The sequence below is a fragment of the Candidatus Campbellbacteria bacterium genome (assembly GCA_034521025.1).
In the GTDB taxonomy this organism is placed as follows: domain Bacteria; phylum Patescibacteriota; class Minisyncoccia; order Phycocordibacterales; family JAXHMZ01; genus JAXHMZ01.
In genome coordinates, this window is the sequence record JAXHMZ010000003.1 from 56798 (window position 1) to 114468 (window position 57671).

Below are 57671 nucleotides of genomic sequence, written 5' to 3' on the forward strand. Positions count from 1 at the left end.
CCTGATTCTGCTATAATACCCCAGTATGAGTTATTCTTTTGACACATTTAGAAGATCACTTAACAACACAGAAGAGTGGTTAAAAAAAGAGTTGGCTAGCATTCGCACCGGGCAAGCTTCGCCGACCGTACTTGATTCCGTAACCGTAGAAGTCCACGGTGCTAGACTTCCATTGAATCAAGTAGCAAATATTTCCCTAGAAGGATCTAGGGCATTAAGAGTTAACGTTTGGGACAAAAATCAAATAAAGGCGGTTGAAAAAGCAATTCGCGACAGAGACCTAGGCCTTTCTATTGCTACCGACGATAGTGGGGTTAGAATATTCTTTCCTGAGGTAACAACTGAACAAAAGGAAAAATTCGTTAAATTAGCCAAAGATCGTCTTGAGCAGGCACGGATTGCAGTAAGAGGAGAAAGAGAAGACACGCTGAAAGAAATTCAGGACCTGGAAAAATCAAGCGAAATAAGCGAAGATGAAGCTTTCAGCCTCAAAGAGCAACTACAAAAGCAAGTAGACGAAAAAAATCAAGATCTCAGCGAAATTTTTGAAAGGAAAGAGAACGAAATACTCTCAACTTAATTTATGTCATTCATAATATTCTTATTAGTACTTGGCTTACTTATTTTTATCCATGAACTTGGGCATTTTATTGCTGCAAAAAAGAGCGGTGTCAGAGTTTATGAATTCGCGTTAGGTTTCCCTCCAAACATATCTAAAATAAAAAAAGGTGAAACAGAGTACGCCATAAACGCCCTTCCCATTGGCGGATATGTACGACTACAAGGAGAGAACGGAGTCGAGGAAGATGTAACAGAAGAAGAAAAGAATAAGAGTTTTGCTTTCAAGGGCTCCTTAACAAAAACTTTTATATTAGCGGCCGGTGTCATTATGAATATGATACTGGCGTGGGTTTTGCTTTCTATCGCTTTTATGGTCGGCTATCCTACGGCTGATCAAGATATAAACGAGCAATATGTAGTCGATGAAGGAGTGATCATCACACAAGTATTGCCGGATTCACCGGCTGAAAAGGCTGAAGTTCTTCCGGGTGATGAGCTCATATCTATTAGCGACGGGAGTAATACAGAAGAGATAACCAACGCTCAAAACATAAGCAGTTTCATAGAAGGCACTGACAGCGAAAACATCACACTCCTAATAAGTCGAAGCGGGGAAGAGAGAGAAATAGACATATCTCCAACAACTAATTTAGAAGGCGAAGAAAAGGATAAGAGAATGATCGGCATAGCGTCGTCTAATATTTCTGTTGTTAAATATCCTCCCCATCTGGCGTTATACAATGGAGCGATTTGGACCGGAAACGCGACGGTGATGACCGTTCAGGGACTGGGATCTTTAATTGCGGGTCTTTTTCAAGGAGAAGGGGACCTTTCTAATGTGGCTGGTCCAATCGGCATAGTTAGCTTAGTAGGAGACGCTTACGCGGTCGGTTTTGTGTATCTACTTTCTTTCACCGCGATCATTTCTATTAACCTTGCGATAATTAACCTCTTACCCGTACCGGCTCTCGACGGCGGTAGGATCCTCTTTGTTTGGATAGAGGCGTTGAAAGGATCTCCAATGAGTCCTCGTACTCAGATGATCGCAAACGGTATTGGATTCGCTTTATTGATCCTCTTGATAATAGTAGTATCGGTTAATGACATACGTAATCTATTTATGTAGGCACTATGAGGCAATCCCAACTTTTTACAAAAACTAGAAAAGAGGCTCCAAAAGATGAAGCGAGTAAAAATGCGAGACTCTTGATACAAGCCGGCTTTATTGAAAAGGTCATGGCCGGTGTATATTCTTATTTGCCTCTTGGCTTAAGGGTTTTGAATAAAGTTGAAAATATTATTCGCGAGGAAATGAACTCGATAGGTGGTCAGGAATTGTTTCTAACCTCGCTTCAGGATCCAGAGATCTGGCAAAGATCTGGGCGCTGGGACGACGAAGCCATCGACGTTTGGTTTAAGACAAAACTAGCCAATGACTCTGAGATAGGTTTAGCAACAACACATGAAGAACCAATAGCAAAACTAATGGTTGAACATATTCGTTCGTATAAAGATCTTCCTGTTTATGCTTACCAGTTTCAAACAAAATTCAGAAATGAGTTGCGCGCAAAATCAGGAATTATGCGCGGTCGTGAGTTCAAAATGAAGGATCTCTACTCCTTCAATAAAAACGAGGAAAATTTTCGCGAATTTTACGAAGAGTGTGCTCAAGCATACGCACGTATCTTTTCGCGCGTCGGAGTGGGTGATAAGACTTATCGAACATTCGCAAGCGGTGGCTCATTCAGTAAGTTCAGTGATGAGTTTCAAACGATATCGGACGCGGGTGAAGACATTATTTACATCGACAAAGATAAGAATATAGCCGTTAACGAAGAGGTCTACGAAGACTCGGTTTTAGAAGAGCTCGACCTTAAAAAAGAAAACTTAGTAAAAGAAAAAGCAATAGAAGTGGGAAATATTTTCCCTCTAGGCACTAAGTACGCCGAAGCAATGGATTTGTTCTATAACGATGAATCAGGCGAAAAAAGGCCGGTAACTATGGGCTCATACGGAATCGGACCCGGTAGATTAGTAGGGGCGGTAGTAGAGATATTTTCAGATGAAAAAGGAATGGTATGGCCAGATTCTATCGCACCCTTCAAAGCACATATAATTTTAGTAGACACTGAGAACAAAGAGCAGAGTAGAGCTGCTAATCAGATATATAAAGAATTAACAAACAAAAATATCGAGGTGCTTTTTGACGATAGAAATATTAGCGCAGGAGAAAAATTTGCTGATTCAGATCTCATCGGAATACCTCACAGGATCACTATTGGCAAAAAATTTTTGGAGAGCGATCTCATTGAATACACAGAGCGAGCAACGGGGGGCTCTCGAGAAATGACCGAGGAAGAACTGCTGTCTATCTTAGTCAATTAATTATATGGCAAATGAAAATACAGGAAAACGCTCTTGGGGCTTACGTTTCAGTTTTCGTAATGATATCGGGATCGATCTAGGAACCGCCAATACTTTAGTCTACGTACACCCTAAGGGAATAGTTATAGATGAACCTTCGGTTGTGGCTGTAAATAAGAAAACAGGCCGCGTAGTCGCTGTCGGTAAAAAAGCAAGAGAAATGGTGGGTCGTACGCCGGCTCATATTGAGGCGATCAATCCCTTGGTAGACGGCGTCATATCTGATTTTGAGATTGCCGAGGAGATGCTTGCTCACTTATTACGCAGGGCACGAGAACACACCTCAAGTTTCATACCTCCGCGCGTCCTTGTCGGGGTGCCTTCCGGTATTACAAACGTAGAAATTAGAGCCGTCCGAGACGCGGCAAAAAACGCAGGTGCCAGGTCGGTCAATATCATTGAAGAGCCAATGGCCGCGGCTATAGGTATAGGTCTACCAGTACTCGAAGCAAACGGCAATATGGTAGTAGATATCGGTGGTGGAACGACCGATATCGCGGTGATCTCACTGGGAGGCATCGTGCAATCTAAAAATTTGCGCGTTGCGGGCGACCACTTGAACCAAGACATAATTCGATTTCTGAAAGAAAAATATAAATTGCAGATCGGAGAAAAAACTGCCGAGAATATAAAAATAGAACTTGGGTCGGTAGTTGACGAAAAAAAGCCGCTCTCAGCCAAGGCACGCGGACGCGACTTAGTTACTGGGCTACCCAAAGAAATAGAGGTGACAGATTCAGATGTTAAAGAAGCCATTCTGGTTTCAATTGAAAAACTAATTGAGGCCGTAAAAAACGTTGTAGAAACGATGCCACCTGAAGTTATGTCAGACATAATGAAAAGAGGCATATATATTACAGGCGGAGGTGCTCTTTTACGAGGCCTGGACTCGGTACTTGAGAGTTTTATCAAAGTACCGTTTTATCTAACTGATGACCCACTAACTACTGTGGCTCGCGGCACGGGAATAGTTTTGAACGACTTTGATCGCTATAAAGAAATTTTAATACAAAACGACGATGAGCAACCGACTGAATAAAAGAACCAGGGTAGCTGCTATCTCTCTCATATCTTTATTGTTTGTTCTCATAATAATTTCTGTAGCGTTCGGTCGTAACGCTCTGAATAATGCTTTTTCGCCAGTTCTCGCTTTGGGCGCAAATGTCAACCAAGCCAGTGGTGACTTTCTTAAAAAATTTCAAGACAAAGACGAATTAATTGAGAAAGTAGCAGAACTTACATTCGAGAATGAAAAGTTGGCTAGAGAGAATCGCTCAAAAGCTCTCCTTGCGATTGAAAACGAAATGCTAAAAGAAATGCTGGGGCGAAAAAGTGAATCCGGTGATGATCTAACTATAACCCGAGTAATTTCACGGCCGCCAATAACTTCTTTTGATACACTAATAATAGATATGGGAAGAGAAGATGGGGTCGAAAAAGGAGACGCCGTGCTGTCTTCCAGTAGTAACGAAATCGGTTATATAGAAAAGGTTTTGGAGTCGTCCGCAAATGTCAGATTATATTCGTCACCCGGGGAAAGAACTCCGGTAGAAATAGACGGCAACGGCACACTTGTAGTAGCTGAGGGTACGGGAGGTGGCTCCATTGCAATTCAGGCACCTCGATTTCTTGATATAGAAGAGGGAGCTTTAGTTACTAAACCCGCGCTTGATTCTACCGTAATAGCTTCTATAGAGTCAGTTGAATCAGGCGAGACCGACGCGTTTCAATTAGTTCGCGGTAAATTACCGATCAATGTTTTTGAGGTATCTTGGGTGTTTGTGGAGATCGTTGAGTAGAACAAGAGTGTTAACTACAACTGGTTAGTAAATATGAAGAGAAAAAACAAGAACAATTTTCAAATAGACCCGCATGAAGTGTTGTTGGACTCAGAGAGTTTGGAAGATCAGTCAGAATCTGATTCCAGACTGGAGAAGCCTATACGGACGTCTTCATTACAGATACTTATTCTAATTACGGTCGCAATATTTGCCATATTTTCGTTTAAACTTTTTAATCTACAGATCGTAGAGGGAAAAGAATATAAAGAACGTAGTGAAAACAATCGCCTACAGCATTCTCTTATACCCGCTGAAAGAGGTATTATTTATGATCGCAACGGAGAAAAACTGGCTTGGAATGAAAAGTCCTCTAACGGTAGTGATCATGCTAAAAGGCAATACACCGAACTAGGAGGTATGGGGCATATTTTGGGGTACACAAAACCACCGGCAAAAGATAAAAGCGGGATATATTATAGAACCCACCATATCGGCCTAGCCGGAGCAGAGTCGGTTTTTGAAAGACAACTACGTGGCAATAACGGAACAAGAATTATAGAAACTAACGTGAAGTATGAAGTTGTATCTAAGAACTTAATAAAAGAGCCCGAACCCGGCGGTGAAGTGGAGCTTTCTATCGACGCGGAAATATCAAACAAACTTTACGAAGAGATCAAAAGCGCCACGGAAGAATATGGCTTTAGAGGTGGCTCCGCTGTGATAATGGATATCGACTCCGGTGAGATCTTAGCTCTTAGTAATTATCCGGAAACTGACTCAAATGTTCTCTCCGACGGTAAAAATGAAGAAGAGATCGAAAAATACTCTGAAAATCCAGCCAAACCCTACCTCAATCGAGCGCTAAACGGAAGCTTCACGCCCGGATCAATTGTAAAGCCCTTCATTGCGACCGCGGCCCTAAACGAAAATATAATCAATCCAAACAAAACAATATTTAGTGACGGTTCAATACAAATAGAAAGCCCATATGACCCGGAGGATGTATACGTTTTTCGTGACTGGCAAGCACACGGAGCTGTAGATATGCGTGAGGCTCTAGCTGTTTCTTCAAACGAATATTTCTACACCATAGGCGGAGGACATGAAGACCAAGAGGGCTTAGGAATTGATAGAATTTATGAGTATATGCATCTTTTTGGCTTCGGCGAAAAAACCGGCATTGAATTGGGATCAGAAGCCGTAGGAGTGGTACCAAGCAGAGAGTGGAAAAGAGAAACCTTTGAGAGTGAAAGTTGGTTTCTTGGTGACACTTATAATACTTCCATAGGACAATACGGCTTTTTGGTTACTCCCATACAAGCAGTCAGAGCCACCGCCGCCATAGCAAATGGAGGCACCTTATTGACCCCAAGGATCTCAGACTCACTTCTGCTTGAAAAAAAGGAGCTTGATATAGCTGAAAAAGACTTGCAGGTCGTCAGAGAAGGGATGCGGCTCGGTGTAACAGATAAAATAGTTAGATCGTTAAAGTTTCCGGAATTATCAATAGCGGCAAAAACAGGAACCGCCGAAGTTGGTTTTGAGAAGGGATATGAAAATTCTTGGGTTGTTGGTTATTTTCCTTATGACGAGCCTAAGTACGCGTTTGCCGTATTACTTGATCACGTAGACGAATCTAATAGTTTTGGCGCCGCTCCAAATATGCGTTCTTTTTTTCAGTGGTTGATTAAAGAAAAACCGGAATATACAACGACTGGCTCTGACTAGCTGGTTTGACGTAATCTTTATTTATCGGTAGGATTTTCTAGTAGTGAAATATCTAAAAATCATCTCATAACTATAAATATGCAACAGGAGTATCTCAGTCCAGAAAAGTTTCAAGAGCTTAAGGCAGAGTTGGACAATTTAAAAAACGTAGAACGTAAGAAAGTTACCGAGGCACTAGAGTATGCTAAATCTCTCGGAGACTTATCCGAGAACGCCGAATATCATGAAGCGCGAGACAACCAAGCAAAGATAGAAGCTCGCATTGTGGAACTAGAATCTATGCTGAAATCCGCTGTAGTTATTTCTTCAAAGGGAAGGAGTGACATAGCGCAAGCTGGGTCCAAGATCACCATTCAAAATAAAGAAGACAAAAAGAAACGCACCTTTACTATTGTTAGCAGCGAGGAATCAGACATCGACAACGGTAAGCTTTCCTATCATTCTCCAATCGGCGCCGCGGTTATGGGCAAAAAGAAAGGAGATGAATTCACTGTTAGAACCCCCAACGGTGAAACAACTTATAAACTTATGGATATTGAGTAATACCTATGGCTTCTTTAGAGGAAATAAAAAAGGATAGGTTAGAAAAGATCTCTGCTTTGAAGGACGCTGGGATGGACCCCTATCCGGCTGTCAGCAATCGAGATATTTCTATCGATGACTTTTTGAATGACTTTGAGGTATTTGAAAAAAGCGGGGAAGAAAAGACCATCGCCGGTCGCATTCGCTCTATCCGCACTCACGGTGCCATAGCATTCTGTGATCTTCTTGACGGCTCAACGACTATACAGATATACCTTAAAAAAGATGTTCTGGGTGAAGATCTTTTTTCGCTATTTGAAAAAACGGTAGATGAAAGTGATTTTGTAGAGTTTACTGGAAAGGCAGAAAAAACAGAGAGGGGGATAGAAAGTTTAACGCCCAGCAAATGGCGCATGCTTACTAAAAGCCTAAGGCCCGTCCCCAAAGACTATTACGGCTTTAAGGATGAAGAGGAGCGTCTCCGCAAGCGATACTTGGACATATTAACCAATCCTGAAGTTCGTGAGTTGCTTGAGAAAAAATCGAAGTTTTGGAGAGTAACCAGAAACTTTTTAGAAAGCAGAAATTTTCTCGAAGTTGAAACTCCGACTCTTGAAGTTACAACCGGAGGCGCCGAAGCCACGCCTTTCGAAACTTACCACAGGGATTTTGACCTCAACGCTTACTTGCGCATATCAGTGGGTGAGCTCTGGCAGAAAAAATTGATGGCGAGCGGTATTGAAAAAACATTCGAGATCGGCCGCGTGTATCGTAATGAAGGATCAAGTCCGGAGCACGTTCAAGAGTTCACGAACATGGAATGCTACTGGGCCTACGCTAGTTTTCGCGACGGAATGGATTTGGCAAAAGAATTGTACATAACTCTAGCGAAGGAAGTTTTTGGTAAAACTAAGTTTAGCACCCGTGGATATACATTTGATCTGTCGGACGAATGGAAAGAAATAGACTATCGTTCAGAAATAGAAAAAGAGACGGGAATTGATATTTTAGAAGCGGACAGTAAAACTATCGAAAATAAACTTAGTGAACTAAATGTACACTACGACGGCAAAACCTATGAACGATTAGTGGATTCATTGTGGAAGTATTGCCGCAAGAAGATCTCCGGACCTGCTTTTCTAGTTAATCACCCAAGTCTGGTTTCTCCTTTATCAAAAGCTCACAAAGATAATCAGGAACTTACCGAACGTTTCCAGATCATCCTAGCGGGAAGCGAGCTAGGTAACGGTTTCTCCGAGCTCAATGATCCTGAAGAGCAAAGGGAGCGCTTCGAGGCACAGCAAAAACTCATAGACAGAGGAGACGATGAAGCAATGATGCCGGATTGGGAATTCGTGGAAGCACTGGAGTACGGAATTCCTCCAACGTTTGGTTTTGGATTCGGAGAAAGATTATTTGCTTTCCTTGCCGACAGACCAATTCGGGAAGTGGCTACTTTTCCTCTGATGAAACCACAAAGTAACGCTTAACTAAGCCCTAACAAAAACAAATTTGATATCCCTCCCCGCAAAGGTGGGATATTTTTTTATCCACAGCTTTGAAACTTCATAAGTGTGGAGTATAATGTCACTAAGTGGGATAAAGTGTCATAAATAGAATTGTCATGCTGATCGGAGAATATACACACACACTGGACTCAAAGAAGCGCATTTCTTTGCCGTCAAAGTTTCGCAAAGAATTGGGAAAAACAGTGGTAGCCACGCAGGGGCTAGACAATTGTGTAGCGATCTATCCGCTCAGCGCTTGGCGCTCTACGACAGAAAAATTGGCGGAAATGTCTATGGGCCAATCGGGGTCTAGGGACTTCAGTCGATTTATGCTTACGGGCGCTAAAGAGGTAGACGTAGACAGCGCGGGACGTATTCTCATTCCAGATTTTTTAAAAGATTTTGCCGGATTGAAAAACAAAGTTGTACTCGCGGGAGTGCACAACAGAGTTGAGATCTGGAACGAAAAAGCCTGGAACGAATACAAGAAGCGCGTTCAAAAACAAGCAGATGTACTTGCCGAAAAGCTAGGGGAGCTGGGAATGATCTAAGTACGAGAGTGAGCTATTTATGACACACAAGACTGTTCTTTTACACGAAACCATTGACGGATTAGATTTTCATCCGGGAGATACATTCCTGGATGGAACCTTTAACGACGGAGGTCATTCGGTCGAAGTATGTAAGACGCACCAGGGATCCGTTCGGATCATTGGAATTGACTTAGACAGTGACGCTTTATCGAGAGCAAGAGAGGTATTTTTAGAAAAACCATGTAGGATCACCCTACATGAAGAAAATTTCAAAAACCTCGATACTGTACTAGATGAAGAAGACATAGAAGAAGTAGACGCCATACTTTTTGATCTAGGATTCTCAAGTGTTCAACTAGAAGAATCGGGCAGAGGCTTTTCATTCCTTCGCGATGAACCTCTGAAGATGACCTTGTCCAAAGAAGAAAGCGGTTTAACGGCCAAAGAGATAGTGAACGAATGGGACCAAGAACACATAGAGTCAATTATCAGACACTATGGTGAAGAAAGAAGGGCAAAGAAGATCGCAGAAAAGATCGTCGAGGCAAGAAGCGAAAAGCCTATCACTAGCACTAAAGAACTAGCTGAAATAATTTCTGAAGCAACGGGGAAGAGAAAAAGCAAAATCCATCCGGCTACAAAAACATTTCAGGCTTTGCGCATAACCGTCAATGATGAAATCGAATCCCTAAAAACAGGTTTAGAAAAAGGCTTTGAAAGGCTCTCGCCTGATGGAAGGTTTGCAGTTATAAGCTTTCACAGTCTCGAAGATAGAATCGTTAAACGATTTTTCAGAAATAAGCACAGAGAAGGCTTAGCTCTAAACCTTACCAAAAAACCAATAACTCCAACCCCAGAAGAAATACAAAATAATAGAAGATCCAGAAGTGCTAAATTAAGAATTATTAAAAAATTAAAGATATGAAAACAGCTCGCGTAATAACATCACAGATCCTGCACAGAGAAAGAATGACCACTTTGTTGATCGGATTGATCCTTCTGTTGTCCTTAAGCTATGTTTTCCTTGTAGTAGAAACTGTTTTAAATGCAGCAGAACAAAGAAGCATTGAAATGGCAGTTGTAGACACTCAAAAGGAAATAGCAGATCTGCAGTTGACGTTCATGCAAAACGAAAACGATATAAGTCTTGACTATGCTTATGAACACGGCTTTCACGACGTCGACGAGAGGGTATTTGTAACCCGTAATACAAACCTCACTCTACGATAATAGTCTATGAGAAAGAAGGAGCCAGGAACACTTGGACTCAAGTTCATCCTAGTGACTACATTTGTGGCGGCTATTGTTATCGTAACGAAATTGTTTTTTATACAAATTGTAGAAGGAAACGAGTACGAGAACCGTGCCGCAAACCAATATATTCGTCCCATACACCAACTGTTTAACAGGGGGGATATTTATATGCAACCACGAGAAGGAGAGCCGTTGCCAGTCGCGATGATAGAAACAACGTATGTCCTATACATAAATCCACAAGTATTGAGTAATCCCGTAGAGACCTTTAAAAAAATAAATGAAATAACAGAAATTGATGAAGAATCTTATTTTAAAAAAACAGCAAAACTAGAAGATCCTTATGAAATTTTGAAACGGGACCTACCTGAAGAAGTAAAAGAAGAAATAAGTGATTTAAATATAAAAGGCGTTTCTACACACCCAGAAAGAAAGCGCTATTACCCATCAGGATCACTAGCTTCACAGGTCATTGGTTTTATGAGTTATGACAAAAACGAACTGGTTGGTACTTATGGTATAGAAAGAGAATTTCAAGATATTCTAGAAGATAAAAACAACGAAGGACACATTAATATTTTTGCGGAAGTCCTTTTAAACAATCCAGTAACCGAAAATAACGAAAGAGAAGGGAACGCCGACGTTGTTCTGACTCTTGAACCTTCAATACAAATATTTGTAGAAAAGGAATTAAAGAACTTAAGAGAAAAGTACAACGCCAAACAAGCTGGGGCGATAGTAATGGATCCCAATACCGGCAAGATAGTATCTATGGCATCAAGTCCGACCTTTGACTTGAATCAATTCAGTAGCGCAAATTCGGAATACTACTCTAATCCTAATGTCTCAAACGTATATGAAATGGGATCTATAATGAAAGCTCTAACAATGGCGGTCGGGTTGGAATCCGGAGCTATATCGACAGATAGTACATTTTACGACAAAGGATACATTGAAGCCGACGGATACAAGATCACCAATGTATACAAAGGCGCACGTGGGGAAACAAGTATGCAAGGAATAATAGACCACTCAATGAATACGGGTGCTTCTTGGATAGTTGATCAAGTAGGCAAGAACAAATTTGCAGATTATTTTAGATCATTAGGATTAGGAGAGAGAACAGGCATTTCACTTCCGAGTGAAGCCAGTGGTTTAATTGACAACTTAGAAAGTCCGCGAAAAATCGAGTACTATACGGCTTCTTTTGGTCAAGGTATAGCAACTACGCCGATAGCTACCGTCAGAGCATTGTCGGCACTTGCAAACGGTGGGAAATTGGTAGATCCATACATAGTTGATGAGATCTACCAAGCTGACGGAAGTACAAAAACTCCGAAAAGAAATGCGCCAAAACAAATATTTTCCGAAGAAACGACCACCCAAGTTTCGAGAATGTTGGTTAATTTAGTAGATGAAACTCTTGACCTAATAATAGAAGGAGATCAAAGTATATCTACCCATACAGTAGCCGCGAAAACTGGTACGGCCCAAGTTTCTAGTGATCTAATTAGTGGATACTCGGAAAGCGATTCGTTTCATTCCTTTTTTGGATATTTCCCGGCATATGATCCAAAATTTATAGTATTTTTATGGGTAGACCGTCCGGAAGGTGTTACCTATGCTTCCGGGTCACTGACCAGTCCATTTTTTAACATTACTAATTACATGATCGATCATTACGCCATAAATCCAGATAGATAATGAAAAATATTATTAAAAAAATTCTTATTTCTATATTGCAGAATGAAGCGAAATTAGCTCTGAAGAGACACTCGCCATTTGTTATTGCCGTGGTCGGAAGCGTCGGCAAGACCTCTACAAAAGACGCTGTAGCGGCTGCGCTCTCTCCGGCGCTTAACGTAAGAAAAAGCAAAAAGAGCTATAACTCAGATATAGGGATCCCTTTAACAATCTTGGGATTAAATAACCCTTGGAGTAATCCTTTTCAATGGATCCTCGTGCTATTTAGAGGTTTAGTAGAAATATTTAACAAAGATTTTCCGGAAATACTTGTAATGGAAGTGGGCGCTGATCATCCAGGAGACATTTCTGAGTTATCAAGCTGGTTGAAAACAGATATCATTGTCGCGACTCAGTTTGCAAAAGTTCCGGTGCACATAGAGAACTTCCCATCAAGAGAAGCAGTTCTTCAGGAGAAACTTTCTATACTAAAGACATTAAAACCCGACGGTTATATCATTGCCAATTCAGACGATGAAGAGTTTACTGAAGCATTTAAAGATATGAATCGTAAGGCAGAAATATACACCTACGGACTTATGCCTCCAGCTTACGCGCTGGGATCAAGCGAGCAATTCACGTTTGATGAAAACGATAGGGTTAACGGATTCACTTTTAAAATCGAGTGCGAGAGCAATGTATTCCCAATCAAGGTTAAAAACGTGTTGGGCGACCAACATAAATATCCAATACTGGCAGGATTTACAGTAGCTAAGGTACTAGACATAAATACTGTTTTGGTACTAGACGGACTAAGTACGATCAAGTACGAGCCGGGAAGAATGAGAATAATTGAGGGCGTTAAAGATAGTACAATAATAGATGATTCATACAATTCTTCTCCAATCGCAACCAGACGCGCTCTTGAAGCTTTTACGAGAGTACCGAGTACAGGCAAGAAAATAGCGATACTTGGTGAAATGCTAGAACTGGGAAAGTATGGAGAAGAAGAGCATAAAAAAATGGGCGGGCTGGCAGCTTCTTCCTCAGACATTTTAGTGGCCGTAGGAAAATTTGCTAGAGACACCGCCGAAGGCGCGCTGGTTACCGGAATGGATGAAAGTTACATACTACAATTTGAAAATGCTAGAGAAGCAGGAAAATACGTGGAACATTTGATCGAGAAAGGGGACTTGGTGCTGATAAAGGGCTCACAGGGGACTAGAATGGAAAAAGCAGTTATCGAGCTTATGGCACACCCGGAGGACAAGGAAAAATTATTAGCGCGCCAGGAGGAAGAGTGGTCAAGGAGGTAGGCTATTAGACAGGTTAGATAAGTTGGGGTAAAATAACACTCGTCGCCATCCGGCCCTATCGTCTAACGGTTAGGACGTAAGCTTCTCAAGCTTAAAATCGGGGTTCGATTCCCCGTAGGGTCACAAATGCAAATCGCCTTTACGGCGATTTTTGCATTTGTGATCCGGAGAGAAAGCAAATTTCTTTGCTTTCGTGGGACCTGTTCGCCATTGCAAGAAACCGAGCCGCGTCCAGCAGTACTTTGTATTTTTAAAGCGAAGCGAATAAAATGCTTAGATCTGCGGATCATTCGGTCACTGAAATAGTAAAGCCCGGCCTGCAAGGTCCGGGTTTTGCTATTTTAGTCCAGGGGATTCGAAAAGGTTGCCTGATATTTTGCGAATTTATGAAGTAAAATATCGACAACCTGTACTGATCATGTAATGATCGATTCCCGTAGGTCACGAACGAAGTGAGAAGACACTAAGCGAAGCAATTTCTTGCTTCGTGACGGGGATTCGAAAAGGTCGAGTATATCCGCACAGCTTTCAGCACGATAAAGACTATACGAATCTGTAAGATTCGATTCCCCGTAGGGTCACTGAAATAGTAAAGCCCGGCCTGCAAGGTCCGGGTTTTGTTGTTTTAGTCCAGGAGATTTTAAAATGACTTCTTGGGCTATTTAAGATACACCAATCTTATTCCTCTGGCTCCTCGGCTGGACTTCTTTTAGGGAGGTTTTGAACGTAGCTATAAGCTGCCAGAGCTGCTTTTACAGCGTCTCCGGCTGCCGTATTATTCTGCTTATACGGATCGTCCGTAACATCTCCCGCGGCATATAATCCGGGCTGGGAAGTACTTCCGTGTCTTGGATCTATTTTTATTTGACCGTGATCATCTGTTTCAACCATATCTTCAACCAATTCAGAGTTTGGTATTGACCCGATCTCGACAAATACACCGCCTGCTTCTATGGTTTTTTCTTCGCCGTTTTCATCTTTATATACAACCCCCTCTACAGTCTGAGATCCGGTTATTTCTTGGGCCGACGCGTTTGTGATCACTTCAATTTTTTCTTCTGAGTTGATACGATCTACCGTTGCCGTATCTGCGGTAAGTTGATCTTTATTCTGAAGGATAGTTACTTTTTCGGCGTAGGGAAGAAGATCAACGGCGGCTTCCGCGCCAGCATTACCGCCCCCAACTACAACGACTTTCTTGTCACTGAATAGAGGAGCGTCGCAGGTTGCGCAGTAACTGACGCCTGTGCCCTCTAAGCGATCTTCTCCGGGTATGCCCAACTTTCTTCGCCTACCACCAAGTGCGTATATAACACTTTTGGCTCTGTAAGTATCTCCACTCTCAGTAGTGACCACGAAGTCACATACTCGCGCTTCGTCTTCGCAGGCAACTTTCTCTATTTTAGTTACTGTCTCGGGAGTTTTGATGTCCACATCTTCTTTATATTTTTTGACGTGTTTTTCTAACTTCATTGCAAGCTCAAAGCCACTTATTTCTTCTTCTCCTATCCAGTTCTCGATCTCACTTGCCACCACTGATTGTCCGCCAAATTCTTTTGTGATCAGTAGAGTTTTAATTTTCTTTCTAGCGGCATAGACCGCGGCAGCGACTCCGGCTGGACCCCCGCCTAATATTACCGTGTCGTATAAAGTATCATTCATAGGTTTTGTTGTTAGTTCTCTTCTTCGGCGGTAGCACCTTCAAGCGAATAACCGCCGTCTTGCCAGTCCGCTAAGCCGCCTTCGAAATCATATACCTCTGTATATCCCATCTCAGAAAGCTTGTGAGCCGCAAACGGAGAAAGCTGACAAGAAAAGCTTCCGCAATAGACCACTACGGGCTTGTCTTTTTCGGGTACCATTTCCTGAATCTTTTCTTGAAAATCAGATTCTTTGACACTAGCGTGCTTAGCTCCGGGTAAATGCTTGGAGTTATAGGATCCCTCGGAAAGTACATCTACTAGCACAAAGTCTTTCTCCTCGTCCATCCAACTTTTAAGTTCTTCTCGAGTTAATGTTTTAAATTCTTCCATAATTTATTGATTTATTACTTCTAGTTTACATAAGGAGCCAGAGACTTTACGTGCTCTAGCAGTGTCTGCGTGTAACCCCATTCATTATCATACCAAGCCATAACTTTTACCAAGTTGCCGCCGAGAACTTTAGTTTCAGGCATAGCCACGATCGCGCCATAGGGTTCGCCGATAATATCGCTCGAAACCAACTTTTCGGAAGTTACGGAAAGGGTTTTTTGCCATTTTTCTTCTTTACTCGCGTTCGTGAATATTTCATTTATCTCTTCAGCCGTAGTATCTCGACTGGCAACAAAAATGAAATCTACAACCGAACCTGTAATTACCGGCACCCTTATAGCCATAGCGTCAAACGTATTTTCCTCTAGAAAGGGCAATGCCTTGGGAGCAGCTTCTGCTGCTGAAGTTGTGGTCAATACTATATTCTGAGCGCCTGCTCTACCTCTTTCAAATTTTCCGTTAGGACCATCAACTATATTTTGTGAAGCTGTATAACCGTGAACCGTTGTCATAAATCCACGTTCTATTCCAACTGACATCTCAAGAAGAGATGCCAATGGCACAATAGCGTTAGTAGTGCAAGAACCGTCAGAGGTAATTTTATCCAAGGTCTCACTAAAGTCGTTGGCACCCAGTATTACGTGATCAACTCCACCTTTAGCATTCGCTGAAATTACAACTCGCTTTGCGCCCGCCTTGATGTGTCCGGCGGCTTTTTCTTTCTCAGTAAATACTCCGGTTGACTCCACCACCACATCAACGTCTAACTCTTTCCAAGGAAGGTCGTTCGGATCAGACTCATTAATAAATCTAACTTTTTCTCCATCTACTGAGAGGTACCGTGTATCTCCATCCGACTCCATTTTTACCTCCTTGTTATAACGGCCATAAGCGGAATCAAACCGTAGTAGATAAACAAGATTTTCAAGCTCTCCTAAGTCATTGATCGCGACAATTTCAACTTTCTCATCATCTAGAGCTTGCTTGAAGAAGGCACGGCCGATCCTTCCAAAACCATTTATTGCAACTTTTAATTTATCCATACGAAAACTTTGTAATTAAAACGATATTACTAATAAATAGAACAACAACTGCTCATCAATAGCGCCTATGCTTTTATTTTAACTTTTATGGAAAATATTTGAAAACCAAGATATTAAAATAAATGCTTCAATCTATAGATTGAAGCATTTATTTTTCGGTAGAATTTAAGTAAGAATATCGATATAGCTAAGATATGCTATTTTTAACTATCTCTTGAACTCTTTTTCCATCCGCGCGCGATCCCACCTCTTTCATAACTGCCCCTATAAGACGGCCCATATCTTTTGCTTCAGAAATTTCTAGCTCTTTTTTCTTTTTTTCGACCAATTCCTGTATTTCCTCGTCGTTTAATTGAGTTGGTAAATATCCTTCCAATACTTCGAGCTCTGATCGTTCTTTTGCGACAAGTTCGTCACGGCCGGCCTTTTTGTATTGCTCAATAGAATCCTTACGCTGATTGATCTTACGTCGTACTACCTTGAGAGCGTTCTCGTCGTCTAAAAGATCATCCGGTTTTTTACCTAGAGAGACGAGCTCATTTGTGAACGCGCTCTTCAGGTCTCGTATAACAGACAGCCGCACCGCTTCTCGCGCTTTCATAGCCTCTTTTAATTCTCTGTTGAGATCTTCGTGGATCATATTTGATATACTGAATGGGTAAATCTAATACTTCTAGTATACAAGAAATAGCTCACATGAACGAGTCGAACAAAGATCATTATCAACTGGATCCCGAAAACACCTTAGAATCCTTAGGTGTCGATCGAGAAACCGGACTTACTTCCGACGAGGTTAAAAAGCGGCTTGAAAAATACGGCACTAACACATTCGAAAAGGGGAAGGAGAAAACACTTTGGGATAGCTTCTTAAAGCAAATCAAAAACCCTCTTGTTTACATACTTTTTGGGGCACTGGTTGCAACTATTTTTCTCGAGGAATTTCTTGATGCCATAGTTATAGCGATAGCCATTACCTTGAATACCGTTATAGGAATGGTTCAGGAGGGTAGGGCATCACAGGCTTTCCAAAAACTTTCTGAATCACAGGAGAAGTTTGCCTCTGTAATTCGAAATAATAAACGCAGTGTAATATCAACAGAAAAGCTTTTACCCGGAGATATTGTGCTAGTTGAAGCGGGCAGTAATGTACCAGCTGATCTGCGCATTATAGAATCTCGAAACCTGCAAACAGACGAATCCGCACTCACTGGAGAATCGAAAGCAGTCTCAAAGACGAGTGATGCCATTACAGAAGAAGCAGAAATAACGGAGCAAAAGAATATGGCCTTTATGGGTACCTTGGCGGTAGCCGGCTCGGGTGTCGGAGTTGTAACCGCAACCGGCAACCAGACAGAGATAGGTAAGATCGCAAAAAATCTAGCAACCCTTGAGGCGGCCAAAACACCTGTGCAAGAAAACCTAGAATCGCTCGCAAGTCTTTTAGCCAAAGGTGTTGTCTTCATTTTGGCCTTCGTTATTTTGGTCGGAGTTTTACAAGACCGAGCGCTTGGCGAAACTATTTTGATCTCGGTTGCTATAGCCGTAAGTATTTTGCCGGAGGGACTACCCGCTTCCGTAACTGTGGTACTTGCGATAGGTATGGAGGCCATATTAAAAAAGGGCGGACTTGTTAAAAACCTTTTGGCAGCAGAGACACTTGGATCTACCACTACTATATTGACTGACAAAACAGGGACTCTTACGCAAGCCAGAATGAGTCTCGATGAGATAATAACTACCAGCACAATCGATGAAGAGTCTAAAGACGACAAGGTAGACCCCATAGACGACCAAGATCAAAGATCACTACTACTGACGGCACTGCGAGCATCAGACGCGTTTGTCACCGAAGAAGAAGGGGAGATCGTGGTAAAGGGAAGACCGATCGAGAAAGCGCTTTTAGAAGCGGCGCTTAAGTTAGATATTTCAAAAGAAAAACTTGATAAAGAGCAAAAACAACTGGACTTTTTGCCGTTTGAATCCAAAAACAGGTTTGCGGCTTCATTAAATGAAACCCCTCAAGGTGAAATTCTACATATTAGCGGCGCACCGGAGGTACTTTTAAATTCAGCCAACAGGATATTCATAGATAATGAAGATAAAGAAATTACTGATGACATCAGAGAAAAGTTCCAAAAAAGACTGAAGTCGGAAAGCGAGAAAGGTAGCAGAGTTATCGCTATCTCATACAAACCGTCTTCGAAAAATGAACTTGCCCAATATCGAAACGAAGACACTGAGAAACTATTAGATGATTCAATTTTCGTAGGATTGATAACCTTGAAAGACCCTATACGGGAAGATGTTCCAAAAGCCGTTAGTACCGCTCTTGAAGCGGGCACAAGGGTTATTATGCTTACTGGCGACCTTCCTGAAACAGCCAAGAGTATCGCGGTTGAAGCGGGTATTGCTACAGAAAAGAGTCAGGTAATACTGGGCAAAGAGACCACAAAAATGGAGGATAAAGAACTGCTAGGGGTGCTGAAAAATAACACCGTATTCGCCAGAGTATTACCCGATCAAAAGCTTCGTATTTCAGAGCTACTAAAGCAAGACAAAGAAATTGTAGCCATGACCGGAGACGGAGTGAACGACGCACCGGCACTGCGAAACGCCAATATCGGTGTCGCAGTCGGCAGTGGAACTGAAGTAGCTAAAGCTTCTTCGGACTTGATACTTCTTGACGACAGTTTCGCCATAGTTGTTTCGGCCATCGCCGAAGGTAGGCGGATCATCAGTAATCTTAAAAAGATTACCTCGTATTTGTTGTCTACAAATGTAGGTGAATGTATAGCCCTGGTTGGCTCTTTAGTTCTCGCGTTTCCATTACCGCTATTACCAACACAAATACTTTGGGTAAATATTATTGGCGAGGGTTTGTTGAATTTTGCCCTAGCGTTTGAGCCAGCAGAGAAGGGAAGTATGAAACGGAGTCCACGCATAGCCAGTATGAGAAATGTATTGTCTATTAATGTTAAAAAGTTGATCCTTATTGTGGGAATTTCTACCGGAGTTATTTTGCTTTCGCTTTTCTATTTCCTATTACAAACTACTCTTTCGATAGAAGAAGTTCGTACAATTATGTTCATAACTCTATCAATGGGAACAACTCTATACGCGTTCTCGTTTAAAAATTTAACCCACTCTATCTTTAAAACAAACTTGTTTTCAAATCGCTTCCTTATAGTTGCTTTGTTCATTAACATATTTATCCTCTACCTCTCCTTGACGGTTCCGGCGCTGCAAACTCTTCTTTCGCTTGTTCCTCTTAGCATTGATATCCTTGCTATCGCCTTGGCCGCAAGCGTGGCAAACCTCATAGTTATAGAACTTGGAAAGGTCATAGTCTTTGGACGCAACAGAGCAAAATAGGCGCTGTGGTACAATAGAGCAATATGGAAATTATTCTTCTAGTGGCGATTCTGTTTTTAGTTGTTAGCGTAGTAGTTCTTGCAATATTGTTATTGCGAGTAAACAAAAAACTCAGCGGTAAGGACAATAATGACAGTCTGGTATTTTTGCAAAACCAGCTCAACGAGCTATCTCGCACTTTGGATTCAAAACTAAGCGAGTCCTCGAAATCTATGAACGAATCCGTCAAAACTCAATTTTCGGAATCACAAAAGCTAATTCGTGACTTTACTAACGACTTGAAAAGTATCACTAAGGAGATCACAGAAGTAAAGGAAACGAACAAGCAGGTTTTCACTATCACAGAAAGTCTGGAGAATTTGGAAAAGGTTTTAAAAAATCAGAAACAACGTGGCAGTTTGGGTGAAGCCGGACTAGAATTGATCCTTTCAAACGTTCTACCGCCGGACGCCTATCAACTTCAATACGGATTCTCAAATGGAGATATAGCAGACGCGGTCATAAAAACAAAAGAAGGAATTATTTGTATTGACGCTAAGTTTTCTCTGGATAATTACAACCGCATCATTGCTGAAGAAGACAACACAAAGCGCGAGGCATTGGAAAAAGAATTTAGGAATGATCTAAAGCAGCGCATTGAAGAAACGGCCAAATACATAAAACCGGAGGAGGGAACATTGCCGTTCGCGATAATGTACATACCGGCTGAAGGTATTTATTACGACCTTCTGATAAACCAAGTAGGGTCAGTAAAGGTAAACACTCGAAGTTTAATTGAATACGCCTATAGAGATAAGAATGTAATAATAGTTTCTCCGACAACTTTTGTTGCTTATCTGCAAACCATCTTGCAGGGCTTTCGAGCTTTCAAAATTGAAGAGTCCGCCAAGAAGATCGGGAAGCGAGTTGAAGAGCTAAGGAGACACCTATTGGCTTATGAAGAACACCACAACAAACTTGGTAATACATTAGGAACGGCAGTGAATCACTTTAATAAAAGCGACAAATCATTTCGAATGATAGACAAGGACGTGCTCAGGATATCCGGAGAAGGGTTAGATCATGAGGTATTAAATATCCCGAAACCGGACCAGGATGAAGAGTAAGCCTTAATGGTCCTTGCAAAAAGCTTTAAATTTTGTAGAATAACTCCGTATGAAACTCGCAGTAATTGAATCAGGAGGAAAGCAATATACGGTACAAGAGGGAGATACTATTTCCATAGAGAAACTTGATGGCGTTTCTGAGGGCGATAGTGTTAATTTTGATAATGTACTCCTAATAGCCGATGGAGACAAAGTCTCTCTCGGTAATCCTCTTGTAAAAGATAAAAAGGTTAGCGGAGTATTAAAGGAAAACAAAAAAGGCGAAAAGTTGCACGTTAGACAATTCCGATCTAAGAGTAGGTATCACCGCACTTATGGACACAGACAGCCGCTAGCAACAGTAGAAATTCAAAAAATATAAGCACCTAAAAAGGTGTTTTATTTTCGCGAACTCAGAGCGTAGCGAAGAGTATCTTTGTCAGAATACTCGAGCTCACTCCCAACGGAAAGCCCACGACCTAAAGTAGAGATCTTTAGTTTCTTACCGCCTTTAAATGACCTTATTTTCTTCGAAAGGTAATCATTAGTATTTTCACCTTCAGGAGTCAGGCTAAGAGCTAAAACGATTTCTTCCAAACCTTTGTCTAAATAGAACTTAAGTGTTTCTTCCATCTCCACCAATCTTATTGACTCTTTTCGAGAACCTTGACGTGTAGCTAAAACACCCCCCAGCACGAAATACTGTCCATTATACACCCCCGACTGTTCTATATGATCCAAATCAGCGTCCTTTTCCACTACCATAATGACCGTTTGGTCGCGATGCGCTGAGGAGCAAATAGAACAAACATTTTCATTATTGACACTAAAGGACAATTTTTGGCACCGAGAACAGAATCTAGCGGCACTTTTTGTTTTTTCCAAAGACGTCACGAGTTCACGTACATAACTATCATCTTGCCTTACTATAAAATGAGAAAAACGCTGAGCTTGGCGTATGCCAATCCCAGGAAACTTACGAAATAATTCTGTTAACTTTTCAAATTCGCTCATATCGAAAACAGGCGTGAAAACAAACTACCACATTTAAACTATTACAGATATTAAAATCCGGGATCGAACTCCTCGGCAAATTGCCCATAATCACTTTTAGTGACACTGAGAAAGGAGCTTTTCTTCTCATCAAAGTAAAGTTCTACTCTTCCGACGGGACCATTTCTGTGCTTTTCTATAAGAACTTCCGCGATATTCGGACGTTCTGTGTCTTCGTTGAATTTGTCCTCACGATGAATGAACATAACGACGTCAGCGTCTTGTTCAATGGAACCGGAATCACGAAGGTCAGATAGACGCGGCTTACCTCCGCGGCTTTCCACGGCTCGAGATAACTGAGATAGAGCCAATACCGGAACATCCAACTCACGAGCTAAGTTCTTGAGAGACCGAGAGATCTCAGTAACCTGTTGCACTACGTTGTCAGAGTTCATAGAGCGCGTTGGAACCATCAATTGCAGATAATCAACAATGATCAAACCTAATCCTTTTTCGCTCTTTAGACGTCTAGCTATAGAGCGCATTTTCAAAATGTTATTACCAGGTTGATCGTCAATATAAATTGGTGCTTTAGAAAGTTCGTTGAGAGCTTCTCTGATCTTATCGAACTCGGTATCCGCTGACAATTTTCCGGTGCGAAGCTTCCAGGCGTCCACTTGAGATTGAGCGGCTATCATACGGTCAATGAGTTGCTGAGAGCTCATCTCTAGCGAGAAAATTCCTACCGGCACTTGGCTTTTAAGAGAGGCTTGGCGGGCAATATCGAGAGCTAGGGAAGTCTTACCCATTGAAGGCCTGGCAGCAAGAATAATGAGGTCAGATTTTTGAAATCCCGCCAACATATGGTCGAGATCGTCGAATCCGGTCGATATACCCCTCATTTCATCTTGAGAACTGTGCAGGCGTTCATATCTTTCAAACGCTTCACCTAATATGTCCCTCGAATCCAAAAACTTATTGGATCCGGCAATGTTAGTTATGTCGAAAACTTGCTTTTCAGCGTTCTCTAGTGTCTCTTCGAGTTCAATTGAGTCTTCGTACGCATAGCGGGTTATTTCTTGGGCGGCCTTTATTAAACCGCGCATCATAAACTTTTTATGCACAATATGCGCGTAATGTTCAGCGTTGGCAGAAGAGGGGACATCTTGAGCCAATTCCGCTAAATAGCTTCGACCTCCTACTTTGGATAATTGTTTGTTCTCTTCCAATTTATTGGAAAGAGAGAGAAGGTCTATCGGCTCGCCCTTACTAAATAGCTCAAAGATCGCCTGCCAAATTGTTTTATGTTTTTCAACATAAAAACTTTCATCTCTGATTATATCAACCACGTCATGCAATACTTCATTGCGAAGCATAATTGAACCCAAAAGCGCCTTCTCTGACTCGATATTTTGCGGTGGAAGTAAATATTGTTTATCCTGTTCGCTCATCGTCTTATTCATATCTCTATTCTAGCACGTACTGTTGGTGCCCTGGCTCGAAAAGTTGAAAGAAATGTTTATAAGCTGTGTATATTTATTAGGAGCTAAATTTAGCGCTTTCTATCTCATAACCATCCTTTGTATCCCTCACCACAAAGCCCCGCGAGGTTATTTTATCTCGCAGTTCGTCCGCTAATTCGTAATTTTTGGCTTCTTTTGCTTTTTGTCTCTCACGTGCCAGCTCTTCTATTTCAGGAGGAACATTGTATATCTCTCGAGAGAGTTTGCTTAAGCCCAACCCAAGTATTGAATCAAACAATTCTAGTTCGTATTTTTTCTCACCACGAGGAATCGTTTCGTCTTTAATAAGCTTCCAAACAACTGCTAGAGCTTCAGCTGAATTAATGTCGTCTTCTAGGGACGCGAAAAATTCTTCCTCATAATTATTACTTTGAGACTTAGGTGTATCTCTTTCTACTTCTTTTAGCTCCGCGTAAAAATGAACCAACCTTGAAAGAGCTTTAGCAGAAGCTTCTAGTGCCTCGAAACTAAAATTGATAATAGACCTATAATGAGCCTGCAGTAGTAGGTAACGATAGTGCAATGGTTCATATCCACGATCACGTAGGGTTTTCAGCCGTATAAAATTACCTTCGGATTTTGCCATCTTTCCTTCCTTCACGTTGACAAACTCGTGGTGTAGCCAGAAGCGAGAAAAAGGTCTGCCGGTAGCGCAAACTGATTGAGCGATCTCGTTGGTGTGGTGGACCGGAATATGGTCAATACCGCCGGTGTGTATATCAAGCGTTTCTCCGAGATACTTCATGGCCATTGCCGAGCACTCTATGTGCCAGCCGGGAAATCCAATACCCCAAGGAGAATCCCATTCTTGCTCGCGTTTTTCTTCAGGCTTTGAAAATTTCCAGAGAGCAAAATCCGTGGAGTTGCGCTTTTCCGGATTAGCTTCAACCCTGATGCCTTCTTTGAGTCCTTCTACGTCGAGATTAGACAGCTTGCCATAGTCTTCGTATTTGGCGGTATCGAAATAGACTCCATCAGAAGTTGTGTAAGTGTAACCCTTTTCCTCTAGCGTTTTGATCAGTTCAATTTGCTCTGAAATATGATCTGTGGCTCGAGGATATTTATAGACGTTAGACGTATCTATGTTTAAAGACTGAAGGTCATCTAAAAAAGCTTGAGTGTAGTGCTCTATTATTTCCTCTACACTCTTTTTTTCGCGTTTTGCACCTTTTTCGATCTTATCTTCGCCCTCATCTCCGTCATCAACCAGATGGCCAACATCGGTTATATTTATAACTTGCTTTACTTCATATCCATTATGTTCCAAGAGGCGACGAAGAAGATCGGCGTTCACGTAACCTCTCAAGTTACCGATATGAGCATAATCATATACAGTAGGCCCACAATTATACATTGTAACCGTTGGTGGGTTCAGCGGATAAAATTCTTCTTTTTCTCTTGTATAAGTGTTGTACAGTTTTATAGCCATCTCTTATAGCGGAAGATTACATAGAAAACTAAACCGGTAAATGCCATTATAGCAAGGATATACCAAAACCCGTTTGGATCACTTACCAGTGGAGTACTTTCTGTATTCATACCAAATATTCCAGCGACAACTGAGAGGGGAAAAGTAATGAAAGCCAGAATAGTAAAAGTCTTCATTACTTCGTTCTGCTTTGTTACAAGCAAAGCATCATTGGTTTTTCTAAGTTCGTCGACCAAGCCTCGGTTAGACTTGGCCTTTTCAACTACTTTATCATATTCAGAATATATAGACTCACTCACATCGCTCGCGTCTTTTTCTAAGAAGCTCGAAAGCGCGACACTCAGATCTTCGAGTAAGTTCTTGTGTGTAGCGAGAGTTTGCTCAATAACCAGTAAATTTAGGCTTTCACGAGAAAGTTTTTCTACCGCACTAGCTTCATTGCCATCAAAAATATGTGCTTCTATCTCAAGCAATTCATCTCTCTGAAATTCGATCTCGTATAAAACAGATCTGTAAAGCTTGCGCACTATTCTATAGAAAACACTGGAAACATTTTCTCCCACGTCTTCATTGCTCGTTATTTCTTCTACCTCAAACGTTTTGGCCAGCTTGTGTAATGGATCGATAGTGTCATAATGGTTCGTTATCAGAAAATCTCCACCGAGAACAAAGTTAACCTCCTGAAGCTTGTCGTCATTATGCGAGTGCTTCAAAGCGGGGAAGTAGAGAGCTACATACAACGTTCCGTTAAAGCGCCGCATGTATGGCTTGAAGCTACGAGTACTGAGCTCTTCTCCAAGACGGAAATCCAAATCAAACTCCTCCACTAAAGAATTTATCTCTTCGTCGCTAGGTATTTCACTATCTACCCAGGTAACACCCTTGTGGCTATATCTATGTAACATTGCCCTAAGTATACAGAGAGACTCGTTTGACCTCAAGTTGACGCTTTGCGATAATAGTTTGGTATGCAAAATAGCAAATTCAACTTTTGGCCTTCAGCCATAATGATAGCAGTGCTTGTAACTAGCTCTTTTTTTGTTGGTTTTTTTGTCGGAAATGACCAAACAGACGATATTGAACGCGTAACTGAAGTTGACAACAAGACTTCTTCCGAGACACAAATCGACTTCTCTCCGTATTGGAAAGCTTGGAGAATACTGAACGAAAAGCACATAGAAGGTGAAGGGTACAGAAAACGAGAAAAAGCTATGGTCTTCTATAAAGGGCTTAGCCGAAGCCTACGATGATCCATACACTACTTTTTTCCCGCCAAAGGAAGCAAAAGAATTTGAAATGGAGATCAGCGGAAATTTTGAAGGAGTAGGAATGGAAGTGGGCGTTAAGGATGAAGTATTAACCGTTATAGCACCTCTAAAGGGAACTCCGGCCGAGAAAGCCGGTGTCGAAGCGGGGGATAAAATACTTCAAATAGATGAAACACCCACATACAACCTAACGATCGATGAAGCCGTCGATATGATCCGAGGAGAGAAGGGAACCGAGGTCGTACTAACTGTCGCTCGTGAAGGTGAAAGCGAGACAATTGAGATCCCTATAACACGAGGGGTAATACAAATACCAACCATAGATACAGAACTACGCAATGATGGAGTGTTCGTAATATCACTTTATAATTTTTCGGGCAATGCTACTTCCGCGTTTGAGGAGGCTCTCAAAGAGTTTGTAGAAACTGATTCTGAAAAACTTATTTTGGACCTGCGCGGCAATCCGGGCGGATATCTGCAAGCAGCGGTAGAAATGGCTAGTTACTTCCTAGATAGCGGGGAGGTTGTCGTGCGCGAAACAGGAAGAGGAGGCGAAGAGGTAGAAGTCTATCGCAGTAAAGGATACGATATTTTTGATCAAGAATTGGATATGGTCGTATTGGTTAACCGTGGCTCTGCATCTGCCTCAGAGATCTTAGCTGGAGCACTTTCAGAAAACAACGTGGCCACGCTGGTAGGAGAAAAAACTTTCGGCAAAGGATCGGTTCAAGAAGTGGTTGAAATAACACCCGAGACATCGTTAAAGGTTACAATCGCAAAGTGGCTAACGCCAAACGGAGTATCCTTCTCAGAGGAAGGTCTTACGCCCGACGTAGAGGTTGAACTGAATTCTGATGAGCTCAACTCAGGAAACGACAAACAAATGGAACGCGCTGTTGAATTACTTCTAGAAAATTGATAGTATCGAGACTCATAAGCAAACAGATATATGAAAGTAATACTATTATCATCAATACCGAAAGTAGGGAACGTAAATGACATCGTTGACGTTAGTGAGGGGTACGCTATGAACAATCTTATCCCTAAGGGCTTGGCACGTTCTGCCAGTGATAAGAATGTTTCGGCGATAGAGAAGCAAATAAAAGAAAATAAAGCCAAAGACGAAGTTCGTAAAAACGAGACCGCCCAAACCATTCGATCTCTCGATAAGGAGAGCTTCACAGTGAAAGCAAGTGCCAGCGAAAAAGGGACTTTGTTCTCTTCTATTTCCGCAACTGATCTATCTACACAGATCAAGGAGGATAAGGGGATTGATATTGACTCATCTTACATTGAACTAGATCAGCCGATAAAAGAAACCGGCGAGCATAAGGTAGAGATAGCTATCGAGGACACGAAAGCTACGATAGTGGTTAATATAGAACCATCAGAGTAGTAAAATATAAAATAATTTGGCAACAAAAAAGCTCTGTGTGACAGAGCTTTTTTGTTTTTTAATATATTCTATTACAGAACACTCACCCTCTTTTTGCGAGATGTAGTACCGTTAAAATTACGCTTGCGAACTTCTTCAAAAGAAACCTTTCCGGCTCTACGTGCGTAAATTGTATGATCTTTACCCAAAGAGACATTTTGTCCCGGCATTATTTTTGTTCCACGTTGACGCACTATAATAGACCCCTCTTTGGCGCTTTCACCCTCATAGAGTTTGGTACCTAAATACTGTGGATTTGAGTCAGTGAGGTTTTTTGCCGAACCTCCGGCTTTTCTGTGAGCCATAAATAATAATTAGATTTAGGGTATAATTGAATTACAGGCATGAGTATACAAAAAAACAGCAATAATAGCAATACTAATGATGAAGAAAACATTGGATCTATTCACACTTCAATAATAGTAATTTTGCTTGTACTTTTTGTAAGTTTTTCCGCCTTTGCTTTGGGCAGATTATCTGCTGAAAAAAATAGCAGCAAAGGCCTGGTTGTTGAAACAGTTCCGCCTAATATCTTTAAAGAAAAGGGAAGTAACAACGGAATAGAAGACGAGAAAGCAAGTCAAGGCGGTTCAGAAGAGGAGGTGGCTGAAGATCGTTTTTTAGTTGGCTCTAAAAACTCAGATAAATATCACTTTCCTTGGTGTAGCGGAGCCAAAAGGATCAATGAAGAGAATTTGATCAGTTTCTCTTCATACGAGGAAGCCAAAAACGCTGGTTACGTAGCGGCACAAAATTGTGATGGGCTTGAATAGTTATATGCTACACTGGAGTTAAATTTTCAACTTTATGATCGTTATCGATGTAGAAACCACTGGACTCGATCCTAACCGGCATGCCGTTGTCTCATTGGGTGCAGTAGATTTTGAAAATCCGGAGCACACTTTTTATAGTGAATGCCGCGTTTTTGAGGACGCAGAAATAGACGAACAAGCATTGATAGTAAATGGGTTTTCAAAAGAAGACATTCTAAACCCATCAAAAGAAGAGCCTAAAGTGCTGCTTTTGGCGTTTCGGGAATTTGCCAAACTATGCAAAGACGCAACGCTCGCCGGACAGAATCCAGGTTTTGATCTTAGGTTTCTTGAGAAAGCCGCACTGCGCGAACATATTGACTGGCAATTTGCTCGTCATGCGATTGATTTACATACTCTTTGCTACGCCCATATGCGCATGCATAAAAAACCTATTCCACTAAAAAACAACCACAGTGCACTTAATTTAGCGCGCATTTTGGAATATGTAGGACTCAATAATATAGACGTACCACATCACGCATTAGAAGACGCTCGACTGACCGCTGAGTGTATATCTAGGTTAATATACAACAAACCTCTTTTTAGTGAATTTAAATCTCTCGAAATACCAAATTGGGTAACATAATAAAAACAGCACTTATTGTGCTGTTTTTATGTCTTTGTCCTTTTAGTTCTTAAGACTATGCTTCCTCTTCAGTCTCTTCTTCGTCTGAATTACCCGATTCTTCTTCCGTCTCTTTTTCGCCGTTCTCGCTTTCTTCTTCAACTGCTTGGATCTCATCTCCCACAATCTGGATCAGCTGTGAGTAGCTATTGTACTGAACGCTACGACCGTTGAGAAAGAAGGTGGGCGTTCCAGTGGCACCAAGCCGCTGAGCGGAAGCTAAGTCTTCATCTATGCGTTCCTTAACTTCATCGGAAGAAAATGCATTTTCATATTCTTCCATATCAAGACCAATTTCTTCGGCGTATCCAGCAAAAATATCTTCTGCATTGTTGGCGCTAGACCATTCGTCTTGATTCTCAAACAGCATATCCTGCATAGCAAAGAATTCACCTTGTGCGCCCGCTGCTTCGGCTGCGCGCGCCGCAGCGTAGGCATTATCATGTATAGATACCAGTGGCAGGTGTCTGTACACTACACGTACGTCATCACCATACTGCTCAATGATATCCTGTACTACCGGATGAGCTTGTCTGCAGCCCGGACATTGAAAATCAGCGTACTCAACCAAAGTCACCTCGGCGTCAGGATTGCCACTTATCCACTCGTCTTCAGCAATAGAGATGTCCTGCGTCCCTCCGTTATCTAAAGCGTCGTCTGAGGAGAAAAGATTACCCACAAACAAAACCAAGCCGGCCCCTAGAAGCGCGATAAAACCCCACACAAAGACATTTTGCATAAACGCATCTTGTTTTTCCTTCTTAGCTTCTTCAGCTTTTCGTTCCAGCTTTTCGGCTCTTTTTTGGTTTCTGCGTTCTTTTTTTGATAATTGCTCTTCGTTTTCTGGCATATATTTGTATTAAATCTGTTAGTATTAAACCACTCAGACATAATACCAAAATGAATAAAAAACGAAACTACTGGCTAATGAAAAGCGAGCCAAACACTTATTCGATAGATGATCTTAAACAAGATAAAGTAACTGCCTGGGATGGCGTCAGGAATTATCAAGCCCGCAATTTTATGCGTGACGATATGAAAAAAGGTGACCTTGTTTTGTTTTATCACTCAAACGCCAAACCACCTGGAGTAGTCGGAGTAGGGGAGGTGTCTAGTAAAAGCTATCCAGATCCGACACAATTTGATGAAAATAGCCAATATTTTGATGCTAAGGCAACAAGAGACAAACCGCGATGGTTTTTGGTCGATATAAAATACAAGAAAAAATTTAAAGAGGTGATCTCGCTAGAATATATTAAATCTTTAAAAAAATTCTCAGATATGGAACTTACAAAGAAGGGAAGTAGGCTATCGGTCCAGCCGGTCAAAAAGCATCATTTTGACGCACTCGTGAAGAAGGGCCGCTAAAGATATTGTGCGACATACAATTTATGTTGTTTGTGGATATTTAATATATGTTTGCTATACTTCTTCGGGGTAAATAAAGAAACACCGGGAGTGATAAAGTGACAAACGAGACGAAAGTCTGCTTTAAACACGGCCGTCTCGAGATCAAGGAAGGCGAGTGGGTGCAACTATCCGAGAAGGAAGAGAAGCTTTATAGAACTCTTGAGAATCTAGGCCTAGAGACAAGAGACACAAAGTGCGATAGATGTAAGTAAAAAATTTCAAAAGAAAAGTTCTTTGTACAAAGTACAAAATTCAGTCTGCACCAATAGCCTCACTTCATAGAAGGGGGCTATTTTTGTATTTGATAAACGACGGATTTGATCGGTAGGGAGATAGGTAAAATAAAATATTAGATGTCGTACAATATATCTTTTGCGACATCACATAATAAAAATATACCTCGGCTAATTTATTCTACCGAGGTATTTTATCGCTTTTATTCAAGTGATCAACAACTGGCCAATTCCTCTATAATACTTTCGGGCATTTTACTGAATGAGTTCGGATCTTTTTTCATTTGTATGTACTGGTTTTCAACTCTATAAGCTTGCGCTTCAGCCTGTCCTTCGCAATCGTACCTCTTCCGTTTTAGAAATTGGGCGTGGTGAACTAATTCGTGAACTAAGTACTTATTACCTGTATCATCCGTATAATCGATTTCCTCTCTTAAAACAATGTAGTTGTACCTATTCCTATAAGTAAGGCTAATGCTAGACGCTGTGTCTACGTGAGGATCATCGGAGTCAAAGTAAAAAACCGGTATTTGGCTTATATGATACGTAGTATTCTCGTTAAGCCAAGTGATCAACTCCAACATCACATCTCTGGTTTCTTTGTATTTTTTTGTTTTTGATTGCAAATGTTGTTTGGTTAAAACAGACAACTGTAGAAGTTTGGGGCCGATCAATTGAAAACAGACCAGAAAAACAATAAATGAGTAGATGAAAACCGCAAACTTTCTCACAGTGAACACTTCTCCTTCCTTGTGGTGAACTCAAACTCCCTACCCTTCCCTATGATTAGTTTACAATATAAACTAATTCTGTCAAATTCTGTGAAACTTTATCTCTACTCTTTATTGTTAATTTAATTAAATTATAGAAATGATAGGGGGTTTAGATAGCCCGTAGGATCAGACAGAGGCAACCTGTAGACCGCTCCGGAGCATCCCCTGCTCGGCATAGTTGTTACTTGTACTCCGCTAGTAGCATACACCGTAAAGTGAAGATGAGGTCCGGTAGAATATCCCGAATTTCCTGAATATCCTATCACTTCTCCCTTCTTCACCGTCTCTCCCTTACTTACAGATATTCGGGATAGATGAGCGTAGAGAGTTGAAAGATTGTTGTTATGTCTCAAGAGGATCCAACGTCCATAAGAAGCTCCTCTGCAAGTCTGGTCAGTATTACCCGTATCGACAACCACCCCACTCTCCGCGGCTTTTACTCCGGTGCCCATACCAACTCCAAAATCAATTCCGTTGTGACCTCCCCCACTATATACCTGCGGGTTAGACGTAGCGAAAGCTGTATTGCCAAAATATTGGGTAATATTGACATTATCTACAGGCCAACCAAGCACACCAGGCCTTGCCGAGGGAACGGAACCCGGATCTACATTCAAGTTCAACTGGCTTTCTAGCTCCTGTATTTCAGCCTCAAACGCCTGCTTACGCGCCTTTCTTTCCCTTAGCATTTTTTGATATTCAGATTCTTTATTTTCTGTAACAGCTAGCAGTTGCGATTGTTCTTCTTTGTTTTCTACAACCAAACCGGCTTTGGCTTCTAGTTCTCCGCGCAAGGCCAATTGCTCCTCGCGCAATTCTTCTTGTTCTTTTCGTTTGTCTTCGAGCTCATTCTGTAATTTTGCCAACTCGTCTATGCTAGCCGAAACAGATTTCTGAAAAGCAAACAGAGAGTCCATCTCTCCCCAATAGTCCGAGAGATTGTCGTGACGCAGCATGGCTTCCACTAGAGATTTGTCACTTTCCTGCTGAACGGACTTTAATGTTTTAGAAATAGCATCTTTGTTCAGCTTAATATTATTTTTGACTTTAGATATTTCACCTTGCAATTCCTCGATAGCATCCTCAGCCACCGCTATTTTTGACTCCACTAGCTCAATGTCTGCGTTTAATTTTCTTTCTGAGATCCTAAGTGTCTGTATGGTATTTTCAAGTGTTTGCTTTTCTTTACTAAGTGTATTGATCTCCGATTGGTACTCGGCTATTTCTCGCTCCAATCTTTCTATATTCTCACTACGCTGCTCTATTTTTTCTTTTATTTCTTCTTCCTCTTGAGCATAAACAGACAAACCTATTGAAGCTAAAAGCACAATAAGAGAAAAGAGTAAATATTTTGAAAATAGATATAGTTTACTTTCCATTATTATTAGATATTCTTCTTGGCCTTTTTTAGGCGCTCTACTGTCTTCAGTTTACCGAGAACTGAAGCAATAGTAAATGGATCAAGAGACTGCTCTTTACCAGAAAGAGCTACTCTCATGGGCCAAAGCACCTCTCCTCTTCCCTTTTCTGTAGCATATTCCCATACTGCATTTTTTATAAACTCTGGTTTTTCATAAGAATCTAGTGATTCTAATAGATCGATCAATTTATCTAGGTGTGATCTGGTCTGCTCTGAAGGCGTGTCTTTCCAGTTTATTTTTTCTGGGTCTATCTCGGGAGAGCTCAATAAGTAGTCATACTCCCCTTCTGATGCTAGGCCTATAACATCTTCAAAGACTTCGGTCCTCTCACAAATTGCTTCTCTCAAGCTCTCACTTTCTTGTATTAATTCATAAAGCCCTTCCGGCAGATCATTTTTTCTTGATTTGAGAAAATTCATTAATTTGGTATCTCTTTCTTCTTTGGAAAGCAATTTTATGTGCTCTGAATTAAACCAGCGCAACTTTTCAGTTGAAAATATTGCACCGCCTTTTTGTACCCTATTAATATCAAAAAGATCTATCAATTCCTCTGTTTTAAACACCTCCTTTTCTCCTCCTGGATTCCACCCCAAAAGAGCTAGGTAGTTCAAAATGGCTTCTGGCAAAAAACCTTGTTTCTGATATTCCGTAATCGAAACTGTCCCGTAGCGTTTAGACATTTTTGAACGATCTGGGGCTAATATCATCGGAATATGGGCATAAAAAGGACGCTCAACACCCAAAGCTTCAAGAATGAGTATTTGCCGCGGAGTATTTGAGATGTGGTCTTCTCCGCGAATAATATGCGTTACGCCCATCTCCTTATCATCAACTACAACCGCCAAATTATACAGGGGCTCATTTTCACTTTTGGCTATCACAAAATCACCCAATTCCGTTGTGTCAAAAGAAACTTCTCCCCGTATTATGTCCTCAAATCGAATAGATTTGTTAGGGTTTTTGAATCGAATGACGCTCTGACGTTCGCCCGAGGGTTCTTCAGACACATAAGCGCATCCGGAATCTATGAGCTTTTTGATGTATTCTTGATATATTTCTGTGCGTTCTGATTGCTTATATAACTCATCATAATAGATGCCAAGCCATTCAAAGCCGCTCAAAATATCTTCTTCAAATTCTCTCTTAGATCGTTCTGTGTCCGTGTCCTCAAGACGTAAAATAAATTTGGCACTATTTTTTCTAGCGTAAAGGAAGTTAAATAGCGCGGTGCGCACACTACCTATGTGTAGTGGACCAGTTGGTGACGGAGCAAACCTAACTACATTTTGTTGTTCTTTGGTCATAAAAAATATTACTTTATTTCTCTTGATGCTTCATTCCAACATCAAATAAGGCGCGAGCTATTTTATCAGCGGCATTCTTCTTGGCAAATTTTAAAGCTGCTTCTCCCATCTGTTTGCGTATGGAGTCGTTAGAAAATATAGTATTAATTTGGGATAACACTATATTTGAAGTTAAGTTATTTTCTTCGATTACAATACCCGCGCCATTATGAGTATAAGCATAAGCGTTAGTTCGCTGATGATCTCCGTTGCTAACACTTATGGGGACAACGATGGACGGTATGCCCCACAGAGCTATTTCGAACAAAGAGGATCCGGCTCTAGTGATCACAAGATCGCTCGCAGCGGCCGCGTGCCTGAGGCTATTTGCGTCCAAAAATGCTACTGGCTTATAGCGTTCTTTGTGTTCACTGTACTCAAGAATGATCTCTTTGGTACGCTCGATTTCCTCAAAGTTACTCGGCCCAGTTTGGTGTATTATTTGATATTTTTTAACCATCCTGGGTAATACATTTAAAACTACATCGTTGATACGCTGAGCCCCCTGCGAAGCTCCCGTGACTAATATGGTCGGAACATCGTTATCTAATTCAAAAAACGACAGACCTTCGTCCTTTGTAGGTAAATCAGTAATATCTTGTCTTACAGGATTGCCGGTGTAAGCAATTTTTTCTTCTGGGAAAAACTCTGCGGCCTGCTCATAAGAAACCGCCACTTTCTCGGCAAACTTTCCCGCCCACTTGTTAGCCCGTCCGGGACGAGAATCAGACTCGTGTACAATCACCGGAATTCCAAAGAAGCGAGCGGCAACCAGCACGGGGAAACTAGTATAGCTTCCCTTCGAAAAAACTACGTCTGGAAATACCCTATACATACGCCAGATAGCTTGTAGTATTCCCCACCCCATTACAAACATATCAAGAAAATTTCGTATCCTGCCATATCCTACCCTTCTTTTTCCTGCTACCACCTTACGAAATGAAATATCATTATCAAATAATAATTCTTCGTCATACTTCGCAGGGCCAAAATAATACATTTTTGGTTTAATGTATTTTTCCTCGTAGGCCAATTTGGTTAGGGATTCAGCTACGGCAATTATTGGAAAGAAATGACCTCCCGATCCGCCTCCTGTAAAAACTATTTTCATGAATTTTGTTTAGAGTATTTTGACACGTTTAAAATTATTCCAACGCTGCCTAAGGCTGTTAACATAGCCGTGCCACCGTGGCTAATGAACACAAGCGGCATACCCGTAAGCGGTGCCAAACCTATCATAGCTGCGATATTAATAAATGATTGAGACGATATAAGTATAACAAGTCCAAGAACTAACAGTCTAGCGAATAAATCCGGGGCTCTTATAGCTATAATAAGACCACGATAAGTAAAAAGCGTAACAAGGGCTATGATAATTACTCCCCCTATAAAGCCAAACTCCTCAGCGGCAACGGCAAAAACGGAGTCGCTTATGGGCTCTGGTAAAAAACTGAATTTTTGAATACTCTGTCCGTAGCCACGCCCAAAAACGCCACCTGACCCAACCGCGATCAGCGATTGCTGTATCTGATAGCTTTCATCCATAGTGTTTTCAGAAGGATTTAGGAATGTGTCGATCCTCTCGCGCGCATATGGAAACAGAAAAAGCATAGCGATCAGAACAGGTAATAAAATCGTTAAAAGCAGCGCTATATGTTTCGCCCTTGCTCCTGAAGTTATGAACATAGCGAACATAGTTATAGCTATAACTACAAGCGTTCCGATCTTTGGCTGCAGAATCAAAAGTAACCCAGATATACCAAAGATAATCAAGAGCGGTATAACCGCGTATTTAAAGTTAGCTATATTTTTTTTATGTTTTGCGATCAATGCCGCATATAGAATTACGACCGCAATTTTGTACAAATCCGCGGGTTGAAACGACAAGGGACCCAGATATATCCACCTGCTCGACCCACCGTGAAGAAAACCTACGTTCGGCAAAAGCACCACTGCCATCAGTATTGTCGAAATTACAAAAATTGGCATTGCCATTCTACGCCAAAATGTATAAGGAATGTTTGAAGCAATAATTAAAAAAATAAAACCAGACAACACTCCAATGATCTGTGTTTGCATCACGGAAGAAAAAGTTGCACCGTCGCGCGCGTAGAGACCCAGCGCAGCAGACATAAATACAAAAAACCCGAATAGTACTGTCGTTACTACTATAGCCAAAAACCACCTATCAGCTCTTTTTTTGGGTTTCAATGCTTTACTCATAAGCCGCCCACCAAAGCAATAACAGTTCCAAAAATAGAGCTAAGAATGGTTATGATCCAAAAGCGCATTGTCACCTTATAGCTCGGCCAACCAATCGCTTCAAAATGGTGGTGTATGGGCGCGACGAGAAATATCTTTTTACCTCCTCTCAATTTCTTTGAGACTAACTGTAAAATGACAGAACCGGAAGCTAAAAATAACGGCAGAGCAATAATGGGCAGAACCAACACTTGATCGGTTAGAAACGCAACTACGGTCAGACATGTCGTGAGACCGATTATTCCAGTTTCTGTCATATAAAAACGTGCGGGGGGTATATTAAACCACAAGAAAGCTAAAGTACCCCCGGAAACGACTGCACTAAAAGCTGCTAGGTCGATTTGATTCTGAAAGAATGCAATAACTGCATAGGAAAAAAATACCGTGGCTATAATTCCCCCGGCCAATCCATCGATACCATCAATAACTCCACCAGAAAACAAGGCGACCATCACTAGTGAGAAAAACGGTATAAACAAAAGCCCCAGACCAAGATCTCCCAAGAATGGTATCGCTATGGACGATACATCGAGTTTAAAAAAGAACCACGAACCGATAAGAAGTCCCATCAGAGCGATTAGAGGTATACGTACTCGCAACAGAGACAGACCGCCACCCACATAACCACCAGACGCGGAAACAGTAAGAAGGTCATCTAAAAGCCCCAGTAAGGATCCCAAAATAAGAGTCACAAACGGTATCCAGGTTTGATTACGTGACAAAAAATTAAGTTTTTCTGCCAATGTGTCCGGAAAGATAGCTCCCAAGGTCGCGAAAATAAAAACAGTAACCAATACTGACAACCAAATTATTATGCCTCCCATGCGAGGAGTACCGGTGTCCTTTGTTTTGTGGAGCTTGTTGAATATAGGCGTATCCCCTCCTGTTATAGAGCCGGTATTACCGGATTTTTTCTTCCACATTTTATTGGCATACAAAAAATCAGAAATGAATGGCGCCAATATCATACCGATCGAGAAAGCCGCCACCGTGGGAATAAATACTTTTATTACATCAAGAACGATCATATGTTTTTATAATATTCTTTAGTCGTCTGTAATAATTTTTCCACATCACTAAATCGACCTTCATACGTAGAACCGAGTACTACTATCACTACCGGCCTCATAAATCCAGCATCTACAGCCACAGCCAGGTTACCTCCTGCTTGTTTTGTGTATCCGGTCTTAGAGGCAAGCAATCCCGTAAGAGAGCTAACTGCATCATTAGTATTAGCGACCTCGAGGGTTCTTCCGCTCTGAGAAGAAACGGAGAGATCAGTATATCGGGTACTAAACATCGTATCCGATGATTCCAAAACCATATGTGAAAATAATTTAGATATATCTTTAGGAGAAGCCAAGGCGCCGGCTTTAGTTTCGTTATTGAGATCAAGGCCTGTAACATTGTAAAATTCGGCATTTTCCAAGCCAAGCTCTTCCGCTTTTTCGTTTACTTTATCAATAAAAATATCTAACGACTCCTTTTCCAAATCCTCGCTAACTTTTACATATTCTCCGGCTGTTTTTGCTATAGCAAAGGCGGCATCATTTGAGGAACTAACAAGGGCTACATCAGAGATTTCTCTGAAGCTCCACTTTTCACCTAAGCGTAAGTTACTGTCACCTTCAACATCTAATGCGTCTCTGCCGATCATCACTACATCATCCTCTGACAAAATGTCTTGGGCAGTGGCAATGGTCATTACTTTTGTGATAGAAGCAATAGGCATTGGAGTCTCTGGATTTTTTTCAAACAATACTTCTTCATTATTAAGGTCGTAGACATATATACCTTCTGCCTCTAACTCCAAGTCAGAAAAAACCTCTTCCCTTTCTCGCTCTTCTCGATTTGCCAAGATCTGAGATTGCATCTTTTGTTCATTTTCTTCGACTAAGTCTTTGTCATTTTCTATAACCGCCGCCTTCTGCTTTTGCATATTATTAACAAAAACCGAAGAGACTAACACCACGAAAGCAACTACAGTTAGCGTCGCAAACACCGTCATCGTTCGATGGCGATATAATAATTTTTTATAATTATCGAGAAATTTTTTCATATTAAACAAGACAACACCACCTATGAATCTTCTTCATTTTCATTTAAAAAGTTAATTAGAGCTTGACGGTGATTTTTATAGTCCGGCAACGATTCTTCTGACTCCAGCCCCATAAATTGTAACAGTTTTACAGTAGGATTATACACTACTTTTTCACCTTCTCGTGATTCCCTGATCAAATCTCGAGCCCGTAAAGTGCGTAATATCTTGCGTGAGTCCACTCCTCGCAACAAATCAATGTTTTTCTTTTCGATTGGCGCCATATATAAGATAACAGAGATAGTATCCATAGCAGCTTGAGAAAGTGGCGTTGTAAGTTCCTTTTTTTGTAATGCTTCAACTATGGGCGAGATCTCCTTGATCGCAACTAAAGTGACCCGGTCTTTTTCTCGAAGCAGTTTGATACCTCTATTTTTAAGAGAAAGCTCTAGGTCTGCCAGTGCCTCCTCAACCTCATCTTGGTCTCTTGAAATTAATCGAGAAAGCTCTCCTATTGTATAGGTTTCTCCTGTTGCAAAAAGTAGTGCTTCTATTATCTCTTCAAGTCTCATAGTTATTTAGCTCACGAATAGTTCGGCACTCTTACTTCTTGGTGCTTTAGTTTAATATCTCCATTCGAAGAAGTTTGCTCCGCCTCGAGGAAACCTTGTTTAACCAATTCCAGAAGAGCTACAAAGTGTACGACCACATCTCTCCTTGAAGATCTGCCGATACTCGCAAATTCTCTAAAGCTGAGTGCTATATGCTTTTTGATTCTACTAGAAAGACTTTCTAAAACATCTTCTAGGCGCACTGTCTGCTCCATAGTAACCCTTTCGGGAAGGTTTTTTTGAGGCAAGTGATCTCGTACATTCTTTATCGCTTCCTCCAGAGTTCTCGGCGCAATATTGTCATCCGGTATAAAATGTTTTTGGCTACTCTGTGGCACTCGACGTCTTAAAAAAACATTTTTTCCGTAAATACCCGCAAGTTGGTTGGACTTTATTCTTATTTTTTCAAAAGCTTCTAATCGTCGGGTTAGACTTTCTGTGGACTCTTCTTCCTCGGGGGTAAGTTCAAAGTTAGGCAGAAGAGATTTTGATTTTATCAGAAGTAGCGTAGTTGCAACGGAAATAAAGTCTGCGTCTTCTTTCAACGACCGTTCCTGTTCTCTGATAACGCTAAGAAATTCCTCGGTAATGTCTGCAAGGGCTATGTCGCTAATGAACACCTTTCTTTTCTGTACCAACTCCAACAAAAGCGGCAAAGGACCCTCGAATGCACCAGTTGAAATAACAAAAGCATTATCACTCATACATACACTATAGCTTTTTTTGCCTTTTCTTTCCATCCTGCAAACAAAAAGCCGTCTCTTGCAAAAAAGCAAGAAACGGCTTGGCTCTAGTAAAACTGGTCGGGGCGCATTTGCCTGAAGCAGGATTCACAGAAAATCTCCTCTTCTTTGCCAACTCCTTTCGTAGAATAGAGAAATTCTCCGACGTTTGAGCAACCCCTCGTAGCGCAGACAGTCTCTGAGTTACTTGGTTCTCTTTGTATCTCCTTATCACTGCCTTTACCCACTTCACTAAGCAATCGACGGAACCGTCTGTAGTCATTCAAAGGAAACCTCTCGTGGTATCTCGGCATTTATCCTCCGTTAAGGTTACTCAGAACTCAGCGTGTAAGCTCTCATCGGTAAACAAGCCTGATTTTACTGCGCACTCAATGCAGAAAAAGTGTGCAACGTTAGCTTCTCTGATGAATAGTACGAACTGGCATGCACGGGCGGGCTTATCGTATGGAGAGTCACTTCTTTTTCCACAGTGAACGCACGGACGGTATTTTACTCCGTCAACTACAACGACCTCATCAAAGTGTCCAGTTCTTTCATTGAAAACCCAGTCGTCACCTTCGTTTTCTCCGTGGGGTTTAACCATTCTGATCACCTCTTCTTTTTCTGGAACGAACTTCCTACTTGTGATTATACTTATATTTTAGATATTAGTCAATGGAAAGATTTTGCTTCAGTATCTTTCCTTTTTATAGAGATTCCGAGCTCCTTTAGTTGTTTTTCAGAAATTTCAGACGGCCCCTGCATCACGGAAGTATGCCCGCCTCTTGTCATAGGAAAGGCCTGAACTTCGCGTAGCGCATCTTCTCCTGAAAGGTTCATTATATTGCGCTCAATCCCTAAGGCGATACCTCCATGGGGCGGAGTACCGAACTCAAACGCCTCCAGCATATGCCCCACACTTTTTTCTATATAATCGTCATCCATTCCCATCGCTTTGTATGTAGCTCTCAGAACTTCAGGTTTGTGTGCACGAATACTTCCTCCGCCGGATTCAAAACCATTGCAGACCAAGTCATACTGCGTGGTTAGTATCTCCCCTATTTCATCAATGTCGCGAGGATTTTCACCGTTATCTACTCGCTCTGCGATCTTTAGCAAAGTTTCAACATGCTCTTCTTTTGGCTGAGAGAAAGGGTTGTGGCTAAAAGTCCAATCGCCATTATCTGTTTTTTCGAAGAAAGGAAAATCTACCACCCAAGCATACGAAAGTATGCCTTTCTCTTTTTCTTCTTCTGTGCGCAGATCAAATTTGTCGTCACCAAACCTATCGAGAGCTTCTTTGTAGCTTATGCGTGGGAATGGCTTTTCTTTTATAGAATATCCCATACTTTCAACTGTCTTTGTCATCATCTCTTCGACCAGTTCAATTACCTGATCTCTCGCCACGAATGACAATTCAATGTCAATTTGGGAATGTTCAAAGCCGCGATCAGCGCGAAGATCTTCGTCACGGATAGCGCGCGCTATTTGAAAGTATTTTTCAAACCCAGCGGTCATAAGTAGTTGTTTGTACTGTTGCGGTGACTGCGGCAAAGCGTAAAATTTACCTAAATGCAACCTCGACGGCACCACAAAGTCTCTCGATCCCTCCGGTGTAGACTCGGTTAAAATTGGAGTTTCTATTTCGGTAAATTTTTGGCCAAATAGATATTCGCGACATTTTTGTACAAACTGACTGCGCAACCTTATATTCCTTTGCATCCTCTCGGATCGCAGATCCAAATAACGGTATTTCAAGCGTAAATTTTCGTCGATGTCCGACGTGTCTTCTGTTACATCAAAAGGAAGTTCTTTGGCTTTGCTTATTACTTCTATGTCTAGTAATTCAAGCTCTATTGAGCCGTTTAGGTCCTCCGTTCGCATTTTTTCTGGACGCTCTTTAACTTTACCGCGAACCTCTACTGTCCACTGGTGTTTGACCTCCTTAGACTTTTCCACAGCCTCAGGATTTCCCGAATGAGCAACCGCCTGCACAGTTCCGGTTGCGTCCTTAAAATCAAAAAATACGATCTTTCCTTGGTCGCGCTTCACCCAAACAAAGCCGTTAATAAAAACCTCCTCTCCCACATAGTCTTTTAGGTCTTCTATATATTTTCTTTCCATAGATATTTAATGTTGAATTTTAAAGCAAAAATCCGCCCCTTGATACAAACCGATGCTTTCGTTTTATATCCAAGGGCGGATTTTCCGCGGTACCACCTTGACTTCTCGCTCATTACAGCTGTTTCGGGCTTACCCGGAAGGATCTACTCTCACGCTTGCTAGTGATTTCTACCTTCAAGCTCGGTTAGAGTCAGCTAACCTCAAACGCTTATGCTCTCTTTAGCTTATGAGATTTTTGCGAAATACGCAACTACCCGCGAAGTACTTGCTGCGCAAATGACTTGACCGTCGCTCTAGAATCAGCGGCCTCGAACTCTTCAAGGATCTCTTCTGAGACGTTGATCCCTTCGAGAGCCCCGCGGGTGTTTTCACGAAGGTTTATATGACCCGGATTTATTTCAAGCGCTTCGAAGTACAGCTCGAGAGCTTTCTTGTACACCTCCTCATCGTCGGTTTCTCGCGCTCTTTTGTGGAGTGCAAGAGCGTAGTTGTATATAAGGGAAAAGTGCGTATTGTTTAGCTCGTACGCTTTCTCATAATAATCTATCGCCTCACTCACCCTGTCTCGTCCGACCAAAAGAAGAGCAAGATTAAAGAGCGCCTGAAAATTGTTCTCATCGAGAGCTATACACTCCCTGAGCGCCTCCTCCGCTTCTGCTTCATCTCCATGATTGATGTAATACATTCCAAGCAACAGCTTTCCAAGCGGCGAATCGTTCTCCGTAAGCGCAGGAATGTGTTCTTCAAATGTGTTTGTATCTGCGTGCGCGAACGCTTCAAAAGCACGCAACACTATATCGTTTGTTTCCATGTTTCTCTAGCGTTATTATATACTCGAAATATATAATGATTTTATAATTTGTCAATGACCAAAATCAGTCAACCTGCCAGGTTGACTGATTTTTGTGCTACCCCGGTTAATACTTCCAACCCGGTTTTGAATATAAATCACCCCGAACCAAAGGTCCGGGGTGTATGAAGAAAGGTCAACGTGCGACCACGACAATCGTCCTCCAGAAGGTGACAAACTCACTCTTCCACGTCAACTTCACCTCTTGGCTCGGTCGGCTACTAGCTTTTCCCAAAGGTCCTCGATATCGACCTCTGGAAGCAAGCCACTCAAAGCGGAGAAACGCCTGCTGGCGCCTCGGGCCTTGGCTATATCACGATGCACGCGATCATGGAAGCCTACGTCCGTCGACACGAACGAAAGTAGTACCCCATAAGCCGCAGTCCATCCATCGGATTCCTCGTCGTACGTATCGAGTGCCTTGAGCGCTTCATCGATACGGTCGGCGTCTTCCGGTGGGAAGATCTCACGAGCAAACCTGCTGATGTCGCCAGGACCGCCGGCAAAGAGTGCGGGCCGTTCATCAAAGATGCAACGGAGGAAGATCAGTAATTGAAGCTGGAAGAGCTCAAGGTCTGAGTCTAGAGTGAGCTCTGGTGTTTCGGACGACATGTATTCCTCCTATTTGAATTGAGGCTTCGCTACTCAACACCTCTTCGCCCAATGCGAGTGTGCCGTAGCAGAAAACTCTTCAACAGATTCGAGAAACTTAGGGCAATTCCCTAAAGTGAAGGACTTTCTGCTACGGCAGACACAGCGTTTCGAAGTTCGATTGATCTAAGTGTATTATGCTATTATTTATTATTTTTGTCAATGCTGTCCTGCGAGCTAGTAAGTGAGGTTAGATGTCAATCGTTCAAGCCGATCTGGAGATCATAGAGCTCGCGGTAAGTGCCGTTCTCTTTTTCAATAAGTTCACCGTGCGTACCCTGCTCGACGATCGTGCCGGCCTTGAGTACAAGAATCTGGTCTGAGCGACGCACGGTTGAGAGTCGATGTGCAACGATGATCGTGGTACGCCCCTCCATAAGTTCCTCAAGTGTCTCGGTCAGATCATGCTCGGTCTTCGCATCAAGCGCGGATGTGGGCTCGTCAAGGATAAGTATCGCCGGATCTTGTAGATACGCGCGCGCGATCGCCACACGTTGTTTTTGGCCGACCGAGAGCTTCACCCCTCGCTCGCCGACCAGCGTGTTATATCCGTCAGGAAATCGCTGTATAAACTCATCCCCGTGCGCATATTTCGCTGCTTGCTCTACCTCTTCGCGCGTCACGTCCGGAGAGCCATACGCGATATTGTAGTGCACTGTACTGAGTTAAAGAGTGCGATCTCTTGTGATACCACTCCGATCTGGCGACGCACGTTTTCAAGATCGATAGATCTCGTGTCTATTCCGTCAATAGCAACAGAGCCGGAGGTTGGGAAATAGAATCCCGCCACCAGATCAATGATCGTACTCTTCCCCTCACCGGAGCGCCCCACAAGTGCCGTTCTCGTGCCAGCCGGTATAGTAAACGAAACATCAGTCAGTACTTCATTCTCTGTGTCATACGCAAATGAAGCATGGTCGAATACGATCTCGCCTCGCAAGGTCGGCGTCCCCGCTCCCTCCGGATGATAGATCTCTTGTGGCTCTTCAAAGATCTTTTCAGCCTCCAGAAGATTTGTCACATAATTCTGAAGCCATTGCCACATATCGTTGAATTCTATGAATGGGCCATAGAGGAGGCCTGCATACGCATTAAAAGCAACAAGTTCACCAACGGAAATGACTCCCTGCGTTACAAAAATAATACCTAGAACGTAGATCGCTATTTGCGTAATCAACACCAGCACTCGCTGAAAGAAGCTCATTCGCTCCCAGATACCGCGTATATGAAGAAATGTTCCCAATAGAGGTCCAGTAAAATTATGTGCGATGGTATTCCCTTCCCGGTTTTCGTATGCGGCAATTTTTACCTCTCGCACTTGTGATATGACATTATAAACAGTACCGTGAGCTTCACGCTGATATTGGTGATATGAGCGCTCCAGTGGGGCGAGCGGAGCAAGCGTCGATCGGGCAACGACCACGTACATTGCTACGGAAACCACAAGTATCAGAGCAAGCCATACATTAATAAAGAATGCGAACGAAAATGCCGCCACGAGAGTCAGAAGTTTCGGCGCGATCTGAAGAATGTCCTGCGTCACGCTTTGCATCGTAAACGCACCCATATTCATATTCTCCATCACTGAACCGAACCGCTGCTCTTTGTGAAATGACAGCGGAAGACGCAACAAATGATTATACCCCCGCACGCGAAAACTGATCGACATACGCTCAGCGAGCGAGAGCGACCTGATCGAGAGCGCCCAGTCAACCGCGTACGTGACGAGCTGTATGACACACCACAGCGCAAGGATCACAAATACGAACATCACTTCACGGCGAAAGTCCGACGGTAGATCGGCGATCGTCGTCGATGATGCGACCGGTGGTGATTGAATAAGCGCGTCCCAAGCGCGAAGTACGCCCAAGAATCGGCAGAACTCACCGCACAGGTGTGTCGCGCATATAACGACCGATCAGGCGAACCCCTTGAATAATGGTTCGTCGATCTGTGGCATTGTGTTCATGTGAATCGGCCACGATCCTTTTGGTTTACTCAGTCACCCCTATCGCACGACGTACTTCCGTCATTTTCTGTTCTGCCTGCTCGCTCGCCTTTTTCGCCCCAAGAGTGAGAACGTCGCTCACGTATGCTCGGTCTTTCAGGAGTTCGTTATATCGTTCACGAAGAGGTGCAAAATATTCTAATAATTTCAGAGCTAGCATCTTTTTTGAATCTCCATAACCGATTGAACCCTCGCGGTACTTACTCTCCAGATCTTCGATCTCTTCTTTTGACGATACAAGTTTATGAAGATAATAAACGGTATCGGAATCAGGATCTAAGGGCTCACCAAGTGGCGTCGAGTCGGTCTGAATCGACATCACCGCGTCGCGAAGCTCATCGTCAGAACCAAAAAGCGGTATAACATTGTCATAGCTCTTGCTCATTTTGCGTCCGTCAATACCCGGGATCGTCTCAACGTCAGAGAGTATATGCGGCTCTGGGAGTTTAAACGTCTCGCCATATGCGCGGTTGAACGCGTCCGCAGTGTCCCTCGCGATCTCGAGATGCTGTTTTTGGTCTTTGCCGACCGGAACTATATCAGCATCGTAAATCAGAATATCGGCTGCCATTAACATAGGATAGTTAAACGTCCCTGCGTTTATTTCCTCCCCTTTTTCTTGCGCGTCTTTGTATGCGTGTGCCCGTTTAAGGTAAGAGATAGATGTAAGGCATTCAAATATCCAAGCGAGCTCTGTCACCTCAGGAACGTCAGATTGTTTAAAAAGGGTTACTCTGTCCTTGGATCGAGTCCAACTGCAAGATACGCCGCCGCCACGTCAAAAGAGCTCTCCTTGCGAGCTTATCGGAACCACGAACGGTGGTTAGTGCGTGAAGGTCGGCAATAAAGACAAGTGCATCATACTTGTCCTGCAGTTCTACAAACTGACGCATAGCACCAAAGTAATTACCTATGTGCAAACGCCCGGTCGACTTTATTCCTGAAAGAAGTGTTTTGCTCATTAGCTACAATAGTATCAAATTTACCTGCCGGAGTGGAGACAAATAATGTTTTTTATTTTTGCTCTTCACTTTGTTTACCTTGCTCCTCCTCTAGATCATCGAGGATTTTTTGGATGTCACCAGCCATAATACCCTCTATATTAGACCAACTTTTCTTGATCCTATGGTCGGTTACTCTATCCTGTGGAAAGTTATACGTACGTATCTTCTCCGAGCGATCCGCTGTGCCGATTTGATTTGCTCGGCTGTCGGCATGTTTCTTTTCTTCTTCCTCGCGGCGCAACTCCTCAAGGCGCGCCGTAAGGATCGATATCGCTTTTTCTCGGTTTTTTAGCTGACTCCGTTCGGCACGTGAAGAGACGACAATACCTGTTGGTTTGTGTGTAAGGCGTACAGCGGTCTCTACCTTGTTTACATTCTGGCCACCTGGTCCACCGGCGCGCGAAAAAGCGACTTCGAGATCCGACTCATCAATCTCAACCTGTGCTCTTTTCCGAATCGGCAGTATAGCAACCGAGGCAGTAGAGGTGTGTATTCGTCCCTGCTTTTCCGTCGCGGGGACACGCTGGACGCGATGCACACCGGTCTCGAACCGAAGCTGCCGATAGACGTCTTTGCCATGGATCTCAAACGACGCTTCTTTATATCCGCCCATCTCTGCGCGTGAGTCGTCGACCAAATTTATCGTCCATCCTTGATTGTCCGCGTGGGTCAGATACATCTGCGCAAGTTCTTCCGCAAACAACGCAGCTTCTTCACCGCCAGCTCCAGCTCGCACCTCAAGAACGATCTCGCTGGGAAATTCTTCATCCTGTTCCTCTTCTTTGAGTATATCGTCCATTCGAGATAGAAGGTCTTCTTTCTGTGTGGCAATAGTGGACAAATCATCTTTAGCAAGCTCTAGTAGATCAGGGTCACTCCCTGCGCTTTCTTTCGTCTCGCGCTCACTTGTTTCCAAACGTTCATATTCTTCAGCCAAATATTTCGTTTTCTCGCTTTCTTTGTATTTAGTTAGGTCAGTATTTTCCATTTTATTTTGTATCTACAAAACAACCGATTATACTCTTAAATTACTTTTAATTAAAAAGTCGGCTATTGAAGAACCGACCTTAAAAATTATATTTATTTGCCCGAGGCCTTTTCTTTTGCGGCTTCTTGTCGGCGTCGGAATTTATCAACTCGACCGGCAGTATCCATAACTCTCTCTTGGCCAGTAAAGAACGGATGCGAGGCACTAGAGATCTCTACCCGATACAGAGGATATTCTTTGCCATCACTCCATTTAGCTGTTTCTTCAGTATTTACGGTCGAAAGTATCAACCACTGATCCTTAGTTGAGGAGTCTTCGAAAATGACGTGTCGTACGTTTTCTGGGTGAATGTCTTTTTTCATAACAAAATGGATACTACCACAGACTTTCGCAGCCCGCAATATTTATACTTATAGTGATTCTAGGGTGTCGATCTGCGACTGTAAGCGCGAGGCAATATTCATTACACTGTTGGCATAATTCACACCGCGAGTTTGCCAACCTCCTCCGGCGTAGTAGCGAGCCGCAGCTTCCCACTCGGCATCATATGTTCTTGCCGCAGCTCCCAGATCCTTGAGGAATAGCGACGAAGCCGTAAAGGCGTCACGAGGATTCCAAGGGTTAGAAGGAGAAACTCCTGTTACTGAAGATACACGGCTCTGGTACATCTCCCAAGTGGATGGGATAAATTGTGAAGGCCCCATGGCTCCTCCCCATCCAATGTTTCCTATAGGACAAGACAACGGCTGAGTGTTAGGGTCTAGGCCCAAACGATCCATAATACGCAGGTAAGGCGCATGATCTCTGTCCGGCTTCATAATTTCCTTCCAAGTTCTGTTTGGGGTTGAAGGCAAGTTACAACGACCAACATTCTGCCCCAGGTTTGATTCTTGAGTTATTATCGCGAGTAGAAACGCAGGACGAACACCTGTCCCTTCCTCGGCTATACGAGCGTAATCTAACGCCTGTCCAAAGTTAATGTCGCCTGTATCTCTAAGTGAAAATAGAGCTGAACGTATTTCAGAAGCTCTCGCCTGACGCTCCGCAACTATCTCCTCATAAGTTTGCTCTTTCTCCTTGCTTGCCGATAAAAGCTGCTCTTTTTGCTGTTGAGACACCTGGATCTTTTCTTTGCTCTTCTCTATTTGATAAGTAATATTTTCCTGCTCATTCTTTACCATTTCCAACTTAGCCTTTTGTTCTGCAGCTGCCTCTTGATATTCAGCGATTCTTTCCAAGTCCTCCAATATACGCTGTTTAAGCGTTCTCAAGGAGTCCGAATCTTTAAAAAAGTCGGATAGATTTTCGTTAGCTAGAAAAACCTCGATCATAGAGCTATCGTCTACTTCCCTCATTTTTTGCAGCAACCTAGACAAAGACTCTTTTTCCCTTAAGGTCTTATCTTCTAGCTCAGATATAGTTTCCGCCTTTACTTGTATATCGTTAGATAATTGATTGATCCGGAGCCTGCTAGCCTCTAACTGCAGTTGGGTTTCTCTAATTTGGGCATCAAGGACCGCAATTTCCTCTTGAATAGACGCAGATTGAGATCGTTGTTCCTGGAGCTCTTTCTTTTGCGAAGCTATTTCTTTGAGAACTTTTTCTAGTTCTGCCTGCAATTCACGCTCACGCTCGATCTTATCTGAATCAGTTTCTTGCGCTGAAACAGGCACCGCTGTAAACACCAGAGTTACTGTAATAGCTATTAATATGTATATGGGAACTTTCGCGAGCTTTAAACTCATATGGTTTTATTACAAGTCAATTCTATCATGTATTTAAAAACGCTTCCAAGGGGTGGAAGCGTTTTTAAATAGAAGTCTAAATAGAGAGAAGTTTGGTTACTCTGACTCTTCTTCTGATCCTTCAGAATCTTCTGAGGAAGATTCCTCTGTATCCTCTTCACCTACTCGTTCGATGTCATCAATGCTGGCAGGCTCTTCTGTTTCTTCAGGCTCTTCTTCTCGCGGTTCTTCGGCAAATACAACTGTTTCGTCTGGATTTGTCATTAACTCTACTTCTTCCGGAAGCTTAAGATCTCGAGCGTATATAACTGACTCAAAATCATTGAGCTCAGAAACGTCAACATTTATTTCATGGGGAATATCTGTAGGCAAGACTTTAATATCAAGTTCATGCAGTACCTTGATCAATGTACCTCCCAGACTCTTAACAGCTGGAGATTCGCCAACGAACTCGATAGGAACAGAAACTTCGACTTTCTTAGTTTTGTCGATAACATAAAAATCAACGTGTTCGACAAACTGCGTAACCGGATGCGTTTGAATGTCTTGGATAAGAACATCTTTTTCTATGTCATCCCCTTTGAGGGTTACGACAGAGGATTCGCCTTCTTTACTGAGAAGACTATCAAATTCGCTTCGAGAAAGAGTTATGGCCTCTGAGTTATCTTTGGGACCATAAAATACAGCAGGAATCTTTCCTTGACTCCGAAGCTCTTTTAATTTTTTACCGCGCTCGGTACGCTTTTCTACAGAAATTGTTGACATACAAACGCCATTATAGGGATTTATGCCAAAAAAGCAACAGTATTTCAGTAACTTTTGAACTCATCTTTTGCTGGAAATGTTTGCATTACTTTAGTTTTCAAGATTCAAAGGGATCACTATTCTTGGTATACTAAAGACATACAAGTTAATACCAGAACTATTATGGAAGAAGAACCCAAAGCTCTTGATTTTGTTGCAGTAGGCGACATCGTTACCGACTCTTTTATAGACCTAAAAGACGTACGTATAGATAAAGAGAAAGACGAGGGAGATCATGGATATGATGAAATTTGTTTCCGTTTTGGCGATAAGATCCCCTATGAAGACGTCGAGGTGGTACCAGCAGTAGGCAATTCGCCTAACGCGGCAGTATCCGCTTCACGCCTCGGCCTTAATACAGGCCTTATCACAAACGTTGGAGATGATATTTATGGTAAACAGGATCTAGAACAACTCAGATCGGAATCTATTGACCTTTCGAATGTAGAAGTACATGAAGGAGAAAGGTCAAATCTGCATTACGTTTTGCAATTTGGCGCTGAGCGCACGATCTTGGTTAATCATCAACAATACAACTATAAATTCCCCGAATTAGATCCGGCGCCAAAATATCTTTACCTTTCATCCTTGGCTGAAAACTCTCTACCGTATCACGAAGAAATTGCTGATTACTTGGAAAAACATTCTGAAACGAAACTTGCTTTTCAGCCGGGTACATTTCAAATGAAGTTGGGTTATGAAAAGCTAAAGCGCTTGTACGAACTTTCGGAATTGTTTTTCTGCAACAAACAAGAGGCTCAAAGAATCCTGGAAACTAAAGAGGATGATATAAAAGAACTCGCGAAAATTATGCACGAACATGGTCCCAATATTGCCGTAATTACAGATGGAGTTAACGGTGCTTACGCTTTCGACGGAAATGAGATGTGGCATATGCCCATGTATCCGGATCCTAAGCCGCCAATTGACAGAACTGGCGCCGGAGATTCTTTTTCTTCAACCTTTACTGCCGCAATGGCAACGGGCAAATCGATCCCTGAAGCATTGGAATGGGGGCCGGTTAATTCGATGGCGGTGGTGCAAGACATAGGAGCGCAAGCTGGTCTTTTATCCAGAGAAAAACTACTCGAACATCTAGAGAACAGACCCGAAGATTATCAGCCAAGTAAGCTTGAGTAAAACAGAAACAATAAAATAACCGGCTCATGCCGGTTATTTTATTGTTTTCTTGAGATAACCTTCCTTACCGCTTCTTTAATAGAGCCGACATCCATACCATAATGCTCGATCAATTCTTCTGGTTCTCCCGATTGTCCAAATCTATCAAATACTCCGACAAACTCTTGAGGAGAAGGGTGGCGCTGCGATAAGAATTCCGAGATCGCAGAACCTAGACCTCCCGCAACTTGGTGTTCTTCTACAGACACGACAGCGTTAGTTCTTTCGGCAAAACTGAGAATTGTTTCTTCGTCCAAGGGCTTTACGGTATGGACATTTACAACAGCAACTCTAATCCCCTCTTCTTCCAATTCATGTGCGGCAAACAAAGCATTGTAGGTCAAAGGACCGCAGGTAAAAATAGTAACCTCGGCTTCGTCAGGATCAAATAGTACATTCGCTTTTCCAAATTCAAACGGCGAATCGTGTGTGGTAAACAAGGGCGTTTTCTCCCGCGTGAGACGAATATACACCGGGGAGTTGGTTTCATAGGCCACGTGGGTTGCCTTCCTGGCTTCCTCAGCATCAGCTGGTACTATGACCTTCATATTGGGCTGAACACGCATAAGAGCAATGTCTTCAAGCGCTTGATGTGTTGCGCCGTCTGGCCCCACAGAGACGCCAGAATGAGCTCCGACGATCTTAACTGGTACGTTATTAAGCGAGATCGTTGTACGAATTTGTTCATTATTTCGCCCGGGACTGAACGCCGCGTATGAGGCAATATAAGGTATCTTTCCATAATTAGCTAAACCGGACGCTAGAGCAGCCATATTCTGCTCTGCTACTCCGGCTTCTATATAGCGATCCGGAAATTTCTGCCTGAATTTCTCGGTGCGCGTTGACCCAGCCAGATCAGCACAAACAGCCACCACGCTTTCGTCACGATCGCCCACTTCCGCCAAGCCGTCTCCAAAACCGTTACGAGTTGGTACTTGCTCGATCTCCTCTATGTTGAAAATGTTCTCAACCAATTTTTGTTCTTCTCTTATCATAGTTCAAAGTTATATTGCGTATCCTTTACCTCTCATACAAGTCTTAAAAGAGAATTCATAATATTCGGCGGCATTTACGTCCTCAGGGAGTGTCTCGGTCGCAGAAAGAGAATCCGCATGGCACTTACGCACGTCCTCCCTTTCGGCAAAAGCCGTGGTCATTTGCAGGAAAATAAAGATCAAAACAGAAGCCACAAAAATAATTCCTAAAACCAAAGGACTTAGATAAATAGGATTCTTCCTATCTGCCTTGATCAATTGTCTTATTCCAAACATCATAAACATAAGTTAAATATTAATCTCTCGTAGCTCCTCTAAGAACTTCTCAGATTCTTCCTTGGACGGAGGCTTGCCGTGCCATTCGTGGTCAAACTCCATACTCTTAATGCCTTTGCCCGGGATGGTGTGCGCAAGAACCATAGTAGGTCTCTCATAAATTGCCTTGGCTTGCTCTATCGCGTTAACAAACTCTTCTATGTTATGCCCGTCTACCTCAATAACGTGCCAATTAAATGATTCAAACTTTTCTCTCAGAGGCTCAAGAGGCATTACCTCTTCGGTCATGCCGTTTATTTGGATATTATTTCTATCGATCACTCCGGTTAAGTTAGAAAGCGCGTTAGCTCCCGCAAACATAGCTGCTTCCCATGTATTTCCCGCTTGCAATTCTCCGTCCGACATCAAACAGTAGGTTCGGAAATTTTTTTTATCCATTCTGGCTGCATATGCGATCCCCGAAGCCTGTGAAAGGCCCGAACCAAGAGGGCCCGAAGTACTCTCAAGTGAGAGCATTTTTTCTCGTTCAGGGTGACCCTGCAATCTTGAACCTAATTTTCTCAAAGTGTTAACTTCTTCCAAAGGAAAATATCCGGCGTGCGCCATAGCAGCATACCTAACCGGTACTATATGCCCGTTAGAAAGAATTAAGCGATCACGATCCTCCCACTCGGGGTCTTCGGGTCTGTGATTTAAAATATGAAAATAAAACGAGGTAAATATGTCAGTCATACCCAACGGACCAGCAGTATGGCCAGAACCGGCTTCAGTCAGCATTTCAATTATGGTCTGCCTGATCTCGTTTGCCTTTTTTTCTAAAGAATGAACTTTTTCATCTGAAAGGTGTGGCATTTTGAAAAGATATTATTACTTATTAGCCAAATTTCGCATTGCATCAAAGGCCTCTTTTGGTGATTCTGCTCCCAAAATAGCTGAGCCGGAAATGAGTCGTCTCGCTCCAGCATCACTTAACCTCTCCACGGTATCTAGGCTAACTCCACCATCTACACTTATAAGTATATCAGGAAAAATTTCCCGGACTTTCTTTATTTTGTGGACAACATTTTGGGAGAACGGCTCTCCCTGATATCCAATATTCTCTATGCCCATGCATTGCACAAAACCAATTTTGTCTATATATGGCGCAAGATCTTGAGGCTCGTCATCGATCTGTATAGCTATTCCACATTCCACCTGAAATTCACTGAGTTTATCTAAAATATCTTCCAGTTTATTCGTACTTTGATAGTGTATGACCATTCGGGAAAATCCGGCATTTATCCAATCATCTATCACATCTTCTGGATTGCTGACCATCAGATCAGCCTCAAACTGAATCTCTTTCCAAAAAGGCATGCCTTCTTCTCCAGCTAGGATCTTTTCAAATGTCTCTGGTTCGCCATAAGGCCAAGATAATCTTGGTACGAATTCACCATCACAAATATCTATTTGCACAAACGAAGATAGGCCATGTACCAAAGCCAGATCTTCACGTAGCTCTTGATAGTCTTCGGGTAAAACGGCTGGAATAATTTCAGTCATGTTCGTTTTCAATTTTTGTTATTTTCTCTATCCTGCGTTTATGTCTATCTTCGCCTGAAAAAGGTTCATCAAGCCAAATTTCTACTATACGCTTTGCTTCTTCAATAGTGATAAACCTAGCTCCCAAGGAAATGATATTTGCGTCATTGTGCTCACGTGAAAGGGTTACTATTTTCCCTTTATCTTCTCCGCCATAGAACACAGCTGCTCTAACCCCCTTGAACTTATTTGCAACAATAGCCTCTCCTTGTCCGGAGCCACCAAAAATTACCGCTCTATTAGTATCAGGTTCCTTCGAAACCTCTTCTGCTGCCTTGCTGATAAAATCAGGATAGTCATCATCTGGATTTAGCTCGTATGCTCCACAGTCCTCTACCTCATAGCCCAATGAACTCAGGTGGCTCTTTACCTCTTCCTTTGTTTTAAATCCCGCGTGATCCGTGGCCAAAAATATTTTCATAATCAAGCTTTTATTCGCGTCCATTCTAACACAAAAGACTCCTTAATATATACTAACTAGGTCTAAACTCAGGAGAATTATCTAGTGATCTATATGCTCCATAGCATAGTCGAGGTCGGCGTTTATCTTTTTGCCCGGATTAAAGATATTGTTAGGATCGAAAATATTTTTAGTCTCTACAAACAGATCATAGACCTTTTTTCCATACATCTGCTCCAGATAAGGCGACCTTATTAAACCGTCGTTATGCTCCGCCGTCATGGTTCCTCCGTATTCAAAAGTTAGATTATTCACCTTATCTAGCACTACAGGAATTTTGTCGCGTTCTGTCTTTTTAGAAAGATCCATAAGAGGAATTATGTGAAAATTACCCTCACCTGCGTGCCCGGCCAAGGTGGCTTTAATACCGTGTTTTTTTAATATGCCAAACACTTTGGGAAGAAATTCGGGTAAAAATTCTGGTTTGACACAAAAATCGTCAACAAATGGAGCCGTGCGTTTATCGCTCACCTCTTTTCGCAAAAGCGAGAAACTTTCGCGGCGCATGGTCCAATACTTTTCCGCCTCTTCTTCCGTATCCAGCTCCCTCATAATAATTTTATTATGCTCTTCGAGTGACTCTTTGAGATCGTTTATTTTTTGATCTAGCTCTTCTTCTGTATCTTCGGCAAACTCGATCAACATTGTTAACTTGGGCAAACCGAGCATTCTTAAACCAATTAGCGCCTCGGGCCAGAACTTAAGCGCAAAAGGTAAAAACGAAGAGCCGGCTTTCTTTGCAATTTGCGGCATAAATCTCAAACCAAGCTTGAGAGTCGCATCATCAAACGTTTCTATGGACTCCGGGTCGAGAGGCAATAATTTGTTCACCACTTCCGGCACCTCATCCCAAGAGTTAAAAAACAGTACAGTCAAACGTCGCTTGGGCTTTTCATGTACCAACCTCAGCCGTGTCTCAGCCCAAATACCTAAAGTACCTTGGGACCCGCCGAAAAGTTGCGTGAGATCAAATGTACCTTGTTCCCTATCGTACACATCCCAAAGGTTATAGCCCGCCGAATTCTTTGCCACATCAGGCTTAGCGGCTTTGACTATATCGTAGTTATCTTCCAGCAAAGAATGCATACGTCTATAAACCTCTCCCTCAAAGTTGTCCTGAGACTTTTTCTGCTCCAGCTCCTCCATATTGAGTTTCCTGAGAACGTACTCGTTACCGTCTGAAAACACAGCTTTGATCTCTTGGATAAAGTCGTTCATTTTACCATAGCGCAGTGTTTTTTCTCCGGCACAATTATTAGCTACCATGCCACCAAGAGCCGCAATGCTTTTAGACGCCGGATAACAAGGCAGTGACAGATCTTCAGGTAAAATAACTTTTTCAAAGTCTCTATAAAAAACTCCGGGTTGAACTCGTGCAAACATTTCTTCGGGATTTACCTCCCAGACGTGATTCATATATTTTGTAAATGACACTGAAATTGATTCAGTCAATGGACCTCCTGTCATATCTGTTCCGCCCGCTCTTCCTGTTAAAGAAATACCTGGTATCTCTTCACGCTTTTTATTTATAAAGTGTACTAATTCTTTTATGTCGTGGACATCCTTGGGAAAAACAACTACTTTAGGACGAACACCAAAGAGTGAAGCGTCATAAGAATACTCTTCCAGAGTATCGTCGGTAACATCCACGTCCCCTTTTATAGACTCTCTTAGCTCGTGCTGTATAGCCATAGATATTTTAATTATCCAAAAACTGACCTGCTTTAACAACGTGCTCAACTAAAGAATACGTATACCCCATTTCGTTATCGTACCAAGCCAGTACTTTTACAAGATTGCCGCCTACTACACGAGTAAATGTGAGATCTGCAATAGAAGCTTTTTCCGATCCGACTATATCTGAAGACACAATAGGTTCATAGGTCGCTCCAAACGTCTTCATCCAGCGTGGTTCCTGAGATGCATTCATAAGAATTTCATTCACTTCTTCTTTTGATGTGTCTCGCTTGGAGATAAAAGTAATATCTGCCACCGATCCGGCTATCACCGGAACACGAAGGGCTATGCCGTCAAATTTTCCTTCCAAATCCGGAATTACTTTAGTTGTAGCTATAGCTGCGCCAGTTGTGGTAGGTATAATATTTTGCGCCGCCGCCCGACCCTTCCGCCAGTCTTTATTGGGACCATCTACGAGTGACTGTGAAGCTGTATAAGCGTGCACAGTATTCAAAAGAGCCTTTTCTATACCAATTGACTCGTTAAGTATAGCAACCAAAGGCGAGCCGGAGTTTGTTGTGCAAGATGCGTTGGAAGTAATTTGCTTTCCCGCGAAATCTTCTTCGTTTATTCCCATAAGAACGGTGCCTCCGGATATACCCTCTACTTCCTCACCTTTGATCGGCGCAGATACAACTACGCGCTTAGCCCCCGCGTCAAGATGTTGTTTGGACTTCTCATAAGTTCTAAAGATGCCAGTGGATTCCACCACCACATCAACATCATAATCCCCCCAAGGTATTTCTTTGGGATCTCGTATGGAAAAGAATTTTGCTCTACGGCCATCGGAGACCAAGCTCTTTGCGTCTCCGTCTTCCTCAATATTAACCTCCTTCAACGGAGAAGTTTGCGCGGTATCATATTTCAAAAGATAAGCTAGATTTTCCGGATCTCCGAGATCGTTAATGGCCACAACCTCGATATCATCTCGCGTATGCGCTACCTTATAAAAACTTCTACCGATCCTACCGAAACCGTTTATTCCAACTCTAATAGACATAAATAAAAATAGTGAAAACGAGCCACCTTGTAACTCCCTTAGTATATCAGAGATTCTCTTACACCTATCCACAAAAAGAAGTAGATCACTAAAAAACGCCCGCAACAAAGTGTGAGCATTTAAGAGAATAAGGCAATTAGATGTGAAGTGAATTATTTTAATTTCTTTTTGAAAATCTCTGCCAAAACTTGTGGATTAGCTGACCCTTTTGTTTTTTTCATTCCTTGCCCTATAAAAAACTGAAATACATTCTCATTGCCTGACTTGTAATCAGTAACAACTTCTGGATTCTCCGCTATGACCTCTTCAACGACTTTTTCTAATGCACTCTCATCGCTCTGCTGCAAGAGATTTGCTTCTTCAGCTAGTTTTTTGGGTGATTCGTCCTTATCAAAAAGCAAAACCAGTGTATCTTTCGCGCCTCTACTAGAAAGCTCTCCTGAATCGATCATATTAATAAGCTCGACAAAGAGCTCAGCTCTAGGTAGTTGTATCTCCGAGTCATTTGATCTTATGCCCTGAAGG

At 42.3% G+C, this 57671-nt stretch carries 60 protein-coding genes, 1 tRNA gene and 1 pseudogene (1 of these 62 cut by a window edge); 24 read left to right on the forward strand and 38 right to left on the reverse strand.

Annotated features, from left to right (window positions below; all coding sequences use genetic code 11):
* The first annotated feature begins 25 nt into the window (after positions 1-25).
* The 14 genes from frr to U5L75_01050 all read left to right on the forward strand — a co-directional run bounded on the left by frr (position 26) and on the right by U5L75_01050 (position 13433).
* Positions 26-580, forward strand: coding sequence for a ribosome recycling factor (gene frr / locus U5L75_00985; protein MDZ7726139.1), 555 nt, complete (start codon positions 26-28; stop codon positions 578-580).
* A 3-nt stretch (positions 581-583) separates the two neighbouring features.
* Positions 584-1687, forward strand: coding sequence for an RIP metalloprotease RseP (gene rseP, locus U5L75_00990; GenBank protein MDZ7726140.1), 1104 nt, complete (start codon positions 584-586; stop codon positions 1685-1687).
* A gap of 5 nt (positions 1688-1692) precedes the next feature.
* On the forward strand, positions 1693-2946 hold the full coding sequence (locus U5L75_00995; protein MDZ7726141.1) for an aminoacyl--tRNA ligase-related protein: 1254 nt from the start codon (positions 1693-1695) through the stop codon (positions 2944-2946).
* A 4-nt stretch (positions 2947-2950) separates the two neighbouring features.
* Positions 2951-4024: a rod shape-determining protein gene (locus U5L75_01000; protein MDZ7726142.1), complete on the forward strand. Its 1074-nt coding sequence runs from the start codon at positions 2951-2953 to the stop codon at positions 4022-4024.
* Positions 4005-4784 (forward strand): rod shape-determining protein MreC, encoded by a 780-nt coding sequence (gene mreC, locus U5L75_01005; protein MDZ7726143.1) that lies wholly within the window; start codon positions 4005-4007, stop codon positions 4782-4784. The genes U5L75_01000 and mreC overlap by 20 nt, the downstream gene beginning before the upstream one ends.
* A gap of 33 nt (positions 4785-4817) precedes the next feature.
* On the forward strand, positions 4818-6494 hold the full coding sequence (locus tag U5L75_01010) for a penicillin-binding transpeptidase domain-containing protein (protein ID MDZ7726144.1): 1677 nt from the start codon (positions 4818-4820) through the stop codon (positions 6492-6494).
* 78 nt (positions 6495-6572) lie between these two features.
* Positions 6573-7037 (forward strand): transcription elongation factor GreA, encoded by a 465-nt coding sequence (greA, locus tag U5L75_01015; protein ID MDZ7726145.1) that lies wholly within the window; start codon positions 6573-6575, stop codon positions 7035-7037.
* 5 nt (positions 7038-7042) lie between these two features.
* Positions 7043-8506, forward strand: a complete 1464-nt coding sequence (lysS, locus tag U5L75_01020) for a lysine--tRNA ligase (GenBank protein ID MDZ7726146.1) — start codon at positions 7043-7045, stop codon at positions 8504-8506.
* Positions 8507-8640: 134 nt separating this feature from the next.
* Positions 8641-9075, forward strand: coding sequence for a division/cell wall cluster transcriptional repressor MraZ (gene mraZ, locus U5L75_01025; GenBank protein ID MDZ7726147.1), 435 nt, complete (start codon positions 8641-8643; stop codon positions 9073-9075).
* A gap of 19 nt (positions 9076-9094) precedes the next feature.
* The gene (gene rsmH, locus U5L75_01030; protein ID MDZ7726148.1) at positions 9095-9982 is read left to right on the forward strand and encodes a 16S rRNA (cytosine(1402)-N(4))-methyltransferase RsmH; all 888 of its coding nucleotides are present in this window, start codon (positions 9095-9097) and stop codon (positions 9980-9982) included.
* The gene (locus tag U5L75_01035) at positions 9979-10287 is read left to right on the forward strand and encodes a hypothetical protein (GenBank protein ID MDZ7726149.1); all 309 of its coding nucleotides are present in this window, start codon (positions 9979-9981) and stop codon (positions 10285-10287) included. The genes rsmH and U5L75_01035 overlap by 4 nt, the downstream gene beginning before the upstream one ends.
* A 6-nt stretch (positions 10288-10293) precedes the next feature.
* Entirely contained in the window at positions 10294-12015 is a 1722-nt protein-coding gene (locus U5L75_01040) for a penicillin-binding protein 2 (GenBank protein ID MDZ7726150.1), read from the forward strand.
* Positions 12015-13310: a UDP-N-acetylmuramoyl-tripeptide--D-alanyl-D-alanine ligase gene (gene murF, locus U5L75_01045; protein MDZ7726151.1), complete on the forward strand. Its 1296-nt coding sequence runs from the start codon at positions 12015-12017 to the stop codon at positions 13308-13310. The genes U5L75_01040 and murF overlap by 1 nt, the downstream gene beginning before the upstream one ends.
* Before the next feature lie 51 nt (positions 13311-13361).
* Positions 13362-13433: transfer RNA gene (locus tag U5L75_01050), tRNA-Glu, on the forward strand.
* 555 nt (positions 13434-13988) lie between these two features.
* On the opposite strand, the gene U5L75_01055 is transcribed toward U5L75_01050, so the two are convergent.
* The 4 genes from U5L75_01055 to U5L75_01070 all read right to left on the reverse strand — a co-directional run bounded on the left by U5L75_01055 (position 13989) and on the right by U5L75_01070 (position 17026).
* The gene (locus tag U5L75_01055) at positions 13989-14972 is read right to left on the reverse strand and encodes an FAD-dependent oxidoreductase (protein ID MDZ7726152.1); all 984 of its coding nucleotides are present in this window, start codon (positions 14970-14972) and stop codon (positions 13989-13991) included.
* An 11-nt stretch (positions 14973-14983) separates the two neighbouring features.
* Positions 14984-15343 carry a rhodanese-like domain-containing protein gene (locus U5L75_01060; protein ID MDZ7726153.1) on the reverse strand — a complete coding sequence of 120 codons (360 nt, stop codon included), beginning with the start codon at positions 15341-15343 and terminating at the stop codon, positions 14984-14986.
* 20 nt (positions 15344-15363) lie between these two features.
* Positions 15364-16386, reverse strand: a complete 1023-nt coding sequence (locus tag U5L75_01065) for a glyceraldehyde 3-phosphate dehydrogenase NAD-binding domain-containing protein (GenBank protein MDZ7726154.1) — start codon at positions 16384-16386, stop codon at positions 15364-15366.
* Positions 16387-16573: 187 nt separating this feature from the next.
* Positions 16574-17026, reverse strand: a complete 453-nt coding sequence (locus U5L75_01070) for a GatB/YqeY domain-containing protein (GenBank protein MDZ7726155.1) — start codon at positions 17024-17026, stop codon at positions 16574-16576.
* A gap of 56 nt (positions 17027-17082) precedes the next feature.
* On the opposite strand from U5L75_01070, the gene U5L75_01075 reads away from it, so the two are divergent.
* From U5L75_01075 to rplU, 3 genes are read left to right on the forward strand one after another with little or no spacing between them, the layout of a single operon-like run.
* Positions 17083-19758: an HAD-IC family P-type ATPase gene (locus U5L75_01075; protein ID MDZ7726156.1), complete on the forward strand. Its 2676-nt coding sequence runs from the start codon at positions 17083-17085 to the stop codon at positions 19756-19758.
* A gap of 23 nt (positions 19759-19781) precedes the next feature.
* Positions 19782-20864 (forward strand): DNA recombination protein RmuC, encoded by a 1083-nt coding sequence (locus tag U5L75_01080; protein MDZ7726157.1) that lies wholly within the window; start codon positions 19782-19784, stop codon positions 20862-20864.
* Between the two features lie 49 nt (positions 20865-20913).
* Complete coding sequence (gene rplU, locus U5L75_01085) at positions 20914-21225, forward strand: 50S ribosomal protein L21 (GenBank protein ID MDZ7726158.1); 312 nt, start codon at positions 20914-20916, stop codon at positions 21223-21225.
* 17 nt (positions 21226-21242) lie between these two features.
* On the opposite strand, the gene U5L75_01090 is transcribed toward rplU, so the two are convergent.
* The 4 genes from U5L75_01090 to U5L75_01105 form a co-directional block, all read right to left on the reverse strand.
* Positions 21243-21857 (reverse strand): toprim domain-containing protein, encoded by a 615-nt coding sequence (locus tag U5L75_01090; GenBank protein MDZ7726159.1) that lies wholly within the window; start codon positions 21855-21857, stop codon positions 21243-21245.
* A gap of 50 nt (positions 21858-21907) precedes the next feature.
* Positions 21908-23299, reverse strand: a complete 1392-nt coding sequence (gene dnaB, locus U5L75_01095) for a replicative DNA helicase (protein MDZ7726160.1) — start codon at positions 23297-23299, stop codon at positions 21908-21910.
* A gap of 76 nt (positions 23300-23375) precedes the next feature.
* A complete protein-coding gene (gene cysS / locus U5L75_01100) occupies positions 23376-24788 on the reverse strand; it encodes a cysteine--tRNA ligase (protein ID MDZ7726161.1) in 1413 nt (470 codons plus the stop codon).
* Entirely contained in the window at positions 24779-25693 is a 915-nt protein-coding gene (locus U5L75_01105; protein MDZ7726162.1) for a CorA family divalent cation transporter, read from the reverse strand. Before U5L75_01105 ends, cysS begins: the two co-directional genes overlap by 10 nt.
* 63 nt (positions 25694-25756) lie before the next feature.
* On the opposite strand from U5L75_01105, the gene U5L75_01110 reads away from it, so the two are divergent.
* From U5L75_01110 to rplI, 3 genes are read left to right on the forward strand one after another with little or no spacing between them, the layout of a single operon-like run.
* On the forward strand, positions 25757-26038 hold the full coding sequence (locus U5L75_01110) for a hypothetical protein (GenBank protein ID MDZ7726163.1): 282 nt from the start codon (positions 25757-25759) through the stop codon (positions 26036-26038).
* Positions 25971-26975 (forward strand): S41 family peptidase, encoded by a 1005-nt coding sequence (locus tag U5L75_01115; GenBank protein MDZ7726164.1) that lies wholly within the window; start codon positions 25971-25973, stop codon positions 26973-26975. Before U5L75_01110 ends, U5L75_01115 begins: the two co-directional genes overlap by 68 nt.
* Positions 26976-27005: 30 nt before the next feature.
* The gene (rplI, locus tag U5L75_01120; GenBank protein MDZ7726165.1) at positions 27006-27452 is read left to right on the forward strand and encodes a 50S ribosomal protein L9; all 447 of its coding nucleotides are present in this window, start codon (positions 27006-27008) and stop codon (positions 27450-27452) included.
* Between the two features lie 71 nt (positions 27453-27523).
* Here the strand turns inward: rplI and rpmA are convergent, their stop codons facing one another.
* Positions 27524-27796: a 50S ribosomal protein L27 gene (gene rpmA / locus U5L75_01125; protein ID MDZ7726166.1), complete on the reverse strand. Its 273-nt coding sequence runs from the start codon at positions 27794-27796 to the stop codon at positions 27524-27526.
* Positions 27797-27835: 39 nt separating this feature from the next.
* Here rpmA and U5L75_01130 point away from each other — a divergent pair, with 39 nt between their 5' ends.
* Together U5L75_01130 and U5L75_01135 are read left to right on the forward strand one after the other, a co-directional pair.
* Positions 27836-28264 (forward strand): Ada metal-binding domain-containing protein, encoded by a 429-nt coding sequence (locus tag U5L75_01130; protein ID MDZ7726167.1) that lies wholly within the window; start codon positions 27836-27838, stop codon positions 28262-28264.
* A 34-nt stretch (positions 28265-28298) separates the two neighbouring features.
* Entirely contained in the window at positions 28299-28892 is a 594-nt protein-coding gene (locus tag U5L75_01135) for a 3'-5' exonuclease (GenBank protein MDZ7726168.1), read from the forward strand.
* A 55-nt stretch (positions 28893-28947) separates the two neighbouring features.
* Here U5L75_01135 and U5L75_01140 read toward each other — a convergent pair whose 3' ends face one another.
* Positions 28948-29781, reverse strand: a complete 834-nt coding sequence (locus tag U5L75_01140) for a thioredoxin domain-containing protein (GenBank protein ID MDZ7726169.1) — start codon at positions 29779-29781, stop codon at positions 28948-28950.
* Positions 29782-29831: 50 nt separating this feature from the next.
* Here U5L75_01140 and U5L75_01145 point away from each other — a divergent pair, with 50 nt between their 5' ends.
* Complete coding sequence (locus tag U5L75_01145) at positions 29832-30299, forward strand: EVE domain-containing protein (GenBank protein ID MDZ7726170.1); 468 nt, start codon at positions 29832-29834, stop codon at positions 30297-30299.
* A gap of 490 nt (positions 30300-30789) precedes the next feature.
* Here U5L75_01145 and U5L75_01150 read toward each other — a convergent pair whose 3' ends face one another.
* The 20 genes and pseudogenes from U5L75_01150 to U5L75_01245 form a co-directional block, all read right to left on the reverse strand.
* Complete coding sequence (locus U5L75_01150) at positions 30790-31200, reverse strand: hypothetical protein (protein MDZ7726171.1); 411 nt, start codon at positions 31198-31200, stop codon at positions 30790-30792.
* Between the two features lie 236 nt (positions 31201-31436).
* Positions 31437-32726, reverse strand: coding sequence for a peptidoglycan DD-metalloendopeptidase family protein (locus tag U5L75_01155; protein MDZ7726172.1), 1290 nt, complete (start codon positions 32724-32726; stop codon positions 31437-31439).
* Between the two features lie 5 nt (positions 32727-32731).
* The gene (gene gltX, locus U5L75_01160; GenBank protein ID MDZ7726173.1) at positions 32732-34072 is read right to left on the reverse strand and encodes a glutamate--tRNA ligase; all 1341 of its coding nucleotides are present in this window, start codon (positions 34070-34072) and stop codon (positions 32732-32734) included.
* Between the two features lie 13 nt (positions 34073-34085).
* A complete protein-coding gene (gene murG / locus U5L75_01165) occupies positions 34086-35222 on the reverse strand; it encodes an undecaprenyldiphospho-muramoylpentapeptide beta-N-acetylglucosaminyltransferase (protein MDZ7726174.1) in 1137 nt (378 codons plus the stop codon).
* On the reverse strand, positions 35219-36334 hold the full coding sequence (locus tag U5L75_01170; GenBank protein MDZ7726175.1) for a putative peptidoglycan glycosyltransferase FtsW: 1116 nt from the start codon (positions 36332-36334) through the stop codon (positions 35219-35221). The genes murG and U5L75_01170 overlap by 4 nt, the downstream gene beginning before the upstream one ends.
* Positions 36331-37401, reverse strand: a complete 1071-nt coding sequence (locus U5L75_01175; protein MDZ7726176.1) for a hypothetical protein — start codon at positions 37399-37401, stop codon at positions 36331-36333. Before U5L75_01175 ends, U5L75_01170 begins: the two co-directional genes overlap by 4 nt.
* On the reverse strand, positions 37398-38432 hold the full coding sequence (locus U5L75_01180) for a serine hydrolase (GenBank protein ID MDZ7726177.1): 1035 nt from the start codon (positions 38430-38432) through the stop codon (positions 37398-37400). Before U5L75_01180 ends, U5L75_01175 begins: the two co-directional genes overlap by 4 nt.
* Positions 38433-38452: 20 nt before the next feature.
* Entirely contained in the window at positions 38453-38983 is a 531-nt protein-coding gene (locus U5L75_01185; GenBank protein MDZ7726178.1) for an SMC-Scp complex subunit ScpB, read from the reverse strand.
* A gap of 11 nt (positions 38984-38994) precedes the next feature.
* Positions 38995-39726, reverse strand: a complete 732-nt coding sequence (locus U5L75_01190; GenBank protein MDZ7726179.1) for a segregation/condensation protein A — start codon at positions 39724-39726, stop codon at positions 38995-38997.
* A 352-nt stretch (positions 39727-40078) separates the two neighbouring features.
* On the reverse strand, positions 40079-40348 hold the full coding sequence (locus U5L75_01195) for a hypothetical protein (GenBank protein MDZ7726180.1): 270 nt from the start codon (positions 40346-40348) through the stop codon (positions 40079-40081).
* A 68-nt stretch (positions 40349-40416) separates the two neighbouring features.
* The gene (locus U5L75_01200) at positions 40417-41868 is read right to left on the reverse strand and encodes an amino acid--tRNA ligase-related protein (GenBank protein ID MDZ7726181.1); all 1452 of its coding nucleotides are present in this window, start codon (positions 41866-41868) and stop codon (positions 40417-40419) included.
* Positions 41869-42118: 250 nt separating this feature from the next.
* Positions 42119-42679, reverse strand: a complete 561-nt coding sequence (locus U5L75_01205) for a tetratricopeptide repeat protein (protein MDZ7726182.1) — start codon at positions 42677-42679, stop codon at positions 42119-42121.
* Between the two features lie 237 nt (positions 42680-42916).
* The gene (locus tag U5L75_01210) at positions 42917-43330 is read right to left on the reverse strand and encodes a hypothetical protein (GenBank protein ID MDZ7726183.1); all 414 of its coding nucleotides are present in this window, start codon (positions 43328-43330) and stop codon (positions 42917-42919) included.
* Positions 43331-43566: 236 nt separating this feature from the next.
* A complete protein-coding gene (locus U5L75_01215) occupies positions 43567-44025 on the reverse strand; it encodes an ATP-binding cassette domain-containing protein (GenBank protein MDZ7726184.1) in 459 nt (152 codons plus the stop codon).
* Positions 43989-45239: an ABC transporter ATP-binding protein gene (locus U5L75_01220; protein MDZ7726185.1), complete on the reverse strand. Its 1251-nt coding sequence runs from the start codon at positions 45237-45239 to the stop codon at positions 43989-43991. The genes U5L75_01215 and U5L75_01220 overlap by 37 nt, the downstream gene beginning before the upstream one ends.
* A 124-nt stretch (positions 45240-45363) precedes the next feature.
* Positions 45364-46339, reverse strand: a pseudogene (gene trpS / locus U5L75_01225) (tryptophan--tRNA ligase).
* 52 nt (positions 46340-46391) lie between these two features.
* Positions 46392-47369, reverse strand: a complete 978-nt coding sequence (locus tag U5L75_01230) for a PCRF domain-containing protein (GenBank protein MDZ7726186.1) — start codon at positions 47367-47369, stop codon at positions 46392-46394.
* A gap of 92 nt (positions 47370-47461) precedes the next feature.
* Positions 47462-47731, reverse strand: a complete 270-nt coding sequence (locus tag U5L75_01235) for a type B 50S ribosomal protein L31 (protein MDZ7726187.1) — start codon at positions 47729-47731, stop codon at positions 47462-47464.
* A 48-nt stretch (positions 47732-47779) separates the two neighbouring features.
* Complete coding sequence (locus U5L75_01240; protein MDZ7726188.1) at positions 47780-49114, reverse strand: lytic murein transglycosylase; 1335 nt, start codon at positions 49112-49114, stop codon at positions 47780-47782.
* 96 nt (positions 49115-49210) lie between these two features.
* The gene (locus U5L75_01245; protein MDZ7726189.1) at positions 49211-49879 is read right to left on the reverse strand and encodes a 50S ribosomal protein L25; all 669 of its coding nucleotides are present in this window, start codon (positions 49877-49879) and stop codon (positions 49211-49213) included.
* 162 nt (positions 49880-50041) lie between these two features.
* Between U5L75_01245 and U5L75_01250 the strand changes: the two genes are divergently transcribed.
* The gene (locus U5L75_01250; protein MDZ7726190.1) at positions 50042-51058 is read left to right on the forward strand and encodes a carbohydrate kinase family protein; all 1017 of its coding nucleotides are present in this window, start codon (positions 50042-50044) and stop codon (positions 51056-51058) included.
* A gap of 38 nt (positions 51059-51096) precedes the next feature.
* On the opposite strand, the gene U5L75_01255 is transcribed toward U5L75_01250, so the two are convergent.
* The 8 genes from U5L75_01255 to gatB all read right to left on the reverse strand — a co-directional run.
* Positions 51097-52092, reverse strand: a complete 996-nt coding sequence (locus U5L75_01255; protein MDZ7726191.1) for a transketolase C-terminal domain-containing protein — start codon at positions 52090-52092, stop codon at positions 51097-51099.
* Positions 52093-52101: 9 nt separating this feature from the next.
* A complete protein-coding gene (locus U5L75_01260) occupies positions 52102-52377 on the reverse strand; it encodes a hypothetical protein (GenBank protein MDZ7726192.1) in 276 nt (91 codons plus the stop codon).
* 3 nt (positions 52378-52380) lie between these two features.
* Positions 52381-53220, reverse strand: coding sequence for a transketolase (locus U5L75_01265; GenBank protein ID MDZ7726193.1), 840 nt, complete (start codon positions 53218-53220; stop codon positions 52381-52383).
* Positions 53221-53235: 15 nt separating this feature from the next.
* Positions 53236-53910, reverse strand: a complete 675-nt coding sequence (locus U5L75_01270) for a hypothetical protein (protein ID MDZ7726194.1) — start codon at positions 53908-53910, stop codon at positions 53236-53238.
* Positions 53903-54370 (reverse strand): RpiB/LacA/LacB family sugar-phosphate isomerase, encoded by a 468-nt coding sequence (locus U5L75_01275; protein MDZ7726195.1) that lies wholly within the window; start codon positions 54368-54370, stop codon positions 53903-53905. The genes U5L75_01270 and U5L75_01275 overlap by 8 nt, the downstream gene beginning before the upstream one ends.
* 81 nt (positions 54371-54451) lie before the next feature.
* Complete coding sequence (locus U5L75_01280; GenBank protein MDZ7726196.1) at positions 54452-56101, reverse strand: FAD-binding oxidoreductase; 1650 nt, start codon at positions 56099-56101, stop codon at positions 54452-54454.
* Positions 56102-56108: 7 nt separating this feature from the next.
* The gene (gene gap / locus U5L75_01285; GenBank protein ID MDZ7726197.1) at positions 56109-57146 is read right to left on the reverse strand and encodes a type I glyceraldehyde-3-phosphate dehydrogenase; all 1038 of its coding nucleotides are present in this window, start codon (positions 57144-57146) and stop codon (positions 56109-56111) included.
* A gap of 152 nt (positions 57147-57298) precedes the next feature.
* Positions 57299-57671, reverse strand: the 3' end of a protein-coding gene (gatB, locus tag U5L75_01290; protein MDZ7726198.1) for an Asp-tRNA(Asn)/Glu-tRNA(Gln) amidotransferase subunit GatB. It continues 1040 nt past the right edge of the window; 373 of the gene's 1413 nt are visible here — the last part of the coding sequence; its start codon lies beyond the right edge, outside the window; it ends in the stop codon at positions 57299-57301.

Coding starts and splice junctions, on each gene's coding strand:
- frr (MDZ7726139.1), top strand. CDS start 26: ATGAGTTATTCTTTTGACACATTTAGAAGATCACTTAACAACACAGAA.
- rseP (MDZ7726140.1), top strand. CDS start 584: ATGTCATTCATAATATTCTTATTAGTACTTGGCTTACTTATTTTTATC.
- U5L75_00995 (MDZ7726141.1), top strand. CDS start 1,693: ATGAGGCAATCCCAACTTTTTACAAAAACTAGAAAAGAGGCTCCAAAA.
- U5L75_01000 (MDZ7726142.1), top strand. CDS start 2,951: ATGGCAAATGAAAATACAGGAAAACGCTCTTGGGGCTTACGTTTCAGT.
- mreC (MDZ7726143.1), top strand. CDS start 4,005: ATGAGCAACCGACTGAATAAAAGAACCAGGGTAGCTGCTATCTCTCTC.
- U5L75_01010 (MDZ7726144.1), top strand. CDS start 4,818: ATGAAGAGAAAAAACAAGAACAATTTTCAAATAGACCCGCATGAAGTG.
- greA (MDZ7726145.1), top strand. CDS start 6,573: ATGCAACAGGAGTATCTCAGTCCAGAAAAGTTTCAAGAGCTTAAGGCA.
- lysS (MDZ7726146.1), top strand. CDS start 7,043: ATGGCTTCTTTAGAGGAAATAAAAAAGGATAGGTTAGAAAAGATCTCT.
- mraZ (MDZ7726147.1), top strand. CDS start 8,641: ATGCTGATCGGAGAATATACACACACACTGGACTCAAAGAAGCGCATT.
- rsmH (MDZ7726148.1), top strand. CDS start 9,095: ATGACACACAAGACTGTTCTTTTACACGAAACCATTGACGGATTAGAT.
- U5L75_01035 (MDZ7726149.1), top strand. CDS start 9,979: ATGAAAACAGCTCGCGTAATAACATCACAGATCCTGCACAGAGAAAGA.
- U5L75_01040 (MDZ7726150.1), top strand. CDS start 10,294: ATGAGAAAGAAGGAGCCAGGAACACTTGGACTCAAGTTCATCCTAGTG.
- murF (MDZ7726151.1), top strand. CDS start 12,015: ATGAAAAATATTATTAAAAAAATTCTTATTTCTATATTGCAGAATGAA.
- U5L75_01055 (MDZ7726152.1), bottom strand. CDS start 14,972: ATGAATGATACTTTATACGACACGGTAATATTAGGCGGGGGTCCAGCC.
- U5L75_01060 (MDZ7726153.1), bottom strand. CDS start 15,343: ATGGAAGAATTTAAAACATTAACTCGAGAAGAACTTAAAAGTTGGATG.
- U5L75_01065 (MDZ7726154.1), bottom strand. CDS start 16,386: ATGGATAAATTAAAAGTTGCAATAAATGGTTTTGGAAGGATCGGCCGT.
- U5L75_01070 (MDZ7726155.1), bottom strand. CDS start 17,026: ATGATCCACGAAGATCTCAACAGAGAATTAAAAGAGGCTATGAAAGCG.
- U5L75_01075 (MDZ7726156.1), top strand. CDS start 17,083: ATGAACGAGTCGAACAAAGATCATTATCAACTGGATCCCGAAAACACC.
- U5L75_01080 (MDZ7726157.1), top strand. CDS start 19,782: ATGGAAATTATTCTTCTAGTGGCGATTCTGTTTTTAGTTGTTAGCGTA.
- rplU (MDZ7726158.1), top strand. CDS start 20,914: ATGAAACTCGCAGTAATTGAATCAGGAGGAAAGCAATATACGGTACAA.
- U5L75_01090 (MDZ7726159.1), bottom strand. CDS start 21,857: ATGAGCGAATTTGAAAAGTTAACAGAATTATTTCGTAAGTTTCCTGGG.
- dnaB (MDZ7726160.1), bottom strand. CDS start 23,299: ATGAATAAGACGATGAGCGAACAGGATAAACAATATTTACTTCCACCG.
- cysS (MDZ7726161.1), bottom strand. CDS start 24,788: ATGGCTATAAAACTGTACAACACTTATACAAGAGAAAAAGAAGAATTT.
- U5L75_01105 (MDZ7726162.1), bottom strand. CDS start 25,693: ATGTTACATAGATATAGCCACAAGGGTGTTACCTGGGTAGATAGTGAA.
- U5L75_01110 (MDZ7726163.1), top strand. CDS start 25,757: ATGCAAAATAGCAAATTCAACTTTTGGCCTTCAGCCATAATGATAGCA.
- rplI (MDZ7726165.1), top strand. CDS start 27,006: ATGAAAGTAATACTATTATCATCAATACCGAAAGTAGGGAACGTAAAT.
- rpmA (MDZ7726166.1), bottom strand. CDS start 27,796: ATGGCTCACAGAAAAGCCGGAGGTTCGGCAAAAAACCTCACTGACTCA.
- U5L75_01130 (MDZ7726167.1), top strand. CDS start 27,836: ATGAGTATACAAAAAAACAGCAATAATAGCAATACTAATGATGAAGAA.
- U5L75_01135 (MDZ7726168.1), top strand. CDS start 28,299: ATGATCGTTATCGATGTAGAAACCACTGGACTCGATCCTAACCGGCAT.
- U5L75_01140 (MDZ7726169.1), bottom strand. CDS start 29,781: ATGCCAGAAAACGAAGAGCAATTATCAAAAAAAGAACGCAGAAACCAA.
- U5L75_01145 (MDZ7726170.1), top strand. CDS start 29,832: ATGAATAAAAAACGAAACTACTGGCTAATGAAAAGCGAGCCAAACACT.
- U5L75_01155 (MDZ7726172.1), bottom strand. CDS start 32,726: ATGGAAAGTAAACTATATCTATTTTCAAAATATTTACTCTTTTCTCTT.
- gltX (MDZ7726173.1), bottom strand. CDS start 34,072: ATGACCAAAGAACAACAAAATGTAGTTAGGTTTGCTCCGTCACCAACT.
- murG (MDZ7726174.1), bottom strand. CDS start 35,222: ATGAAAATAGTTTTTACAGGAGGCGGATCGGGAGGTCATTTCTTTCCA.
- U5L75_01170 (MDZ7726175.1), bottom strand. CDS start 36,334: ATGAGTAAAGCATTGAAACCCAAAAAAAGAGCTGATAGGTGGTTTTTG.
- U5L75_01175 (MDZ7726176.1), bottom strand. CDS start 37,401: ATGATCGTTCTTGATGTAATAAAAGTATTTATTCCCACGGTGGCGGCT.
- U5L75_01180 (MDZ7726177.1), bottom strand. CDS start 38,432: ATGAAAAAATTTCTCGATAATTATAAAAAATTATTATATCGCCATCGA.
- U5L75_01185 (MDZ7726178.1), bottom strand. CDS start 38,983: ATGAGACTTGAAGAGATAATAGAAGCACTACTTTTTGCAACAGGAGAA.
- U5L75_01190 (MDZ7726179.1), bottom strand. CDS start 39,726: ATGAGTGATAATGCTTTTGTTATTTCAACTGGTGCATTCGAGGGTCCT.
- U5L75_01195 (MDZ7726180.1), bottom strand. CDS start 40,348: ATGGTTAAACCCCACGGAGAAAACGAAGGTGACGACTGGGTTTTCAAT.
- U5L75_01200 (MDZ7726181.1), bottom strand. CDS start 41,868: ATGGAAAGAAAATATATAGAAGACCTAAAAGACTATGTGGGAGAGGAG.
- U5L75_01205 (MDZ7726182.1), bottom strand. CDS start 42,679: ATGGAAACAAACGATATAGTGTTGCGTGCTTTTGAAGCGTTCGCGCAC.
- U5L75_01210 (MDZ7726183.1), bottom strand. CDS start 43,330: ATGTCGTCCGAAACACCAGAGCTCACTCTAGACTCAGACCTTGAGCTC.
- U5L75_01230 (MDZ7726186.1), bottom strand. CDS start 47,369: ATGGAAAATACTGACCTAACTAAATACAAAGAAAGCGAGAAAACGAAA.
- U5L75_01235 (MDZ7726187.1), bottom strand. CDS start 47,731: ATGAAAAAAGACATTCACCCAGAAAACGTACGACACGTCATTTTCGAA.
- U5L75_01240 (MDZ7726188.1), bottom strand. CDS start 49,114: ATGAGTTTAAAGCTCGCGAAAGTTCCCATATACATATTAATAGCTATT.
- U5L75_01245 (MDZ7726189.1), bottom strand. CDS start 49,879: ATGTCAACAATTTCTGTAGAAAAGCGTACCGAGCGCGGTAAAAAATTA.
- U5L75_01250 (MDZ7726190.1), top strand. CDS start 50,042: ATGGAAGAAGAACCCAAAGCTCTTGATTTTGTTGCAGTAGGCGACATC.
- U5L75_01255 (MDZ7726191.1), bottom strand. CDS start 52,092: ATGATAAGAGAAGAACAAAAATTGGTTGAGAACATTTTCAACATAGAG.
- U5L75_01260 (MDZ7726192.1), bottom strand. CDS start 52,377: ATGTTTATGATGTTTGGAATAAGACAATTGATCAAGGCAGATAGGAAG.
- U5L75_01265 (MDZ7726193.1), bottom strand. CDS start 53,220: ATGCCACACCTTTCAGATGAAAAAGTTCATTCTTTAGAAAAAAAGGCA.
- U5L75_01270 (MDZ7726194.1), bottom strand. CDS start 53,910: ATGACTGAAATTATTCCAGCCGTTTTACCCGAAGACTATCAAGAGCTA.
- U5L75_01275 (MDZ7726195.1), bottom strand. CDS start 54,370: ATGAAAATATTTTTGGCCACGGATCACGCGGGATTTAAAACAAAGGAA.
- U5L75_01280 (MDZ7726196.1), bottom strand. CDS start 56,101: ATGGCTATACAGCACGAGCTAAGAGAGTCTATAAAAGGGGACGTGGAT.
- gap (MDZ7726197.1), bottom strand. CDS start 57,146: ATGTCTATTAGAGTTGGAATAAACGGTTTCGGTAGGATCGGTAGAAGT.